Annotated in this window: 53 protein-coding genes and 1 pseudogene (1 of these 54 running past the window's edge); 36 read left to right on the top strand and 18 right to left on the bottom strand. The window is 69.6% G+C overall.

Annotated elements, in window-relative coordinates; genetic code table 11:
- The 5 genes from ABZ796_RS19520 to metG form a co-directional block, all read left to right on the top strand.
- A protein-coding gene (locus ABZ796_RS19520; protein ID WP_357339026.1) for a DsbA family protein crosses the window boundary here: on the top strand, positions 1-383 show its 3' portion. 244 nt of this gene lie to the left of the window's left edge; the window shows 383 of its 627 coding nt (coding positions 245-627); its start codon lies off the left edge, out of view; the stop codon is at positions 381-383.
- A gap of 66 nt (positions 384-449) precedes the next feature.
- Positions 450-1,001 (top strand): TIGR03086 family metal-binding protein, encoded by a 552-nt coding sequence (locus ABZ796_RS19515; protein WP_357339024.1) that lies wholly within the window; start codon positions 450-452, stop codon positions 999-1,001.
- A gap of 12 nt (positions 1,002-1,013) precedes the next feature.
- On the top strand, positions 1,014-1,571 hold the full coding sequence (locus ABZ796_RS19510; protein ID WP_357339022.1) for a maleylpyruvate isomerase family mycothiol-dependent enzyme: 558 nt from the start codon (positions 1,014-1,016) through the stop codon (positions 1,569-1,571).
- 77 nt (positions 1,572-1,648) lie between these two features.
- A complete protein-coding gene (locus ABZ796_RS19505; RefSeq protein ID WP_357339020.1) occupies positions 1,649-2,872 on the top strand; it encodes an N-acetylmuramoyl-L-alanine amidase in 1,224 nt (407 codons plus the stop codon).
- Between the two features lie 63 nt (positions 2,873-2,935).
- Positions 2,936-4,741, top strand: coding sequence for a methionine--tRNA ligase (gene metG, locus ABZ796_RS19500; protein ID WP_357339018.1), 1,806 nt, complete (start codon positions 2,936-2,938; stop codon positions 4,739-4,741).
- A gap of 46 nt (positions 4,742-4,787) precedes the next feature.
- Here metG and ABZ796_RS19495 read toward each other — a convergent pair.
- Together ABZ796_RS19495 and ABZ796_RS19490 are read right to left on the bottom strand one after the other, a co-directional pair.
- A pseudogene (locus tag ABZ796_RS19495) lies at positions 4,788-4,961 on the bottom strand (hypothetical protein); the annotation flags it as partial.
- 106 nt (positions 4,962-5,067) lie between these two features.
- Positions 5,068-6,033 (bottom strand): WYL domain-containing protein, encoded by a 966-nt coding sequence (locus ABZ796_RS19490; protein ID WP_357339016.1) that lies wholly within the window; start codon positions 6,031-6,033, stop codon positions 5,068-5,070.
- 113 nt (positions 6,034-6,146) lie between these two features.
- Between ABZ796_RS19490 and ABZ796_RS19485 the strand changes: the two genes are divergently transcribed.
- Positions 6,147-7,244 (top strand): epoxide hydrolase family protein, encoded by a 1,098-nt coding sequence (locus ABZ796_RS19485; RefSeq protein WP_357339014.1) that lies wholly within the window; start codon positions 6,147-6,149, stop codon positions 7,242-7,244.
- Between the two features lie 63 nt (positions 7,245-7,307).
- Here ABZ796_RS19485 and ABZ796_RS19480 read toward each other — a convergent pair whose 3' ends face one another.
- From ABZ796_RS19480 to ABZ796_RS19470, 3 genes are all read right to left on the bottom strand, one after another.
- Entirely contained in the window at positions 7,308-7,979 is a 672-nt protein-coding gene (locus ABZ796_RS19480) for a GPP34 family phosphoprotein (RefSeq protein ID WP_357339012.1), read from the bottom strand.
- Between the two features lie 69 nt (positions 7,980-8,048).
- Positions 8,049-8,492: a VOC family protein gene (locus tag ABZ796_RS19475; RefSeq protein ID WP_357339010.1), complete on the bottom strand. Its 444-nt coding sequence runs from the start codon at positions 8,490-8,492 to the stop codon at positions 8,049-8,051.
- Positions 8,493-8,613: 121 nt separating this feature from the next.
- The gene (locus tag ABZ796_RS19470) at positions 8,614-9,705 is read right to left on the bottom strand and encodes a crosslink repair DNA glycosylase YcaQ family protein (protein ID WP_357339008.1); all 1,092 of its coding nucleotides are present in this window, start codon (positions 9,703-9,705) and stop codon (positions 8,614-8,616) included.
- A gap of 76 nt (positions 9,706-9,781) precedes the next feature.
- Here ABZ796_RS19470 and ABZ796_RS19465 point away from each other — a divergent pair, with 76 nt between their 5' ends.
- A complete protein-coding gene (locus ABZ796_RS19465) occupies positions 9,782-10,072 on the top strand; it encodes a hypothetical protein (RefSeq protein ID WP_357339007.1) in 291 nt (96 codons plus the stop codon).
- Positions 10,069-11,106 (top strand): sugar ABC transporter permease YjfF, encoded by a 1,038-nt coding sequence (locus tag ABZ796_RS19460; RefSeq protein WP_357339005.1) that lies wholly within the window; start codon positions 10,069-10,071, stop codon positions 11,104-11,106. The genes ABZ796_RS19465 and ABZ796_RS19460 overlap by 4 nt, the downstream gene beginning before the upstream one ends.
- A 478-nt stretch (positions 11,107-11,584) precedes the next feature.
- Here the strand turns inward: ABZ796_RS19460 and ABZ796_RS19455 are convergent, their stop codons facing one another.
- On the bottom strand, positions 11,585-13,264 hold the full coding sequence (locus tag ABZ796_RS19455; protein WP_357339004.1) for a DUF885 domain-containing protein: 1,680 nt from the start codon (positions 13,262-13,264) through the stop codon (positions 11,585-11,587).
- A gap of 93 nt (positions 13,265-13,357) precedes the next feature.
- Here ABZ796_RS19455 and ABZ796_RS19450 point away from each other — a divergent pair, with 93 nt between their 5' ends.
- Both ABZ796_RS19450 and ABZ796_RS19445 read left to right on the top strand, forming a co-directional pair.
- A complete protein-coding gene (locus ABZ796_RS19450) occupies positions 13,358-13,927 on the top strand; it encodes a SigE family RNA polymerase sigma factor (RefSeq protein WP_357339002.1) in 570 nt (189 codons plus the stop codon).
- Positions 13,920-15,227 carry a hypothetical protein gene (locus ABZ796_RS19445; RefSeq protein WP_357339000.1) on the top strand — a complete coding sequence of 436 codons (1,308 nt, stop codon included), beginning with the start codon at positions 13,920-13,922 and terminating at the stop codon, positions 15,225-15,227. The genes ABZ796_RS19450 and ABZ796_RS19445 overlap by 8 nt, the downstream gene beginning before the upstream one ends.
- On the opposite strand, the gene ABZ796_RS19440 is transcribed toward ABZ796_RS19445, so the two are convergent.
- From ABZ796_RS19440 to ABZ796_RS19430, 3 genes are all read right to left on the bottom strand, one after another.
- Entirely contained in the window at positions 15,194-16,537 is a 1,344-nt protein-coding gene (locus ABZ796_RS19440; protein WP_357338998.1) for a glycosyltransferase 87 family protein, read from the bottom strand. The genes ABZ796_RS19445 and ABZ796_RS19440 overlap by 34 nt on opposite strands.
- Positions 16,538-16,564: 27 nt before the next feature.
- A complete protein-coding gene (locus ABZ796_RS19435) occupies positions 16,565-16,780 on the bottom strand; it encodes an acyl-CoA carboxylase subunit epsilon (protein ID WP_357338997.1) in 216 nt (71 codons plus the stop codon).
- Between the two features lie 164 nt (positions 16,781-16,944).
- Positions 16,945-18,564: an acyl-CoA carboxylase subunit beta gene (locus ABZ796_RS19430; protein ID WP_357338995.1), complete on the bottom strand. Its 1,620-nt coding sequence runs from the start codon at positions 18,562-18,564 to the stop codon at positions 16,945-16,947.
- 131 nt (positions 18,565-18,695) lie between these two features.
- Between ABZ796_RS19430 and ABZ796_RS19425 the strand changes: the two genes are divergently transcribed.
- The 4 genes from ABZ796_RS19425 to ABZ796_RS19410 all read left to right on the top strand — a co-directional run bounded on the left by ABZ796_RS19425 (position 18,696) and on the right by ABZ796_RS19410 (position 22,354).
- On the top strand, positions 18,696-19,577 hold the full coding sequence (locus ABZ796_RS19425) for a biotin--[acetyl-CoA-carboxylase] ligase (RefSeq protein ID WP_357338994.1): 882 nt from the start codon (positions 18,696-18,698) through the stop codon (positions 19,575-19,577).
- A gap of 25 nt (positions 19,578-19,602) precedes the next feature.
- On the top strand, positions 19,603-20,553 hold the full coding sequence (locus ABZ796_RS19420; RefSeq protein WP_357338993.1) for an adenylate/guanylate cyclase domain-containing protein: 951 nt from the start codon (positions 19,603-19,605) through the stop codon (positions 20,551-20,553).
- A 249-nt stretch (positions 20,554-20,802) separates the two neighbouring features.
- Positions 20,803-21,102: a winged helix-turn-helix domain-containing protein gene (locus ABZ796_RS19415; RefSeq protein WP_357338992.1), complete on the top strand. Its 300-nt coding sequence runs from the start codon at positions 20,803-20,805 to the stop codon at positions 21,100-21,102.
- 94 nt (positions 21,103-21,196) lie between these two features.
- Entirely contained in the window at positions 21,197-22,354 is a 1,158-nt protein-coding gene (locus ABZ796_RS19410; protein WP_357338991.1) for a 5-(carboxyamino)imidazole ribonucleotide synthase, read from the top strand.
- 192 nt (positions 22,355-22,546) lie between these two features.
- On the opposite strand, the gene ABZ796_RS19405 is transcribed toward ABZ796_RS19410, so the two are convergent.
- Genes ABZ796_RS19405 through ABZ796_RS19390 form a run of 4 tightly spaced genes read right to left on the bottom strand, consistent with a single transcriptional unit; the run spans position 22,547 to position 29,463 of the window.
- Positions 22,547-25,267 carry a DEAD/DEAH box helicase gene (locus ABZ796_RS19405; RefSeq protein ID WP_357338990.1) on the bottom strand — a complete coding sequence of 907 codons (2,721 nt, stop codon included), beginning with the start codon at positions 25,265-25,267 and terminating at the stop codon, positions 22,547-22,549.
- Between the two features lie 59 nt (positions 25,268-25,326).
- Positions 25,327-25,989 carry an ATP-binding cassette domain-containing protein gene (locus tag ABZ796_RS19400; protein ID WP_357338989.1) on the bottom strand — a complete coding sequence of 221 codons (663 nt, stop codon included), beginning with the start codon at positions 25,987-25,989 and terminating at the stop codon, positions 25,327-25,329.
- Positions 25,982-26,827: an ATP-binding cassette domain-containing protein gene (locus tag ABZ796_RS19395; protein ID WP_357338987.1), complete on the bottom strand. Its 846-nt coding sequence runs from the start codon at positions 26,825-26,827 to the stop codon at positions 25,982-25,984. Before ABZ796_RS19395 ends, ABZ796_RS19400 begins: the two co-directional genes overlap by 8 nt.
- A complete protein-coding gene (locus ABZ796_RS19390; RefSeq protein ID WP_357338985.1) occupies positions 26,824-29,463 on the bottom strand; it encodes an FtsX-like permease family protein in 2,640 nt (879 codons plus the stop codon). The genes ABZ796_RS19395 and ABZ796_RS19390 overlap by 4 nt, the downstream gene beginning before the upstream one ends.
- A gap of 128 nt (positions 29,464-29,591) precedes the next feature.
- Between ABZ796_RS19390 and purE the strand changes: the two genes are divergently transcribed.
- On the top strand, positions 29,592-30,086 hold the full coding sequence (purE, locus tag ABZ796_RS19385) for a 5-(carboxyamino)imidazole ribonucleotide mutase (RefSeq protein ID WP_357338983.1): 495 nt from the start codon (positions 29,592-29,594) through the stop codon (positions 30,084-30,086).
- A gap of 3 nt (positions 30,087-30,089) precedes the next feature.
- On the opposite strand, the gene ABZ796_RS19380 is transcribed toward purE, so the two are convergent.
- On the bottom strand, positions 30,090-30,497 hold the full coding sequence (locus ABZ796_RS19380; RefSeq protein WP_357338982.1) for a DUF2000 domain-containing protein: 408 nt from the start codon (positions 30,495-30,497) through the stop codon (positions 30,090-30,092).
- Between ABZ796_RS19380 and ABZ796_RS19375 the strand changes: the two genes are divergently transcribed.
- Positions 30,487-30,972, top strand: a complete 486-nt coding sequence (locus ABZ796_RS19375; protein WP_357338980.1) for an Lrp/AsnC family transcriptional regulator — start codon at positions 30,487-30,489, stop codon at positions 30,970-30,972. The genes ABZ796_RS19380 and ABZ796_RS19375 overlap by 11 nt on opposite strands.
- Before the next feature lie 2 nt (positions 30,973-30,974).
- Here ABZ796_RS19375 and ABZ796_RS19370 read toward each other — a convergent pair whose 3' ends face one another.
- Entirely contained in the window at positions 30,975-31,427 is a 453-nt protein-coding gene (locus ABZ796_RS19370; protein WP_357338978.1) for a CoA-binding protein, read from the bottom strand.
- 85 nt (positions 31,428-31,512) lie between these two features.
- Here ABZ796_RS19370 and ABZ796_RS19365 point away from each other — a divergent pair, with 85 nt between their 5' ends.
- Both ABZ796_RS19365 and ABZ796_RS19360 read left to right on the top strand, forming a co-directional pair.
- On the top strand, positions 31,513-32,685 hold the full coding sequence (locus ABZ796_RS19365) for an acyl-CoA dehydrogenase family protein (protein WP_357338976.1): 1,173 nt from the start codon (positions 31,513-31,515) through the stop codon (positions 32,683-32,685).
- Positions 32,686-32,724: 39 nt separating this feature from the next.
- On the top strand, positions 32,725-33,246 hold the full coding sequence (locus ABZ796_RS19360; protein WP_357338974.1) for a GNAT family protein: 522 nt from the start codon (positions 32,725-32,727) through the stop codon (positions 33,244-33,246).
- Positions 33,247-33,380: 134 nt separating this feature from the next.
- Here ABZ796_RS19360 and arfB read toward each other — a convergent pair whose 3' ends face one another.
- Complete coding sequence (gene arfB / locus ABZ796_RS19355; RefSeq protein WP_357338972.1) at positions 33,381-33,806, bottom strand: alternative ribosome rescue aminoacyl-tRNA hydrolase ArfB; 426 nt, start codon at positions 33,804-33,806, stop codon at positions 33,381-33,383.
- 65 nt (positions 33,807-33,871) lie between these two features.
- Here arfB and ABZ796_RS19350 point away from each other — a divergent pair, with 65 nt between their 5' ends.
- Positions 33,872-34,831, top strand: coding sequence for a pyridoxamine 5'-phosphate oxidase family protein (locus tag ABZ796_RS19350; protein WP_357338970.1), 960 nt, complete (start codon positions 33,872-33,874; stop codon positions 34,829-34,831).
- Here the strand turns inward: ABZ796_RS19350 and ABZ796_RS19345 are convergent.
- Positions 34,825-35,856 (bottom strand): LacI family DNA-binding transcriptional regulator, encoded by a 1,032-nt coding sequence (locus ABZ796_RS19345; protein WP_357338968.1) that lies wholly within the window; start codon positions 35,854-35,856, stop codon positions 34,825-34,827. The two genes, ABZ796_RS19350 and ABZ796_RS19345, sit on opposite strands and share 7 nt — an antisense overlap.
- A gap of 104 nt (positions 35,857-35,960) precedes the next feature.
- Here ABZ796_RS19345 and ABZ796_RS19340 point away from each other — a divergent pair, with 104 nt between their 5' ends.
- The 9 genes from ABZ796_RS19340 (at position 35,961) to ABZ796_RS19300 (ending at position 45,709) form a co-directional block, all read left to right on the top strand.
- Positions 35,961-37,202 carry an amino acid ABC transporter substrate-binding protein gene (locus ABZ796_RS19340; RefSeq protein ID WP_357338966.1) on the top strand — a complete coding sequence of 414 codons (1,242 nt, stop codon included), beginning with the start codon at positions 35,961-35,963 and terminating at the stop codon, positions 37,200-37,202.
- Positions 37,203-37,206: 4 nt separating this feature from the next.
- Positions 37,207-38,091 (top strand): branched-chain amino acid ABC transporter permease, encoded by an 885-nt coding sequence (locus ABZ796_RS19335; RefSeq protein ID WP_357338964.1) that lies wholly within the window; start codon positions 37,207-37,209, stop codon positions 38,089-38,091.
- A gap of 55 nt (positions 38,092-38,146) precedes the next feature.
- Entirely contained in the window at positions 38,147-39,151 is a 1,005-nt protein-coding gene (locus tag ABZ796_RS19330; protein WP_357338962.1) for a branched-chain amino acid ABC transporter permease, read from the top strand.
- The gene (locus tag ABZ796_RS19325) at positions 39,148-39,897 is read left to right on the top strand and encodes an ABC transporter ATP-binding protein (protein ID WP_357338960.1); all 750 of its coding nucleotides are present in this window, start codon (positions 39,148-39,150) and stop codon (positions 39,895-39,897) included. The genes ABZ796_RS19330 and ABZ796_RS19325 overlap by 4 nt, the downstream gene beginning before the upstream one ends.
- The gene (locus ABZ796_RS19320; RefSeq protein ID WP_357338958.1) at positions 39,890-40,651 is read left to right on the top strand and encodes an ABC transporter ATP-binding protein; all 762 of its coding nucleotides are present in this window, start codon (positions 39,890-39,892) and stop codon (positions 40,649-40,651) included. The genes ABZ796_RS19325 and ABZ796_RS19320 overlap by 8 nt, the downstream gene beginning before the upstream one ends.
- A gap of 75 nt (positions 40,652-40,726) precedes the next feature.
- On the top strand, positions 40,727-41,401 hold the full coding sequence (locus tag ABZ796_RS19315; RefSeq protein WP_357338957.1) for a hypothetical protein: 675 nt from the start codon (positions 40,727-40,729) through the stop codon (positions 41,399-41,401).
- A 40-nt stretch (positions 41,402-41,441) separates the two neighbouring features.
- The gene (locus tag ABZ796_RS19310) at positions 41,442-43,772 is read left to right on the top strand and encodes a PQQ-dependent sugar dehydrogenase (RefSeq protein WP_357338955.1); all 2,331 of its coding nucleotides are present in this window, start codon (positions 41,442-41,444) and stop codon (positions 43,770-43,772) included.
- 129 nt (positions 43,773-43,901) lie between these two features.
- On the top strand, positions 43,902-44,537 hold the full coding sequence (locus ABZ796_RS19305; RefSeq protein ID WP_357338953.1) for a hypothetical protein: 636 nt from the start codon (positions 43,902-43,904) through the stop codon (positions 44,535-44,537).
- Positions 44,534-45,709, top strand: coding sequence for a PrsW family intramembrane metalloprotease (locus tag ABZ796_RS19300; RefSeq protein ID WP_357338951.1), 1,176 nt, complete (start codon positions 44,534-44,536; stop codon positions 45,707-45,709). Before ABZ796_RS19305 ends, ABZ796_RS19300 begins: the two co-directional genes overlap by 4 nt.
- A 15-nt stretch (positions 45,710-45,724) precedes the next feature.
- Here ABZ796_RS19300 and ABZ796_RS19295 read toward each other — a convergent pair whose 3' ends face one another.
- Positions 45,725-46,399, bottom strand: a complete 675-nt coding sequence (locus tag ABZ796_RS19295; protein ID WP_357338950.1) for a GTP pyrophosphokinase family protein — start codon at positions 46,397-46,399, stop codon at positions 45,725-45,727.
- Positions 46,400-46,646: 247 nt separating this feature from the next.
- Here ABZ796_RS19295 and ABZ796_RS19290 point away from each other — a divergent pair, with 247 nt between their 5' ends.
- From ABZ796_RS19290 to ABZ796_RS19255, 8 genes are all read left to right on the top strand, one after another.
- Complete coding sequence (locus ABZ796_RS19290) at positions 46,647-48,302, top strand: enoyl-CoA hydratase-related protein (RefSeq protein WP_357338948.1); 1,656 nt, start codon at positions 46,647-46,649, stop codon at positions 48,300-48,302.
- 86 nt (positions 48,303-48,388) lie between these two features.
- Positions 48,389-49,537, top strand: a complete 1,149-nt coding sequence (locus ABZ796_RS19285; protein ID WP_357338946.1) for a phosphotransferase family protein — start codon at positions 48,389-48,391, stop codon at positions 49,535-49,537.
- Positions 49,534-50,691 carry a hypothetical protein gene (locus ABZ796_RS19280; protein ID WP_357338945.1) on the top strand — a complete coding sequence of 386 codons (1,158 nt, stop codon included), beginning with the start codon at positions 49,534-49,536 and terminating at the stop codon, positions 50,689-50,691. Before ABZ796_RS19285 ends, ABZ796_RS19280 begins: the two co-directional genes overlap by 4 nt.
- Positions 50,692-50,699: 8 nt before the next feature.
- The gene (locus ABZ796_RS19275; protein WP_357338943.1) at positions 50,700-52,139 is read left to right on the top strand and encodes an aldehyde dehydrogenase; all 1,440 of its coding nucleotides are present in this window, start codon (positions 50,700-50,702) and stop codon (positions 52,137-52,139) included.
- A gap of 110 nt (positions 52,140-52,249) precedes the next feature.
- Complete coding sequence (locus tag ABZ796_RS19270; RefSeq protein WP_357338941.1) at positions 52,250-53,311, top strand: ABC transporter substrate-binding protein; 1,062 nt, start codon at positions 52,250-52,252, stop codon at positions 53,309-53,311.
- Entirely contained in the window at positions 53,311-54,165 is an 855-nt protein-coding gene (locus tag ABZ796_RS19265; RefSeq protein WP_357338940.1) for an ABC transporter permease, read from the top strand. Before ABZ796_RS19270 ends, ABZ796_RS19265 begins: the two co-directional genes overlap by 1 nt.
- Positions 54,138-54,881 carry an ABC transporter ATP-binding protein gene (locus ABZ796_RS19260; protein ID WP_357338938.1) on the top strand — a complete coding sequence of 248 codons (744 nt, stop codon included), beginning with the start codon at positions 54,138-54,140 and terminating at the stop codon, positions 54,879-54,881. Before ABZ796_RS19265 ends, ABZ796_RS19260 begins: the two co-directional genes overlap by 28 nt.
- The gene (locus tag ABZ796_RS19255) at positions 54,881-56,224 is read left to right on the top strand and encodes an LLM class flavin-dependent oxidoreductase (protein ID WP_357338937.1); all 1,344 of its coding nucleotides are present in this window, start codon (positions 54,881-54,883) and stop codon (positions 56,222-56,224) included. The genes ABZ796_RS19260 and ABZ796_RS19255 overlap by 1 nt, the downstream gene beginning before the upstream one ends.
- The last annotated feature ends 304 nt before the right edge of the window (positions 56,225-56,528 follow it).

Below are 56,528 nucleotides of genomic sequence, written 5' to 3'. Positions count from 1 at the left end.
AGTACGGGCAAGAGAAGCTGGCCGAGCTCTACACCGCGCTCGGGACCCGTCGACACGTCGAGGGTCGCGACTTCGATCGCGTTCTGATCGAGGAGGCGCTGGCTTCGGTCGGGCTGCCCGTCGAGCTGGCCGACGCGATGGACGACTCCGGGTACGACGAGGCCATCGCGAAGTCCCACCACGAGGGCATGGACCAGGTCGGCAACGACGTCGGCACCCCGACGATCGCGATGAACGGCTCGGCCTTCTTCGGCCCGGTCATCTCCAAGGCGCCCAAGGGCGAAGAGGCCGGCAAGCTCTGGGACGGGTTCCAGCTGATCACCGCCTACCCCTACGTCTACGAGCTCAAGCGCGCCCGGGTCCACGACCTCGACTTCAGCTGAGTGCTGAGTCCTGACCAGCAGGAATTTGGCGGTGACGCCGAGGTCGACCAGTCGTACGTTGGCAGGGTGACTACTTCAGACGACGCAGGAATCCTCTCGCGGGCGCTGGACCAGACCGGCGACCTGCTCGACCGGGTGCACGCCGAGACCGTCTCGCGGCCGACGCCGTGCGAGCAGTGGGATGTCGGCGCGCTGGCCGACCACGTGATCGCCGACGGGACCAACTTCGTCACGATGCTTCGCGGCGGCGAGCCCGACTGGGGCGCGCCGGCGCCGCACGTCAGCGAGAGCTGGGGCCCGGCGTTCAAGGTCGGTGCCGACGACGTCCTGCACGCGTGGGACCAGGGTCCCGGCACGGACGGCTGGGAGGGCGGCGCGGCGGTGCCGGTCGGCCTGCTCGTCGCCGAGTACGCTACCCACTCCTGGGACCTCGCGCGGGCGCTCGGCGTGCCGTCCTCCGAGCTCGACCCGGAGGTCGCCGAGGTCGGGCTGGCCTTCATGAAGGCGACCCTGAAGCCGGAGATGCGCACGGGTGCGTTCGGTGCCGAGGTGGCGGCGCCCGAGGGCGCCGGGGCCTATGAACGGCTGGCTGCTTTCGCGGGACGCAGGCTCGCCTGACACCATGGTCGTGTGGTTGACCAGATGGGCGTGTTCGCGCTGCAGCGCGCACTGACACAGGCAGCAGAGCTTCTCGACACCGTCACGGCGGACGACCTGACCCGGCCGACACCGTGCCCGGAGTGGGATCTGCGCAAGCTGGCCAACCATATGATCGCCCAGCCCCGCGTCTTCGTGACGATGCTCCAGGGCTCGCCGCCCGGATGGGACGGGCGCGAGGACTACGCGGTCAACCTGGGCGAGGAGCTGCGCACCCGGGGCAACGCGCTGATCAACCTGTGGCGCGAGGTCGGCCCCGACGACATGGTGATGGTCGACCCCGACTGGCAGTCGGCCGAGATCGCGGTCCACACCTGGGACCTGGCGGCCTCCCTCGGACGGACGACCGACGGCCTCGACGACGCGGTCGCCCAGCGAGCGGTCGTCGCGATGGACCGCATTCTGGGGCCGGAGCGCAAGGGGCGGGCCTTCGCCAACGCGCTCTCGGCACCGGACGGATCGGGTGCCTACGAGCACCTGGCGGCGTACGCCGGACGGCCGGTGCCGTTCGTCCCGGTGCCGTCGCACTAGTCACAGCGGTCCCAAACGACACACCGAACACATGCGTTTGCGGCATGTCGGGCGCTTGATTCTCCAAAATCAAGGGTATGGCCAGCTTCCCCCGCGTCATCACCGTGACCCTGACCGCTGTCGTTCTCGGCGCGTCGATGCTCGTGCCTGCGATCGGGTCGGCGATCGACCCGGCGGCCGCCCAAGGCGACCAAGACGACCAGCTGATCAAGCTGCCGCGGCTCGAGGACGGCATCGCCACCCGTGACGTGAAGCTGCCGCCGCGGCTGACCGAGCGGTCCGCCGGCGCGGCCTCGACCGAGAAGCTGAACACGACCACGTTCTCGATGGTCGGGGTCTCCTGGACCGGAGCCGAGACGCCTCAGGTCCAGGTGCGGGTGAGCAAGTCGGACCGGTGGCGCACGTGGCAGGAGCTGCCGCTGCAGCAGGACCTGCCCGACGGCGCCGAGGAGGCCGTGGCCGCCCGCGGCAAGGTCGAGCGCCGGGGCACCCAGCCGGTGTGGACCGGCCGGGCCAGCGGCGTACAGGTGCGGGTCGAGGGCGCGCAGCCCAAGGACCTGAAGCTGACCCTGATCAACACCGGGCCGCAGGAGGACGTGAAGGCTCCGAAGCGGGAGACCGACGACATCGGCTACGGCAGCGCCTCCGGCGACAGCTCCGCGAACGGGCGGGTCGCGCGGTCGCGACCGCGGTCGGCGCCGAAGCCGGTGATCTTCACCCGGTCGCAGTGGGGCGCCAACAACTCCTGGCGCAACGGTCGCCCGGAGTACAACAGCTCGCTGAAGCAGGTCCACATCCACCACACCGCCACGAGCAACAACTACTCCAAGGGCGACGTGCCGGGGATCATCCGCGGCATCTACAGCTATCACACCAGGTCACTGGGGTGGTTCGACATCGCCTACAACTTCCTCATCGACAAGTACGGCCGTGCCTGGGAGGGCCGCTCCGGCGGCATCGACCGGCTCGTCAAGGGCGCCCACACGCGTGGCTTCAACCACCAGTCGATGGGCATCGCCCTGATCGGCAACTTCGAGAACGTACGTCCCTCCGACGACGCCCTCATCAAGACCGAGCGGATGGCGGCCTGGAAGCTCGACCTGGCCGGCCGCGACGCGCGCAGCACGCTCGAGACGATCTCCCAGGGCAGCGACCGGTTCCCGGCCGGCCGGCGGGTCCGGGTCTGGGTCATCGACGGCCACTTCCACACCAACGAGACCTCCTGCCCGGGCGCCCAGCTCGCCAAGTGGCTGCCCTGGATCCGGAAGTACGCCTACAAGCGCGACCAGATGTTCAACTGACGCGTCGGTGAATGCTGGCCCGTCGAATGAGGGCTCTGCCGCCTGCTCACTAGGATGCTGCTCATGAGCAACGTTCTGTCCGCAGTCGCCTGGCCGTACGCAAACGGCCCGCGCCACATCGGCCATGTCGCCGGTTTCGGCGTGCCCTCCGACGTCTTCAGTCGGTACATGCGGATGGCGGGTCACGACGTGCTCATGGTCTCCGGATCCGACGAGCACGGCACCCCGATCCTGATCGCCGCCGACGAGGCCGGCGTGACACCCCAGGAGCTCGTCGACAAGAACCACCGGATCATCGTCGAGGACCTGACCTCGCTCGGCCTGACGTACGACCTCTACACCCGCACCACCTCGGCCAACCACCACTCGGTGGTGCAGGAGCTGTTCCTCGGGGTCTACAACAACGGCTACTTCGTCGAGCAGACCTCCAAGGGCGCGATCTCGCCCTCGACCGGCCGCACGCTGCCCGACCGATACATCGAGGGCACCTGCCCGATCTGCGGGGCCGACGGGGCCCGCGGTGACCAGTGCGACAACTGTGGCAACCAGCTCGACCCGGACCAGTTGATCAACCCGGTCTCCAAGATCAACGGCGAGACGCCGGAGTTCGTCGAGACGCAGCACTTCTTCCTCGATCTGCCCGCCCTGGCCGAGGCGCTGCACGCGTTCCTCGACGATCGTGAGCAGACCGGCCTGTGGCGTCCCAACGTCATCCGGTTCAGCCAGAACATCCTCAAGGAGATCCGTCCGCGGGCGATGACGCGCGACATCGACTGGGGCATCAAGGTGCCTCTGGACGGCTGGCGCGAGAACCCGACCAAGCGGATGTACGTCTGGTTCGATGCGGTCATCGGCTACCTGTCCGCCTCGATCGAGTGGGCCCGTCGCTCCGGTTCGCCCGAGGCGTGGCGCGACTGGTGGAACGACCCTGAAGCGCTCTCTTACTACTTCATGGGCAAGGACAACATCGTCTTCCACTCCCAGATCTGGCCGGCTGAGCTGATCGCCTACAACGGTCAGGGCTCGAAGGGCGGTGAGCCCGGTTCGTACGACGTGCTGAACCTGCCGACCGAGGTCGTCTCCAGCGAGTACCTGACGATGGAGGGCAAGAAGTTCTCCTCCTCGAAGAAGATCGTGATCTACGTACGCGACCTCCTCTCGCGCTACCAGCCCGACGCGTTCCGCTACTTCGTGGCCGCCGCCGGCCCCGAGTCGAACGACTCCGACTTCACCTGGGCCGAGTTCGTGCGGCGTACGAACGACGAGCTCGTCGCCGGCTGGGGCAACCTGGTCAACCGCACCGCCACCCTGATCGCGAAGAACTTCGGCGAGCTGCCCGCTGCGGGGGCGCTGACCGAGGCGGACCAGGCGATCCTGTCCACGGTCGACGCGGCCTTCGGCACCGTCGGCGACCTGATCGGCCGCCACCGGCAGAAGCAGGCGATCGGCGAGGCGATGCGCGCGGTCGGTGAGGTCAACAAGTACGTCACCGACCTCGAGCCGTGGAAGCTCGCCAAGGCTCCTGAGGACCGCGAGCGGCTCGGCACCGTGCTGCACGTGATGGCGCAGTGCGTCGCCGACCTCAACCTGATCCTGTCCCCGTTCCTGCCGTTCTCCGCCAACGAGATCGACAAGGCCCTCGGCGGCAAGGGCGAGGTCGCCCCGATGCCCCGCGTCGAGGAGGTCGAGGACCTCGACACCGGCAAGCCCTACCCGATCATCACCGGCGACTACTCCGGCGCGCCCACCTGGGAGCGCCACCCGATCGTCGTCGGAACGCCCGTCGCCAAGCCCACCCCAGTCTTCCAGAAGCTGGACCCCGCGATCATCGACGAGGAGCTCGACCGGCTGGGCATCAAGCCGGAGTAGCGCCTAGGTCGAAGTTCGCAGTCACCGGGTGACTGCGAACTTCGACCTACTTGCGTGCGTCCAGGATCCAGTCGTAGCCGAGTCCGAGCAGGACGCGGTCGGACGTCATGAGATCGAGCCCTTCCGCTGAGGCTTGGGCCAGCAGCATCCGGTCGAAGAGGTCGTGCTTGGCCAGCGTCTCGAACTTGGCCACGCGCGCTGCGTGCCGTTCCGTGAACGGGGAGCAGGGTGATGCCTCGGTCGCCGAAGAGTCGTCCGCCTGATCTTCTCGGCGACGCTGCGAGGTCCGGTGTCTACGAGGCGCAGTCGGTCAAGCGGGTCTGGCACTACCTGGCCAGGTTCGGGCGTTCGACGGCGGCGGCGTAGCGCTTCGCGAGGATCTCGAGGTGGTCGCGGAGCTCTGGGGGTGACTCGACGGTGAAGTCGATACCGAGCATGCCGATCCAGACGGCCACGACCTCGAGGCTGTCGCCGCCGGTGACCAGGACGCTGCGGTCGGGGGCGATCGGCTCGACAGTGCCGACGGCGGGGTTGATGCGCGAGATGACCTCCTCGGCGGAGGCGGCGATGATCAAGCGGGCGTGGACGGCCCAGCCGGTGCGGGCGACCTCACGTACGACGAACTCGGTGAGGTCGAACCCCGGGTCGGCAGGACGGAAGGGGCGCCCGCCGGGGACCTTGAGCCGCAGCCAGTCGACGCGCAGCGGCTGCCAGGCGTCGGCGCGGGGGTCGCGGGCGACGAGATACCAGCGGCGCTGCCAGGAGATCAGCCGGTAGGGCTCGACCTCGATCGGCTCGTCGCGGTAGTCCGCGCGTACGCCCTGGCCGTCGTGGATCGCGGTCGCCAGGGCCTGCAGCGTGCCGGCGTCGACGTCCGGGTCGGGGACGTTGCTGTCGGTGTTGACCGGCCCGGCCTCCATGGCGTCGACCACGGCGGCCAGCTTGCGGCGGAGGTGGTCGGGGAGGACCTGGTCGAGCTTGGCGAGGGCTCGCGCGCTCGTCTCGGCCACACCCGCGATACCGGTGGCGGCCCGTAGCCCCACGGCCACCGCGACCGCCTCCTCGTCGTCGAGGAGCAGGGGCGGGAGATTGCCGCCGGTGCCGAGCCGGTAGCGCCCGCCCGGGCCGCGCACCGACTCCACCGGATAGCCGAGCTCGCGGAGCTTGGTCATGTCGTTGCGCACGGTGCGCTCGGAGACGTCGAGCCGGGTGGCCAGGTCGGCGCCGGTCCAGCCGGCCGAGGACTGCAACAGGCCCAGCAGCGCCAGGAGTCGCGCGGAGGTTTCCAGCACGGGCTCAGCGTGCTTCAAAAAAGATTCGGGAGCCAGCGAAATTGCGGAACCACGCTTGCCGGAACCCTTCCTAACGTGGGTCTCACAAGGTCGGAAACCACCAAGGAGAAGTCATGAACACGCAGGTCAGCAACCAGATCAGCACCGTCACCGTCGAGTTCCCGCAGGCGGATCTCGACGACCTCCGCTCCCGCCTGGAGCGCACCCGGTTCGCCCCGAGCGTCCCCGGTGACTCCTGGGACTACGGCACCCCGACGGCGTACCTCACCGACATGGTCGAGCGCTGGAAGGGCTTCGACTGGCGCGCGGTCGAGGCGCGCATCAACGCGGTGCCCAACCACCTGACCGAGATCGACGGCCAGGTCATCCACTTCGTGCACGTACCTTCCTCGAACCCGGAGGCCAAGGCGCTCCTGCTCGCGCACACCTACCCGGGCTCGTTCCTGGAGTTCCTACCGATGGTCGAGTCCCTGACGGAGGACTTCCACCTGGTGATCCCGGAGATGCCGGGCTTCGGGCTCTCGACGCCGGTGGTTGACGCCGGCTGGACGATGAAGCGGGTGGCCGAGACGTACGACGTCCTCATGCGCCGGCTGGGCTACGACTCCTACGGCGTGCACGGCAGCGACGGCGGCGCGATGGTCGGCCGCGAGCTGGCCCTGCTGGACCCGGAGGGCTTCCTCGGTGCGCACGTCCTGCAGCTCTTCTCGTTCCCGTCGGGTGACCCGAGTGAGTTCGAGGGCTTCGGGCCGAAGGAGTACGCCGCGCTCGAGCACATGCAGTGGTTCCAGTCGGTCGGTGGCTACAACGCCATGAACGGCTCCCGTCCGCAGACCATCGGCGCGGCGCTGGCGGACTCGCCGGTGGGGACGCTGGCCTACAGCGAGCTCTACGAGTCCTTCGGCAACGGCACGTCGCTGGTCACCCCCGAGCAGGTCATCGAGCAGGCGACCTACTACTGGCTCACCAACTCCTACGCCGCGGCCGCGCGCTACCACTACGAGGAAGGGCACGCCGAGCGCGAGCCCGAGGTCTCGCAGGGCCGGATCGGGGTCGCCGTCTTCAAGGACGACTTCCAGACCATCAGGTCGCTGGCCGAGCGGGACAACGCCAACATCCAGCACTGGTCGGAGTTCTCCGAGGGCGGCCACTACGCGGCCCTGGAGCGTCCCGACGACATCGTCGCCGACCTGCGGGTCTTCTTCGGCTGACCGCAGGCGCAGACCCGAGGATCGCAGTCACCCGGTGGCTGCGATCCTCGGGTCTGCGCCGTGTCAGATGGCCGCGGTGGCCGTGGCGGCGGTGGTGGCGACCATCACCGCGGTCATGACCGCGGTGACCTCGTCCATCGCGTCCTTGACGCCCTTGGCCGCCCAGTCGCCCCGGGCGATCTCCTTCGCCCGCTTCTTGACCGCCCCGGCGCCGACGGCCCTCGTGTCGACCACCTTGTGGGCGAGGTCGATGGAGGAGAGGAGGGCGATGAGCGGTCCGGTCCGTGCGTCCGGTGCGGCGCCCTGGATCAGCACGGCGACCAGGTGGCCGCGTACGGCGTTCTCGTGGGTCGAGTCTGCCGCCGGCCAGGTGGTGCGCGGGAAGAGGCCGAGGATCCTCTCGTCGCGGCGCTTGAGGATGTTGCGATCGCAGAGCCGCGCGGCGAGGGTCTCGTGCAGACCCTTGCCGAGGTTGGTGACGGCGTTCTTGGCCGCCAGTGGCTTGGCCGCCAACACGTCGTACGCAGCGGCCAGGATCGGCTCGTCGGGCCGCCTACCCGGCAGCGCCATGGCCTTGGCCGGGTTGAGCCCGGACTTGGGGACGATCTGGACCGAGCCCGCCATGACGAGCTCGGTCAGGAGCGCTCCGCCCAGCGCCTGCTGGACCCAGGACGAGGCGAGCGTGCCCTTCTCGTCGTCGAGCACGAGCAGCAGCAGGTCTTCTGCGATCAGCATGTACTGACGGTAAAACGGCTCGCTGACCGACGCCTCCTACGAAAGACGGATCTTTGGGCGGACCTTCGTCTAGGCCTGTGCCGACTCGGGGCCGGCGACGTCGAACATCCAGCTCACGCCGAACTTGTCGTCGAACTGGCCGAAGTAGTCACCCCAGGGTGCCTGCGCGAACGGCATCCCGGGCGTGCCGCCCTCGGAGAGCTTGGCGTAGTAGTCCGCGTAGCGCGGCTGGTCGGCGGGGTCGGCGCTGGTCATCGCGACGGTGACACCGGCACTCGGGGCGACGTGGTCCATCCCCGGAGGCGTGTCGGCGGCCATCAGGACGAGGCCGTCGTCGAGGGTGAGCGAGCCGTGCATGACCAGGTCCTTCGCCTCCGGCGGCACCGGACCCATCGCGTCGCCCATGGAGTCGAAGGTCATCGTCTCGACGGTGCCACCGAGCACCGACCGGTAGAACTCGAGCGCCTCGGCGGCCTCGGTCTTGAAGCTGATGTAGGGGTTGAGCGTTGCCATCCGGATCGTCTCCTTTGATCGATTTCCGACCCCATCGCTCACACACTAAGCGCGCAGAAGAGGCGAAGAAGAGCGATTCGCGTCGGTTTGCCCTGATTTCGGGGTCTCGTCCACGGACCTGTCACGGGTGGACGATCTCGACGCCCAGCCACCCGGCCAGCGCCTCGATCTCTGCCTCGACCGCGTCCCCGATCTCCGGCGTCCAGCCGAAGTCCTCGTGGACGGCGAAGACGAACAGCTGCCCCTTCTTGTGGTCCACCTTCGCGTCGAGCTTCCCGACCAGCCGCTCGCCATACAGGATCGGGAGGGCGAAGTAGCCCCAGCGTCGCTTGGCGGCCGGCTTGTACATCTCCAGGACGTACTCGAACCCGAACAGGTCCAACGCCCGGTCCCGGTCGTAGACGAGACGGTCGAAGGGGGAGAGCAGGGCAGCCCGTGGCGCGAACCCGTCCTCGAGCGCGGCGAGCGCCTCGGGGTCGACCCGCCACTCCCCGTCCACGCCGGCCACGGTGGCGGGGACGCCGGCGTCCCCGGCACCGAGGACCTCGCCGCCGGAGGAGTCCTTCCATCCGGGGCGGGCGATCCCGAGCGAGGCCAGCCTGCGCACCGTCTCCACCCTCAGCGCCTCCTCGGTCGAGGGGAGCCGCAGGTCGGACGGGTATACCCGCTCGGCGAGGTCCCAGGTGCGCAGCTTGCCGCGGCGGCCGGCGATGGCGACCTCGCCCATCCGGTTGAGCAGCTCGATCATCCGCAGGACGTTCTTGTCGTTGGTCCACCCGGTCGAGGCCCAGGGCACCTCGGCGGTGTCCTCGATCTCGCCGGCCACGAGCGGACCGTCGGCTCGGAGGCGATCCAGGATCTGCGTACGGAATCTCTTGTTGGCCTCCACCCACTCGAGAGCCGTGGGGTGGATCCGGCCCGGCGCCAGGGCGAGGAACGTCTCGATCTCGTCCATCGGCACGATGAAGCTCGAGAACTCCACCAGCGAGCGCTCCTGTTCGAGGGCGAAGGTGAGATCCGAATGATCGTACGCATCCCCCAACCGTGACCACGCGACCAGATCCGCGCTCGGTGCGATCGCCTTGGTCGGGTCGATCTGCAGAAGCGTCAGCTGGTCGACGGTCTCCACCAGCGAGACGGGCCGACGCGCGTCGAGGAGCTGGGCGCGGACCGCGATCCGGCGCGCCTGTTCCGTGGTCAGGGTCAGCGTCATGTCGACACAGTATGGGGAGTTCCGGACGACCTGCTGCCGATTCGACCCGATCTTCCGATTCCGCTTGACCGCACCGATGTTAGCGCTCACGCTGTGGATCGAGCTGGACGCGATCCTGGCCGTCGTCATCGGAGGTACGTCGCTGGCCGGCGGGCGCTTCTCGCTGACCGGCACTTTCGTCGGGGCGATGCTGATCGCCACCCTCACCCGGACCATCCCCAACATCGGTATCCCGGCCGAGGCCAACTATCTGTTCAAGGCGCTGGTGGTCGTGATCGTGTGCCTGCTGCAGTCGCCGAAGGCGCGGGCGGTGCTGCAACGGCGCAGCGACCGTACGCCGACCAGCCGCGAGGAGGCTGTCGCATGAGCGTTCAGGTACCCGCGACCGAGACCGGGCTCATCACTCGGATCGCACGGTTCAGCCCGCCACGGCGCTACCTGCCCGTGCTCGCGGTGGGGATGACGTTCGTGATCCTCACCGGCGGGATCGACCTCTCGGTCGGCTCCAACGTGGCCCTCTCGACCCTGATCGCGGCCCGGACGCTCGAGCTCGGCCTGCCGGTGGTCGCGGTGATCGCGGTCGTGCTCTTGGCCGGCACCCTGCTCGGCACCGCGATGGGGCTGCTGATCCACTACTTCGACATCCAGCCGTTCATCGCCACCCTCGCGGGCATGTTCCTGGCCCGTGGGCTCTGCTATCTGATCAGCGTCGACTCGATCCCGATCAAGGACGAGACCTTCTCGGCCATCGCGTTCGGCTCGATCACCCTGCCCGGTGGCTACTACCTCGGGTGGACGGCGGTCTTCGCGCTGGTGATAGTCGCGATCGCTGCGTACGTCCTCGCCTCGACCCGCTTCGGACGCACCGTCTACGCGCTCGGCGGCAGCGAGCCGTCGGCGCTGCTGATGGGGTTGCCGGTCGCGGCGACCAAGGTCGGGGTGTACGCGATCAGCGGGCTGTGCGCAGCCCTGGGCGGGCTGCTGTTCGCGCTCTACACGCTCTCGGGCTGCTCGCTGCACGCGGTCGGGATGGAGCTGGACGCGATCGCTGCGGTGGTCATCGGCGGCACGCTGCTCACCGGCGGGCGAGGCTTCGTGGTCGGCTCGCTGCTCGGGGTGCTCGTGCTCGGCACGATCCAGACGTTCATCTCGTTCGACGGGACGCTGTCGTCGTGGTGGACGCGGATGCTGTGTTTTTGGGGTTGGTGTTTGCCGCCGACCCTTGCTTGGAGGGTGTTCTCGGCGGCGTCCGGAGTAAAGGACGGCCTGCGGCCGCCGGCTGACGCCGGTCGCCTTCGGCGATCCTTGACACCGGCCGTCGCCGAGAATTTTGGCTGGTTATCGGGTCGGCGGCAGGGGTTTGGCGCGGGGAAGTGGGTTGGTCACGGGCTTGGGATCTGAGGGTGAACGAAGTTTCTTTCACCTGGGACCGGGCTCCGGTTGGGTGGGGTCGGCGGGTGAAGGAATTTTCGTTCACGCCGATACCGCCCTGAGGCGGTGGCTAACCGGGGTGAACGAAAATTCGTTCACCGAGGACGGGTGAAGAAATCTTCGTTCATCCAGAGGAGCGTCTACTTCCGCAGGGGTGAATGAATTTTCGTTCCCCGTGGAGCGTGCATCTCCCGTGGAGCGACTGTCTCCCGGCCACACGGGGGCCGCAGCCCCTGATAGCCAGCCAAATCTTTCTCGACGTGGTCCGGTGTCAAGGATCGCCGAAGGCGACCGGCGTAGCCGGCGGCCGCAGGCCGTCCTTTACTCCGGGGCAGGTCGAGAAACACTCGAGGACAGGGTCGGCGGCCCAAGACCAGCCCCGCGGAACAGTGCCTGGACGAAAGGAGCGCCCCGAGAAACGACCAAATGCCTCTGACCAACCCCGGAGCTACAGCCGCCCAAGTGCCGCCCGAAGCGGATCGAGCCCGAGCGAACCGAGGTCGAGCGCGGCGCGGTGAAAAGCCTTCAAGTCGAACGCGGCACCAGCACGGGCACGCGCATCCTCGCGGGCCTGGAGCCAGATCCGCTCACCGACCTTGTAGGACGGGGCCTGGCCCGGCCAGCCGAGGTAGCGGGCGACCTCGAAGTCTAGGAAGGCGTCCTCCATCAGGCAGTGCTCGCCGATGAACTCGCGGCCGAGCTGGGGCGTCCACACCTCGCCGGGGTGGAAGCCGAACGGGTTGTCCTCCGGGATCGTCAGCTCCAGATGCATGCCGATGTCGATGATCACCCGTGCGGCCCGGAAGGACTGGCCGTCGAGCATGCCGAGGCGGTCGCCGGGGTCGTCCAGGTAGCCGAGCGACTCCATGAGGCGCTCGGCGTAGAGCGCCCAGCCCTCGCCGTGGCCCGAGACCCAGCACATCAGCCGCTGCCAGCGGTTGAGCAGCTCGGCGCGGTAGGCCGTCTGGGCGACTTGGAGGTGATGGCCCGGAACGCCCTCGTGGTAGACCGTGGTCAGCTCGCGCCAGGTGCCGAACGAGGTGACCGACTCGGGCACCGACCACCACATCCGGCCGGGCCGGGAGAAGTCCTCGGAGGGGCCGGTGTAGTAGATCCCGCCGTCGGTGGTCGGCGCGATCATGCACTCGATCCGCCGGACCGGCTCGGGGATGTCGAAGTGCACGTCGGCCAGCTCCGCGATGGCGCGGTCGGCGGTGGTCTGCATCCACTCCTTGAGCGCGTCGGTCGAGGTCAGCTGCCGCGCGGGGTCCTTGTCGAGGTGGGCCGCCGCCTCGGCGACACTCGAGCCCGGCAGGATCCGGTCGGCGGTGGCCTCCATGTCGTCGAAGAGTCGCTTGAGCTCCTCCCAGCCCCAGGCGTACGTCTCCTCCAGATCGATCTCGGCGCCGAGGTAGCGCCGTGAGGAGAGCTGGTAGTGGTCGCGCCCGACGGCTTCCTTCGGCAGCCCCTTGGGGACCAGGTCGTCGGCCATGAAGCGCCCGAACTCGGCGAACGCCTCGTTGGCTTTCGCTGCCGAGGCCTCGAGCTCGGCGCGCAGGGAGGCGGGCGTGGCCTCGGGGGCACGTGAGACCAGTCCTGCGAAGAAGTCGCCGGCACCCTTCTGCCCGGTCCAGCCCAGGATCTGGTCGACGACCTTCGCGTACTGTGCCGTCGCCGAGACCCGTCCGGCCGCGGCCTCCTCGCGGAGGGTCGCGGTGTAGCCTGCGACGGCGTCCGGCATCCCGGCCAGCCTGGCACCGATCGCGGCCCAGTCGTCCTCGGTGTCGGTCGGCATCAGGTCGAAGACCTCGCGCAGGTTGTGGATGCCGCTGGTGATGACGGAGACGAACTTCCGGTCCAGCTGCGCCTCGGCGAACTCGATGTCGAGCCCGACCCGCTCCAGGAACGCATCCTTGGCGACCTGCTCGCGCTCGTCGACCGGCTTGATCGCGGCCACGTCGGCGTAGGCCACCCGGTTGAGCTCCTCCACCGCCTGCATCCCGTCGGGGGAGAGGTCGGGGAGCTCCGTGTCGTGGCCGGCGACACCGACGTACGTCGCGGTCAGCGGGTCGAGGGCGCAGAGCTCCTCGACATAGCGGTCGGTGCGGGCGTCTACGTTACGGGTCACTCGGCCAACCCTAGGACGGCGACGTCGTGGGGCAACTCAATTCCGCATGACACGCAACGAACACGACAGACTTCGCGTAGGAGGTGTGTGAACGTGCCAGAGGAGGTGTCCGTGGATGCCGACGAGGAGGAGAGGGGCCAGGCCCAGAATGTGGATTTTGGGGACTGGGTGGCCTCGAGGGGGCCCGCGCTACAGCGGTTCGCCTATCTGGTGACCGGCAACAACTCCGACGCTCCTGACCTGGTGCAGGACGCCCTCGCCCGTGCGCTGCCGCGGTGGGAGTCGCTGGCGGCGTCCGGGACGGCGGAGGCGTACGTGAAGAGGAGCATCGTCAACGGGTCGATCAGCGGCTGGCGCAAGCGCCGCCGCCTGGTGCTGGTCGAGGACGTCGAGCCGATGGCGACCAGCCACGAGCCCGGCCCCGAGGAGCGGGACGCGGACGAGGCGTGGGCACTGGTGCAGACGCTGCCGTCCAACCAGCGGGCGGCGGTGGTCCTCCGGTTCTACGAGGACCTGTCGTTCGCGCAGATAGCGACGGTGCTCGACTGCGCCGAGGCGACCGCCCGCTCACATGTGCACCGGGCGCTGGCCAAGCTGCGGCAGCGGTTGAACGAGCAAGGCTCTGTTGATCGGAGAGGGAACGAGGGGGTTGACAATGAGTGACTTCGAGCGCGAGGAGCGGGCCTTCCGGGCAGCTCTGGCCCGTGCGGCCGACGGCTTCGAGCCGCGGAAGCTCGCGATCCCCGGGGCCTCCGACGCGTCGGGACCGTCCGAGGTGTCCGACAAGACGGGACAGGCCGAACAGGCCGAGGAGAAAGCACCGGTACGCCGCCGGACCACCTGGATCCTGGCCGCGGCCGCCGCAGTGCTGGCCGTCGTCGGCCTGGGCGGGGTGGTGGCCAACCTTCAGACCTCGGGCGGCGGTGGCGAGAGCACGGCCGCGAGCGACGCCTCCGGCGACGAGGACCGTTCCGGCGGCGCGCCCAAGGCGCTCGCGGAATCGGGTGAGGCGGCTCCCGAAGGCACCTACACCAACCGTGGCCGCACCGACCTGCCCGCGCCCGCGGACGGGAACCGCTGGGCGGTCCGCTACGACATCGCCTTCCAGGTTCCCGAGGAGTGGGCCGATGCGACCGCACCGGCGCTGCCGGAGTGCATCGCGAAGCCCGGGGACCAGTGGGACAGCGTGCCGAGGACTCCCTACGTCGCGAACATCACCAACCAGCCGGTGCCGAGCATCGCCTGCAACGAGACCGAGGACCGTGACTTCCCGCCGCAGTTCGGCAAGGTGCCGTTCGCGCTGTGGCAGCCGTACGTCCTGATCGAGAAGCCGGGCAAGGGCGCCACCCTCCAGACCGGTTCTTGGGAGCACGAGGGCTGGCTGCTGACCCGGGTCCAGGTCGGGGACGGCGACGCCTACGCCACGATCCTCACCGGGCCCGGCGACGAGCGGGTCAACCAGGAGATCAAGGGGTCCCTGCGGACCGTGGCGAAGGATCCGTACGGCTGCGAGACCGCCTCACCGCTGGCCGGCGGCGACCCGGTGCGGCCGAAGACCGACCCGTCGGCCTCGCCGTTGGAGGGCGATGCCCCGGAGTCGATCGCGATCTGCCGCTACGAGCCGTCTTCGGCATCGCTGACCGGGTCGCGTGAGATCACCGGCTCCGACGCCGCCGGCCTCGTGGAGGCGATCGGCAGCGCACCGGCCCGCTCGGGTCCCAACACGCCGCAGAACTGTGCCGCCGGTCAGCCGGTCACGGCGTACGTCATCCTGCGGATCTTCCGCGACGGGGGCGAGCCCGGGGACGTCTACGTGAACTACGAGAACTGCGACGAGCACGGGTTCTACGACGGCATCACCGTGCACGAGCTCACCGCGGCGGCCTGCCGGCCGGTGTTCGCCGAGGAGCCGGTCACGATCTACTCGGCTCAGGGCGCCGTCGCCAAGGTCTGCCTCTCCTGACCCTCGGCTGCTGGCCGCCCCCGCTCGGGGAGGGCGGCCAGCAACCGAGTAGTGCGCCACGCGGCGTAGAGGAAGAGGAGCACCAGCAGGCCGTTGCGCCAGGCCAGCACCTCGGTGATCCACGGTGAGCCGACGTCGTTGAAGGTGAGCATGTAGCCGTACATCCGCGGGAAGATCTCGTGGGTCAGCAGTGTCACCACGACCAGCACGACCGACCAGATCCCGAGCTGTCGGCGAGCCCGGCCGCGGAGCAGGACCAGCCCGGCGGAGGCGGCGGGGAGCAGCCAGAGCAGGTACTGCGGGCTGAGCACCTTGTTGGTCACCAGGAACGCGGCCACGGTCGCGAGCACCAGCCACACGATCGTCTCCTCCGTCCTCTGGCCGAGGGGGAGGCGTCGCCAGGCGAGTACCCACCAGACGATGACGAGCGCCCCGGCGACCACGGAGGCGACCGTCGCCGCGAGGAGCAGCGCCTCGACCATCGGCCCGCTGATGTCGTACGCCTTCCACTCGGTGTAGTCGATGGCGTAGCCGCTCTCCGGACCGCCGTGGCCCCACTCGAACATCGCCGGGGTCGCGAAGACCGACTCGATCTGCAGGCCCCGCTCGCTCTGGTAGGTCAGCGGCGTCCAGAGGCGGTCCCAGCCACCGAGCACAAGGCTCAGCCCGGCCAGCGCGAGGCCGGTGGCGGCGACGGTGAGAATGACCCCGCGACGGGTGGCGCGGTTCGCGGCGAGGGCCGGGATGACCAGGATCGGCCAGTACTTCGCTCCGGTCGCGAAGGCCGCGAACGCCGCGGCCACCTTCGGTCTCCTGGTCGCGTAGAGCACCGCCAGACCGACCATGATCCCGGGGAAGAGATCGAATCGGGCGTACGCCGTCGCCCCGAGCGCGGGGACGGCGACCAGCCACATCGCCTCCGCGCCGGAGATACCGAACCTCGGGTGCGCCCCGCGGCGGTTGCGGACGAGCAGCACCATGAAGAGCAGATCCGTCAGTGCGGCCATCGCCAGCACCGCCACGATGTAGGCCTCGCCGCTCAGCTGGAGCAGGTTGATCGCGGCGTACGGGATCCAGAGCAGCAGCAACGCCGGCACCGGATACTCGACCAGCGTCCCCGAGACCCCGTCCCCGGCCAGCGCGTCGAGACTGTCGCGGTAGTAGTTCACATCGCCGACCACGCCCCACTCCGTGCCCCACCAGGACAACGAGTCAGCCGTCGCCGGGAAGCCGTAGAGGATCACCACCCATCCCCGGGTCACCAGCCAGGCCAGGGTGACAAGGAGATACCGCCGAGAGAAGGTGATCACGGAGCGATCATGACACTGCGGTCCTCGTCAGTGAGGCAGGCCGCTTGCGCGCCAGGCGTTGGGGCCGGGGTGGAGGGGCGTACGCAGCTGGGGGGTGGCCCAGAGTGAGCGCTCCTTCTTCTTGGGGGCCTCGCCTGCCGATCCCAGTGTCGCGAAGACGGCCACGATGGCGGCTACGTCCTCGGGGGTGGCGTTCTGGTCGATGACCTTGAGCAGGGGCTTCTGCTCCTGGTTGTCGGTCATTCCGTGACCACCTTTCGTTTCTTGGATTGCCTTACGTCGGGTTTTCGCCGAGTCGGCGCAAGCCGGTCCTCGCTCGCTTCGCTTCGCTGCGGTCCGTTTGCGCCGACTCGGCGCGCTCGCGAAGAAGCACGGGAATATCCCGCCCTTCGTTCGCTTCGCTCACATCAGAGCGGGATATTCCCGTGCTTCTTCGCGGGGAGGGTCTCGCGCTTGGTGCGTAGGAGACGGAGCGCGCGGGTGACCTCGGCGCGGGTCTCGTGGGGCGGGATGACCGCGTCGACGTAGCCGCGCTCGGCGGCGATGTATGGGTTGGCGAGGGTGGTTTCGTACTCGTCGATCAGTTCGGCGCGTTTGGCCTCGACGTCGCCGCCGGCGGCCTCGACCTCGGCCAGGGTGCGGCGGTGGACGATGTTGGCCGCGCCCTGGGCGCCCATGACCGCGATCTGGGCGGTGGGCCAGGCCAGGTTGATGTCGGCGCCGAGGTGCTTGGAGCCCATGACGTCGTAGGCGCCGCCGTAGGCCTTGCGGGTGATGATCGTGACCAGCGGGACGGTGGCCTCGGCGTAGGCGTAGATCAGCTTCGCGCCGCGGCGGATGATGCCGTTGTGCTCCTGGTCGGTGCCGGGCAGGAAGCCGGGGACGTCGACGAAGGTGATGACGGGGACGTTGAAGGCGTCGCAGGTGCGTACGAACCGGGCGGCCTTCTCGGAGGCGTCGATGTCGAGGCAGCCGGCGAACTGCATCGGCTGGTTGGCCACGATGCCGACCGGGCGGCCCTCGATGCGGGCGTAGCCGATGATGATGTTGGGCGCCCACAGCGGCTGGACCTCGAGGAACTCCTCATCGTCGACGATGTGCGAGATGACCTCGTGCATGTCGTAGGGCTGGTTGCCGCCGTCGGGGATGAAGGTGTCGAGCTCGCGGTCGAGGTCGGAGATCTCCAGGTCGGCACTCTGCCCATCGGGGGCGTCGTAGGCCGGCGGCTCCTCCATGTTGTTGGAGGGCAGGTAGGAGAGCAGCGCCTTGACGTACTCGATCGCGTCGGCCTCATCCGAGCCCATGTAGTGGGCCACACCCGACTTGGAGTTGTGGGCGAGCGCGCCGCCGAGCTCCTCCATGGTGATGTCCTCGCCGGTGACGGTCTTGATGACGTCGGGGCCGGTGATGAACATGCCGGAGGTCTTGTCGACCATGATCGTGAAGTCGGTGACGGCCGGGGAGTAGACGTGGCCGCCGGCGCAGTTGCCCATGATCAGGCTGATCTGCGGGATCACGCCGGAGGCGTGGACGTTGCGCTTGAAGATCTCCCCGTACAGGCCCAGGGAGACGACACCCTCCTGGATGCGGGCGCCGGCGCCCTCGTTGATGCCGATCAGCGGGGACCCGGTCTTGATCGCGAGGTCCATGATCTTGGTGATCTTCTCGCCGTAGACCTCGCCCAGTGACCCACCGAAGACGGTGAAGTCCTGGGAGAAGACGCAGACCTGGCGGCCGTCGATGGTGCCGTAGCCGGTCACCACACCGTCACCGAAGGGGCGGTTCTTCTCCAGCCCGAACGCGGTGGACCGGTGGCGGGCCAGCTCGTCGACCTCCTGGAAGGAGCCCTCGTCGAGCAGCATGTCGATGCGCTCGCGTGCGGTCTGGCGTCCCTTCGCGTGCTGCTTCTCGACCGCCTTCTCTGAACCGGCGTGGATGGCCTCGTCGAGGCGACGCTCCAGTTCGGCCAGCTTCCCGGCTGTCGTGTGCAGGTCGATCTCTGGCTGAGGGGTGGCTTCGGCGCTCACGCGGCCACCCCCGTAGCGCAAGCGCCACTGTACGGACGCGGCCGCGTGTTGTTCAGACGGTTTGCTCGCTGGCGCTCGCTCACATTGTGCTCCTTTGGACTTCGGGCGGTGCGGGGGCCAATCTAATGCCCGTGCCACCTTTCGCGATGCGACGCCCGTCACTTGACCACTCCCGGCTCGATGCGCTACCGGGCGGGTGGCGCGTCGAGATCCTCGACTCGACGCCGTCGACGAACGCCGCGCTCGCCTCGCGGGCGCGCTCGGGCGAGGCGCCGGGACTGGTGATCACCACCGAGCACCAGACCGCCGGCCGAGGCCGCCTTGACCGAGGCTGGACCACCCCGGCGCGCTCGGCGCTGGCCGTCTCCGCGCTGCTGCGGCCCTCGCCCTCGATCCCGGTCGAGCGGTGGCTGTGGCTGCCGTTGATGACCGGCGTCGCGGTCGCTTCGGTGTTGCGGACGAAGGGGTACGCGGCCGGGCTGAAGTGGCCCAACGACGTGCTCATCGAGGGTCGCAAGGTCTGTGGGATCCTGATCGAGCGGATCGAGACGACCGGAGCGAGGTCGAGCGGCGAGCTTGCTCGTCCGCTCGCGCCGAGCGAGGGAGTAACCGCGCGAAGCGCGGAGATGGCCGAAGGTGCTGCCGCCGTGATCGGGTTCGGGCTCAACACCTCGTTGACGCGCGAGGAGCTGCCGATCGAGACCGCCACCTCGTTGGAGCTGGAGAGCGGTGCACCCGTCGACCGCACCGAGATGCTTGTCGCGCTGCTGGCGGAGCTGGGGGCTGCGTACGAGATCTGGGGGTCGGACCCCGCCGAGCTCGCCCGGCGCTATCGGGAGCTTTCGGTGACCGTCGGCGAGCAGGTGCGCGCCGAGCTGCCTGGCGGGGAGGTCTGGGAGGGCGTGGCCACCGAGATCGACGACTTCGGCCGGCTGGTCATCGAGACCGGCGAGGGGCCGCGGGTGGTCGGCGCGGGCGACGTCATCCACGCTCGGCTCCGTCCGCGGTCGTGACGAGCCGGATGGCATGATCTGGTTTGTGGCGAAATCGAAGCAGCCCGTCAACCTGACCTCGGCCGAGGTCGCCGAGAAGGCCGGCGTGAGCCTGGACCAGGCGAAGCGTCTGTGGCGTGCTCTCGGGTTCCCGGAGATCGGGGACGACGAGGCCTTCTTCGACGAGGCGGACGTGCAGGCCCTGGCCAAGGCCAACGAGATCGCGAGCAACGGGCTGGTCAGCTTCGACCTGGTCGTCAACCTGACCCGCGGCATCGGACAGTCGATGGCGCGCTTGTCCGATTACGAGGTCTCCGCGCTGCTGCACCACGTCGAGACCCAGAATGAGGACGACCGGACGCCGGCCGAGCTGCTGAAGGCGACCGTCTCGGTCTCCGAGCAGTTCGAGAGCGCGTTCGAGGAGATGATGATCTTCGCCTGGCGACGGCACACCCGCGCCGCGCTCGCCCGGGCCGAGGCGTCTGTCGCCGGCTCCGAGGAGCAGCTGGGTACGGTCTGGCAGACGGTTGGGTTCGCCGACATCGTCTCGTTCACCGCGCTGTCGAACACGCTGACCGAGGAGAAGATCGGCGACCTGGTCGAGCTCTTCGAGTCGCGGTGTGCCGACGTGGTGGCGACCTGGGGTGGACGGATCATCAAGTCGCTCGGCGACTCGGTGCTCTTCGTCAACGACGACCCGCTTCAGGCCTACGGCACCGCCGAGGGGATCATCAACGTGATCGGGCGGGACCCGCGGATGCCGGACGTACGCGTCGGGCTCGCCTCCGGCAACGTCGTCTCGCGCCTGGGAGACGTCTTCGGGCCGCCCGTGAACATGGCCGCGCGGCTGACCGCCGTCGCCCGCCGCAACCGGATCATCATCGACGAGGCGACCGCCAGGGCGATGCCCGAGGACGAGTTCGAGACCCGGCGACTCGCCGCCCGACCGGTGCGAGGCTTCGGGATCGTGGAGCCCGTCGCCGTCCGCCGTGTCTGAATCGTGACCTTCTAGGGTGTCGCTGACCTGCGACTTCGCGGTCTTGTTCACATTCCGTTGTAGTTAACAGTCGATCAACGCTGGGCTCCGATCGCTTTACCTGATCGGGGCTTCGTGGGCATGGTTGAGTGCGCCATTCGGGGGTGCACGTTTGTCATGCCCATTTCGTTGCACGTTGGCATGAAAATGTCAGTGGCAATATCGTGCAATCCTTTGCCAAGGGCTCTTTACCTCCCTAATGTCGATCTCATGATCGAGGTACAGGAGATCAAGCTCGACCCGGAGACACGGCGAGCATGGCGGAACGATGAGGAGCTGACGCTCTCTCGCAAGGAGTTCGACCTGGTCCACGCCCTGATCAGGAGGGCTGGCAACGTCGTCTCCCGCGACGAGTTGATGAGGGACGTGTGGAACGCGACCTTCTACACCTCGTCGAAGACCATCGACGTACACCTGGGATGGGTGCGTCGCAAGCTGGGCGACGACCCCCGGAAGCCCCATCTGATCACCACGCTGCGCGGCAAGGGCCTGCGCTTCGAGAAAGCCTGATCTTCGCTGGACCCGCCGGGGCAGGATTTCGCGGATTTCGTGAGGGGGATCCGTGAAATCGGCCCCGGCGGGGCATGCTCTTTATCCTGTCGTCGTGACCCTCGCACCGACACTTGCGATCATCGGCGGCGGCCAGCTGGCCCGCATGATGGCTCAGCCCGCTATCGCGCTCGGACTCCCGCTCCGGCTCCTCGCCGAGGGCGAGGGCGTCTCGGCCGCCCAGGTCATCCCGGACCAGATGGTCGGCGACTACCGCGACCTGGACACCCTCAAGAAGGTCACCGAGGGATGTGAGGTGGTCACCTTCGACCACGAGCATGTCCCGACCGAGCATCTGCACGCGCTCGAGACTGCCGGGGTAGCGGTCCGCCCCGGCCCGGACGCCTTGGTGCACGCCCAGGACAAGGGCGTCATGCGCGCCCGGCTGACCGAGCTCGGCATCCCGTGCCCGCGCAACGCCATCGTCTCCTCCGTGGCGGAGGTCGAGGCGTTCGGTTTCCCGTGCGTCCTCAAGACCACCCGCGGTGGCTACGACGGCAAGGGCGTCTGGGTCGTACGCGACGTGGCCGACGTCGCCGAGCCGCTCCGCGTCGCCGAGGACGCGGGGGTCCAGGTTCTGGCCGAGGAGCTCGTCGACTTCCGCCGCGAGCTGTCCGCGATCGTCGCCCGTTCGCCGAGCGGCCAGGCCGCTGCGTACCCGGTCGTGCACACCTACCAGGAGAACGGTGTCTGCAAGGAGGTCATCGCTCCGGCGCCCGACCTCTCGCCCGAGCTCGCCGTCGAGGGCGAGCAGATCGCGCTGCGCATCGCGGGTGAGCTCGGGGTCACCGGGGTGCTCGCGGTCGAGATGTTCGAGACCGTCGACGGCCGGCTGCTCGTCAACGAGCTCGCCATGCGCCCCCACAACACCGGTCACTGGACCCAGGACGGCGCCGTCACCTCACAGTTCGAGAACCATCTGCGCGCGGTCATGGACCTGCCGCTGGGCTCTCCTGCGCCCCGCGCGAAGTGGTCGGTGATGGTCAACATCCTCGGCTCGACCCGGGAGAACGTCGGCCGCCTCTACGACGGCTTCCCCCACGCCATGGCCCGCGACCCCCACCTCCGCGTCCACCTCTACGGCAAGGCGATGCGCCCCGGGCGCAAGGTCGGCCACGTCAACGTCTACGGCGACGACCTCGACGACTGTCTCGAGCGCGCCCGCCACGCCGCCGACTGGTTCCAGGGCGACCTCGGCAACGACTCCGACTGACGTCCGAGACGTCGCCCCCGTCGGTCGAGACGTCACATGCGTCGGCCGAAGCGTCACGCCCGTCGCTCGAAGCGTCACGTGCGTCGGCCGACGGGGCACTCAGCTGCCAACTCGGCCGACGTAAGTGACGTCTCGGTCGACGTGCCTGCCGTCTCGGTCGACGTAAGGGACGCCTCGGCGATGGTTGCTCGGTCAGACGCCGAGGCGCTGGCGTTCGGTGGCGACGACGTCGCGGGCGATCTCGGCGTCGGAGGCTTCGGCGGCGAGGGCGATGGAGGGGTCGTCGGGGTGGGAGGTCTCGTACGCTTCGGGGCTGCTGGCGGCGGTGGCGCTGACCCGGGCGAAGTCATCGAAGAGCTCGGCCTTGGCGGCGAGGATGTCGTGGACGCGCTGGTCGACGCCGACCTCGGAGAGCAGGCGGTGGACCTGGACGGACTGGAGCTGGCCCATCCGGCGGGCGCGAGCGATGGCCTGCCACTCGATGGTCGGCTTGAGCTGCGGTTCACAGATGACCACGACCGACGCGGACTGGATGTTGAGGCCGACGCCGCCGGCGACGATCTGCGTGACCAGCACGGCACCGTGCCCGGCCGCGGAGAACTCGTCGACCATCTGCTGGCGCTCCTCGGCGGGCACGGAGCCGGTGAGCGGTCCGAAGACCTCGCCCGGCAGGAGCGTGACCAGGTCGTCGAGGACCTTCCTGAAGTGGGAGAACACGATCACGCGGCGGCCGTTCTCCTCGGCCTCGCCGACGATCTCGACCAGCCGTTCGACCTTCGCCGACGAGATGCCCTGGAGCATCGCGGCCTGGCGCATGGCCATGAAGTTGCCGTCGCGGACGCACTCGGCGTACGCCCTCTCGTCGGCCACGGACAGCGGCAGCCAGTCCTCGACCTCGACGAGGTCGGGCAGCTCGGTGAGCACATCCTCCTGGTTGCGGCGCAGGTAGACCGGGGCGACCTGCTTGCGGAACCGGTGGGGGTTGAACTCGTCGGCGGAGAGCAGCAGGTCGGGGCGGAGATAGGAGACCAGGTTGCGGAACTCGTCGATGCGGTTCTCCATCGGCGTGCCGGTGAGCAGGATGGCGCGCTCGGAGGCGTCGAGGACGCGGCGTACGCGTTCGGCGCGCTGGGTGCGCGGCGACTTGATCATGTGCGCCTCGTCGACCACGACGCAGGCGACCTTGACCTGGTCGAGGAACGGCTGGATCGCGTTGAGCGTCTCGTAGGTGGTCACCGCGACGCCACCCTGCGCGACCCAGATCTTGGCGGCCTTCAGGCGGCGGTTGCCGTGGAGACGGTGGGGGACCAGCGTCGTCTTCGAGTCGGTCTCGCGCACCCAGTTGGTGACCACGGCAGCGGGGCAGACGACCAGCGTGTGGGACGCGCCCATCGCGTGCAGATGAGCGAGCACCGCCAGTGACTGGAGCGTCTTGCCGAGCCCCATCTCGTCGCCGATGATCACCTTCATCTGCACCAGCGCGAAGCGGACACCGAAGTGCTGGTAGCCGCGCAGCGAGGCGGTCAGGTTGTTGGTGCGCAGCTCCTGGGCCCGCACCGCCTCGATGATCTCGGCCGAGAGGTCGCCGTGGATCTTGTCCTCGTCCTCGGTGAGGAAGCCGAGCTCGGAGAGCATCGCGTAGTAGTCGGCCGGCCGTCTCTCGAAGTCCTCCCACGGGTCGGCCGGCCGGTTGCCCGGACGGATCCGGCGGGCCATCTCGGCTCGATGGGCGATCGCCCGCAGGGCGCCCTGGAAGTCGTCGAGACTGGCGGCGTTGGCCAGGATCAGATGGAACCGCGCGCCACTGTCCAGCGACCGGGTCAGTGGTCGCAGCGACTGGACGAGCGCGAGCTCCGCTCCCGCATCCTTCGTACGCCGTCCGGCCTCCCACTCCGCCAGCCGCGCGAGCAGCCTGGTGGCCGCCGGGGTGCGGCGATCGTGGTCGATGGCGAGCGGCATCTCGTCGTAGGTGCGCTGCCACAGCGCCTGCGCCGCCTCCTGCATCCGCATCGCCGTGGCGGGGCCGACGCCGGGAAGCTCTCGCAGGTCAGAGGTGGGATGGATGACCTCGTGGACGGTCTGGAGCCCGGCCTCGAGGAGGGGCTCGATGCGTACGAGATCGGCGAGCTCGTCGACAGGCAGCGACCTGACCGCCGTGTCGGTATCCGCGCTCCGGACCGCGTTGGCGGCGTCGGTCGCGGCGCGGCGCGCCGGCTCCTCGGAGCGCCTGGCCTCGTTGAGCGCCTCGCCCTCGTTGCGCAGCACCATGATGCCCTTGCGCGGGGACAGTACGGCCTCCGAACCCAGCTCCGAGAGAGCCTCCAAGAGACCCACGCTCGGCAGCAGCGCCTCCCGGACCCGCACCCGGCGCCCGGCCGGCAACCTGGTCAGCTCGTCGAGCCGAGCCGCCGCCTGGAGCTCGCTCGCCCGGCGGTGCAGATCTAGGATCCGCCTGCCCGCCAGCTCCGCATCCTCGCGGCGGTGCCCCCGCACGAACAGTCGACGGGCGCCGGCGGCCCGCTTCGCCCGCGCGATGTCGTCCGCGGCGTCAGCCAGCGCCTCGACGAGCTCCTGGGTGGTCTCCTCCACCGGCTCCAGCGCGTGACGCCGCGCGATCGCGGCCAGGCGAGGCCCGTCGCTCCGGTCCAGGGCGATGCTGCGCCAAGCCACCTGGGCCGCTCGCTTCAGCTCGGCCGCGTTCGCTCGGTAGTGGTCGACCGCCTCGGTCGCCTCCTGCTCGATCTCGGCCCGCCCGACGGTCGCCGAGGCCGCCTGCCGGGTCCAGGACGAGACCTGCCGCAGCCGCGACGGCAGCACCTTGCGCTCCGCCTTGGTCAGCCCGGTGAACCGCTCGACCGCAGTCGGGTTCGGCGGCGCGCTGAGGACGACGTCGGTGCTCGTTGCTGGATCCATCTGCCTTTGTGGGGGTCGTCGGGGAGAGTGGCCAGCACACTAGCGGGCAGGACCGACACTCAGGTGACAGGCAGAGGTCGGGGCCATGACGCGACTCCCTCGTCGAGCGCGAGCTCGGCGTCGGCCTCCGCGGCTGCCTCAGGATCGTGGGTGGCGAGAACGACGATCGCGCCCCGTGCGGCCTCGGCGCGGAGCGCGGCGATCATCCGTTCCCGGTTGCCGGCGTCGAGATCGCTGGTCGACTCGTCGGCCAGGAGCACCTCGGCTCGCATCGCGAACGCCCGTGCCAGCGCGACCCGCTGCTGTTGACCCCCGGAGAGCTCGTCGACGAGATGGCGACCGGACTCCTCGAGGCCGACCAGGGCGAGGGCCGCCGCGGTGCGCTCGAGCGCCTCCCGTGGCGACACCTTGCGGGCAAGCAGCGGGACCAGGACGTTCTCCTCCGCGGAGAGCGCACCCGCGAGCCCGTTGCCCTGGGGGATGAGACCGATCCCGCGGGCGGCGGCGTCGTCCCGCCCGGTCAGCGGCTCTCCGTCCACGGTCACCGATCCCGTGGCAGGGGCGACCGCGCCGGCCAGCGCCCACAGCAGCGACGACTTGCCGGCTCCGGAGGGGCCGGTGACTGCCACCATCATCCCGGCCCCGAGGCCGAGGTCGATCGGCTGGACAGCGACCAGGCCGTCGTACGCCACCGACAGCCCTCGAGCGCGAAGCTCACTCATCGATTGCCTCCTCGTGCTCGGGAACGAGCTCGTAGTGACCGTCAACCGGATGGAAACGGACCAGCGTTCCGGGCGGCAGCATGTCGCGTACGTGGCCGGGGAGCGGGAGGGAGCCATCCGCCGTCACGACGGCGTACTCCTCCCCGCTGCGTCCCTCCCCGCCGATCCGGCCGTCGCGGATGGTGACCGTGCGGGGCAGGAACGCGGCGACATGCGGATCGTGGGTGACGAGCACGACGGTCGTCCCGTGGGTGCGGTTGATCCAGGCGAGCCGCTCGAGGACGAGATCGCGGGCGTCGTGGCCGAGCTGGCTGGTGGGCTCGTCGGCGAGCACGAGCCCCGGACGGGTGGCGAGCGCGACGGCCAGCGCGACGAGCTGCAGCTCACCGGGGGTGAGGCTCGCGAGCGGACGGTCGGCCACGTCGGCGATGCCGAGCTCGCTGAGCACCTCCTCCGCCGCGGGCAGATCCTTGGTGGTGCGGCGGGCCGCGCGCTGCGCGAACCGCACGTTGGCTGCCGGAGTGGCGTACGGCAGCAGGTTGCGTCCCGCACCCTGCAGCATCAGCGAGACCTGGGTCGCCCGGAGCCGGTCCAGCTCCTTCGTGGCGGCCGAGGAGACCTCGTGCGCGCCCACGAAGATCTTCCCGGCGCTGGGACGGAAGACGCCGGCCAGGAGGCTCATCAGGGTCGACTTCCCGGACCCCGAAGGGCCCAGGAGCCCCATCAGCTCGCCGGCTCTGACATCGAGGTCGACGCCGGAGAGAGCGGCTACGTCGTGCCCTTCGGCGTGGTAGATGTGCACCAGGCCGTGGGTGCGGATGCCCATCCCAGGACTCATGCCGTCTCCCGGACCCGGTCGAGGCGCGCGGCGGCAGCGACCGCCCGGCCGAGGAGGACGGCTGCCGTGCCGAGGACCAGCAGGCAGCCGATCGTGGTCAGGCCGACCGCCCGCCATGGAACGGACAGGTCGATGGTGTCGACGGCAGGTGGCACCGCGAAGAGAGGTATGTCGGGCAGGGTCAGGAGGGCGCCGAGCACCCCGGATGCGGCGCCGGCGAAGACTCCCAGGATCACCGGCAGCAGCTGTGCGGCGCCGGGTAGCCGTTCGACCGTGTGGCGGTCGACGCCTGCCAACCAGAGTGAAGCGAGGTCTCGTGCCCGCGTGCGCCAGCCGGTCACCGTGAGCACACTCAGCGCGAGCACGGCGATCGCCACGGCGGCAAGGCCGACCACGACTCCGAGCCGAAGGCTCCAGGCCGCGACCGTCTCGTCCAGGCCGCGGCGTACGTCGCTCAGGGTTCGGGTCTGCGCGACGGAGATCCCGTCCGCCTCGAGGTCGGCGCTCACCCGTTCGAGCAGCGCCGGATCGTCGTCGGCGAACCACAGGGAGATGGTGGAGTCGGCGTCAGGAGGTGCGAGCTCCTGGGCGGTGGTGAGGTCGACGAGGGCGACGTCCGGGCCGCCGCCGGGAACCCGGTCGATGGCTGCGATCTCCTCACCGTCCTGCTCGATGCCGTCGAGTCCGACGATGGTGACCTCGTCCTCGAAGAGCGCGCCGGTGGTGATGACCGCGATCGGCTCGCGTGCCTCGCCGTCGGCGACCGCCTTCCACTGACGAGCGCTGGGCGCGTGCCCGGGACCGAAGAGGGCGATCTGCCGGAAGGCCTGCGGCTCGACGGCGAACGTCGTCGGACCGCCGCTGGGGGCTGCAGCCCGTACGACGGGGGTGACGCGGGTGCTCTCGGGGTCGATCCTCGCGAGCACGCGACGAACCGACCGGAGGTTGTCTGCGGTCGAGTGCTGCCCGTGCAGCTCGGCGATCAACGGAGCGCCCGCCGCCTGCTCCGCGGCGATCGCGCGGTTGCGCTCGCCGACGAGGAGACCGCAGACCGAGAACACGGCCAGGGCGCTCGCGACGGTGGCCAGCGCGACCGTACGTCGCGTGGCCACGCTCCGCGACGCCTCCAGCAGCGAGACGCCGGCGCGCAGGCGGCCCCGGCGCAGCAGCGTACGCCCTGTCCGCATCGCCACCGGGGTGAAGAGATGGGCGAGAACGAGGCCGACGAGCGCGGAGAGCAGTGCCGGGGCGGCGAGCGCGACGGGCCCGGTCAGGCTGCCGGTCACGAAGGCGACCACGCACGCCCCGCACGCGGCGATGGCCACGGCGTCGCCGGCGCCGAGTGCCCATCCCGAGCGGCGGCGGTGGGTCCGGTGGAGGAGGGCGCCGAGGGATTCGCGGGCGACACGGTAGACGGCTGCGTACGTCACCAGAGCCAGGGCCGTGACCGCGATGATTCCGGACGCCACCATGCCCTGAGGAAGCTCGAAAGGTGGGTCGCCGGGAAGCGCGTACGCCCGGGCGACGGTGGAGGCGAGGATCGCGACGGCGGCGCCCGGGACGATCCCGGCGAGCACCGGAGGGAGGAGCTCGCCCATCAGCAGGGACCTGGCCCCTGCCGCCCCTCGTCCTCGAAGCCGCGCGACGACGACCTCCGGGCGGCGCTGATCGGTCGCCGCGAGCAGCATCAGCCACAGGACGATCACCCCGAGCAGGCCGAGCTGTACGAGGAGCAGCGGCACCGTCGTCCGGCTCTGCTCGATCTGGGCGTCGACCTCGTCGGTGAGCTCGGGCAGCGACGTCACCAGCGAGGTGATCGAGTCCGCGAACAGCTCGTCGTCCTCCTCGACCTTCTCGGCCCGCGCACGGAGATCACCCAGGTCGCTCTCGAGCGCGGCGAGCTCGTCCACCCCGACGGTGTCGGTGCGCAGCCGCGATCCCACCCACGGGCGTTCCAGGGCGAGGAACGGGGTGGTGCCGCCGAAGGTCGACTCGTCGGTCAGCCACACGTCGTGCTGGACGATGTCACCGGCGGCGATCCCGGCCAGGCCCTCCAGCTGGAGTCCCTGCCACCACGCTTCGTCATCGGCCCGGTACGTACCGACGACCTGGTAGCCGACCGACGGCGTGGGCGGTTGGTGATAGTCGATGTCCAGAGGGGGCTTGGCCGCGACCGACCGCACGGTGCTCCCGACAGTGAGGTCGTACATCTCCGCCTCGTTGTCGGTGACCAGGATCTCTCGGCTCCGATCGGGACAGCTGCCCGCGGTGATCCTGATGTGGTCGCACTGGCCTTCGCGCCACCAGAGATCACCTTCGGGGACGGCGAACGAGTCGGACCCGAGGTCGAGGTCGGCGAGGGCGTTGCGACCGGCGACAGGGGGCTCGAAGAGCGAGGAGTCCGGAAGCAGCCGCGCGAGAACTGCGGGGTCGGTCCGCTCCATGAGGTGGTCCGACGGCGGGCCGAAGATCTGCAGGTCACGCTCCACGCTGGGGGCGTTCTCGAGGGTGACCGCGGTGGCGGCCTGCTGCATCGCCCGGTCGTAGAGCGGGGCGAAGACGGCGCACGCCGTGATCAGCGCGGACAGCAGCGAGATGACCACGGCCTGGCCGAGCCGATATCTCATGGCGGACATCACGGGGCACACGATCTCTTAACCTTGTGGAGCGCGACAGCGAATTACGACCACCATCGGCGGTGTTCCTGGCGCTGTCGGACGGCCCGGTCCGCCGGTGCACATGCTCGTCGGCCTAGCCTTGTCCCATGAGCGCTCGCGTAGGCATCGTGATGGGATCCGACTCCGACTGGCCGACGATGAAGGCCGCGGCGGAGCTTCTCGACGAGTTCGGGATCGAGTGGGAGGCCGATGTGAAGTCGGCCCACCGGATGCCGCAGGAGATGCTCGACTACGGCCGCGAGGCCGCCGGTCGCGGCCTCTCGGTGATCATCGCCGGCGCGGGTGGTGCTGCCGCGCTTCCCGGGATGCTCGCGAGCGTCACCCCGCTCCCGGTCATCGGCGTCCCGGTGCCGCTGAAGTACCTCGACGGTATGGACTCGCTGATGTCGATCGTCCAGATGCCGGGTGGCATCCCGGTGGCCACGGTCGCCATCGGCAACGCCAAGAACGCCGGCATCCTCGCGGCTCGCATCCTCGGCGTCGCCGACCCGGAGCTGCAGCAGAAGCTGGTGGCGTACGAGAAGTCCCTGGCCGACCTCGCCCGCGAGAAGGGCGAGGTCGTACGCCGGGCCACCTCCTGAGCCTCAGGGCAGGAGAGAGAGCCCCTTGACCAGCTTGTCGATGATCCGGCGGGGGCCGAAGAGGCTGACCGCGCAGTAGGACAGGTCGGCGCCGCGACTGCTCCCGACCGCGAACAGATAGTCGTCGTACACCTTCGTGTGCTGCGCCTGGGTCGGCATGTCGATGACCGCGACCCCGGGCTGGGCGACGGCCTGACGCCGCAGGTCGGTCAGCCGCTGCGCAGGTGCGCCCAGCACCGTACAGCCGATCCAGGGCAGCCCGGGGTGCGTCGAGTCGTCGGCGTCGATCGCGTCCTCCCCGAGGAGGCCGGCCGTACGCTGCGTGGTCGCCCCCGCGACGCAGACGGCTGCATTCACCGCGCGTCCGGCGGGAAGCGCCTGGTCGACGACGACCACCCATTTGAAGGGCACGTCCCGTGTGCTCGCGGACTGGTCGATCTCCTCCGGTGCGAACCCGATCCGGGCCGCCTGGACGATGGATGCACGGCGGAGCCTTCGGGACATCGCCGCCGAAGTCGGCGTCTCGGCGACCACCGTGCACGACCGCGCGCGGGCGATGCAGCGTCGCGGGCTCATCCGAGGGGCGTACCTCGACCTCGATCTACGCCAGATCGATCGCGGTGTGCAGGCGCTCGTCGCGGTGCGCATCCGGCCGCCCTCGCGGGCCAACATCGAGTCCTTCCGCGACTGGGTCGGCGCGCTCCCGGAGGCCGTCGGTGTCTTCGTCACCTCCGGCCGGATGGACTTCATCGTCCATGTCGCGGTCGCGGACAACGACGCGCTCTACGCGTTCGTGATCGACCGGCTCACCTCGCGAGCCGAGATCGCCGACGTGGAGACCTCGGTGATCTACGAGCACCTGCGGACGATGACGTTCGAGCCGTAGTCCTACGCCTGAGCGCCGGCCCGGGCGCGCTGGAACCAGATCTTGCTGGGGCAGGTGTCCATGACCATCGGTACGCCGGCCGCGGTCGTGCGCTCGAAGGCCGACTCGTCGACCACACCCATCTGGAACCAGACGCCGCCGGCGCCGATCGCCACGGCCTCGTCGGCGAACTGGCCGGCGGCCTCGGAGCGGCGGAAGACGTCGACGACATCGATCTTCCCGACGGCTGCGGCGGCCTCGGCCAGGGTCGCGTAGACCTTCTCGCCGAGCACCTCCTTGCCCTCGGCCGCGGCACCCGGGTGGATCGGGATGATCCGCTTGCCGTGCTGCTGGAGCTCTTGGGCGATCGAGAAGGCCGTACGCCACGGGTCGCCCGATAGGCCGACGACCGCCCACGTCTCGGAGTCGTCGAGGAGCTTGTCGATGGTGTCCTGGTCGAGCCACTCAGCGGTCATGTAGCGCTCAACAACAACGTCGCCCGGCGGATTCCGTGACCCACCGACTTACTGGCGAGTAGCAAACAGGCATAGACTCCGGGACATGAGTGCCGAGTACCCGTTGTTCGCCCTCTCCGAGGAGCACCAGGAGATCCGCAAGGCCATCCGCGAGATTTGCGATGCCAAGATCGCGCCGGCCGCCGCTGCGGTCGACGAGGAGGCTCGCTATCCGCAGGAGGCGCACGACGCGCTGGTCGAGACCGAGTTCTTCGCACCGCACGTGCCCGAGGCGTACGGCGGTGTCGGTGCGGATGCTCTGGCGACCGTGCTGGTGATCGAGGAGATCGCTCGCGCGGACGTCTCGGCCTCGCTGATCCCCGCCGTGAACAAGCTCGGTTCGCTGCCGGTGCAGATCGGTGGCTCGGAGGAGCTGAAGAAGAAGTACCTCGGTGCGCTTGCCGCCGGGCAGGGGAACTTCTCCTACTGCCTCTCCGAGCCCGACGCCGGGTCCGACGCGGCCAACCAGAAGACCCGGGCCGTACGCGACGGCGACTTCTGGGTGCTCAACGGCGTCAAGCGCTGGATCACCAACGCGGGCGTCTCGGAGTACTACACCGTCCTGGCCGTCACCGACCCGGAGAAGCGCTCCAAGGGGATCTCCGCCTTCGTGGTGGAGAAGTCCGACGAGGGTGTCAGCTTCGGCGCGCCGGAGAAGAAGCTCGGCATCAAGGGTTCGCCGACGCGCGAGGTCTACTTCGACAACGTACGCATCCCCGCCGACCGGATCATCGGCGAGGAGGGTCTCGGCTTCACCTACGCCATGCAGACCCTCGACCACACCCGGATCACGATCGCGGCGCAGGCCGTCGGTGTCGCCCAGGGTGCGCTGGACTACGCGCTGGGCTACATCAAGGAGCGCAAGCAGTTCGGCAAGCCGATCGCGGAGTTCCAGGGTGTGGAGTTCATGGTCGCCGACATGGGTATGAAGATCGAGGCCGCCCGCCAGCTCACCTACGCCGCCGCCGGCCGTTCCGAGCGCGGCGACAAGGACCTGACGTTCTTCGGCGCCGCCGCCAAGGCCTTCGCGTCCGACGTCGCGATGCAGGTCACCACCGACGCGGTCCAGCTCCTCGGTGGCTACGGCTTCACCCGCGACTACCCGGTCGAGCGGATGATGCGCGACGCCAAGATCACCCAGATCTACGAAGGCACCAACCAGGTCCAGCGCATCGTCATGGCCCGCCAGCTCCTCGCCGGCATCCAGTCGACGCTGTGACCTGATCGGTGCGCGGCTGGCCCGCGTATCGTGCGGCGTATGAGGAACGACGGGTTTCGGCTCCGCGAGTGGGAGGAGTCGGACGCGGCGGTCCTGCTCGCTGCCTACGACGGGGCCGGCATGGCGACCGAGCGGCCGGCGGACGTGGTCACGGTCGAGGACGCCGAGCGACTGATCGCCGGGTGGGCCGATGACGCGGTCGCGGACCGCGCCTACACCTTCGCGGTCGTCGACGGCGCCGAGGTCCTCGGGCAGATGCGGGTCACCACCCAGATGCGGGTCCACAGCATCGGCTGGATCTCCTACTGGACCCTCGAGAAGCACCGCGGACGAGGTGTCGGCAGCACCGGTCTGAAGCTGCTGGCCCGGCACTGCTTCGACGAGCTCGACCTCTTCCGCCTCGAGACCGGCCACCGCCTCGACAACCCCGGCTCGTGCCGCGTCGCCACCGCGGCAGGCTTCGTCGTCGAGGGCTGCGAACGCCAGAAGCTCCTCTATGACGGCGTCCGCTACGACACCGAGACCCACGCCCGTCTCGCCACCGACCCCGACCCCGCCTGACGAGGCGTCACGTACGTCGGCCGAGACGTCACCCCGGTTGGCCGAGGCGTCACTCCGGTTGGGCGAGGCGTCACTTCGGCGAATCGAGACGCCCTTGTGGCATCTCGGCCGACGTGCGTGACGCTTCGGCGGGGTCAGTCTTGGACGCGGCCGCGGAGCTGTTTGGTCTGGCCGCGCTGGCGCTTGGCGTCGAGGCGGCGCTCCTTGGAGCCCCGGGTGGGCTTGGTGGGGCGGCGGGTCGGGGGTGGTGGGGCCAGGAGGTCGCGGATGCGCAGGGCCAGGCGTTCGCGGGCGGCGATGCGGTTGCGATGCTGGGAGCGCTGCTCGTGGGAGACGACGAGGATCGGCTCCGGGGAGCGGCCGAGGAGGCGGGCGAGCTGGTGCTCGTCGAGGGCGGAGGAGGCGGCCGGGTCCCAGGAGAGCTCGACGCGGGAGTCGGTCGTGTTGACCGACTGCCCACCGGGGCCGGGGGAGCGGGAGAAGCGTTCGACCAGCTCGGTGTCGGGGATGACGAGACCGTCAGGCAGCCCGGGGCCCGCTGGCACTCGAAGATCCTGCATCCGACAACCCTAGACCGCCACCGACCCGACTTGTCGGAGAGGTAAGGCTTGCCTAAGGTTGCGCCGTGAGTAAAGACGTCGTGCGCTCGGTGGCAGAGCTGGAAGAAACCGTGGGTTCACGCCCGCCGGCAACGATCCTGAAGTCGATCGGGCACCTCGACGATCACTGTCGCGAGTTCCTGGCCCGGTCGCCGTACGTGATCGCGTCGGTCTTCGAGGACGGCGAGGCTCGCATCCAGGGGATCGGCGCTCCGGCCGTCGCGGCCCCGGACCGGCTCGACCTGCCCGGGCTCACCTACGGCACCGCCGGCGACCCGATCGGGGTCGTCGCGCTGGTGCCCGGTTACGGCGAGACGATCCGGGTGAACGGCCGGATCGGCCTCGACGGCGGCCCGCACGTACGGGTCGAGGAGGCGTTCCTGCACTGCGCCAGGTGCGTGACCCGCTCGGGGCTGTGGGAGGACCTGCCCGGCGACCGGGAACCGCTCGACGTCGCCGTGGGCAGGGGCCCGGACCTCGACGCGGTCCCCGGAGCGCGCGAGCTCCTCGCCCGCTCGCCCTTCGTCGCGCTGGGTACGGTCGACGCCTCGGGTGCCGCCGACGTCAGTCCCAAGGGTGACCCGGCCGGCCTCGTCCGCGCCCTCGACGCCGCCACGCTCGCGATCCCGGACCGCCCGGGCAACCGGCGTACCGACACCTTCCACAACCTCCTCGAGCGGCCGGAGATCGCCCTGCTCGCCCTCGTCCCGGGCGCCGAGGTGGTGCTCGAGGTCCGTGGTCGTGCTCGCGTCACCCGGGACGAGGAGCTCCGCGAGCGGCTGGTCGTGCAGCGCAACGTACCCAAGGTCGCGGTGCTGGTCGACGTGACCTCGGTGGAGCTGCGCGAGGACCCGGCGCTCGCGCGGCTGTGGTCGGCGCAGGAGCGGGTCGCTCCCGACGAGCTGCCGAAGGCAGCCCTGATCTGGACCGACCACACCAAGCTCAACGAGACCCACGGACCCGCCAACGCTGCCCGCGTCTACTGAGCCGCGGGCCCGGTCGAGTCCCGCACCACGAGCTCGGCGGGGACCCGCTGCCGCCGGGCTCGTGAGCCGGGCTCCTTCAACGCCAACGTCAGCGCCCGGGCGCCCATCTCGGCCATCGGCAGGCGGACGGTGGTGAGTCCGGGGGAGAGGTCCTGGGCGACGGCGACGTCGTCGAACCCGCTGACCGAGACCTGGCCGGGCACCGAGACCCCGGAGCTGCGCAGCTGCGAGAGGCATCCGATGGCCATGTCGTCGTTGAGGGCGATGACAGCGGTCGTACGCGGGTGGTCGGCGAGCATCCGGCGGACGCACTCGCGCCCGCCCTCGCGGGTGAACGGCCCCTCGAGAACGGGTACATCACCAGCATCCAGCCCAGCCGCCGAAAGCGCGTCGCGCACCCCCTCGAGGCGGTCGGCGACCGTGGTCAGCTCCAGCGTGCCCGAGACGACCACGATGCGCCGGTGGCCCAGGCCGAGGATGTGCTCGGCCACGGCGCGGCCACCGGGGCGGTTGTCGGGAAGCACGCTGTCGACCCCGAGGTGGTGCCGGCCGACGACGGCGACCCGGCCGCCCGCCTCCGCGTAGCGCTGCACCTCGAACCGCATCGGTGCCTCCACCGAGGCGTCCACGAAGCCCGACCCCGCGATCAGGATCGCGCCGACGCGGTTGGCCACCAGGCTGCGTACCTGCTCGACCTCGGCCTCGGGGTCGCGGCCGGTGTGGCAGATCTGGACCGTGCGCCCGTGCTCGGTGGCGAGGCTGAGCACGCCGCTGGCGATCTCGGAGAAGTAGGGGTCGCCGATCTCGTGCACGACGAGCCCGATCGTCGCGGTGGATCCGCTGGCGAGCGAGCGCGCATGGAGGTTGGCGACATAGCCGAGCTCGCGTGCCGCCTGGCGGACCTTCTCGGCTACCGAGTCGCTGACACCGGGGGTTCCGGAGAGCGCGCGGGACGCGGTTGCGATCGAGACGCCGGATGCATGGGCGACGTCGATCAGGCGGGGGGAGCGGTTGGTCCGGACCATCGATGCCCCTTGTCGTCAGGATTGTGACCCTTGCCACACTAAGCGAGAGTCGGTAACGTCATCGTAAACGCTTACGTAAGCGCTTTCGTAGAGGAGACCCGCAGATGCGCTTCACGACGACCCCCACCGCGAGCAAGCGGTCCAGAGCAACCCTGGCCGTATCGGCGGCCCTGGCCCTCGCCTCCACCCTCGCCGCCTGTGGCACCGCCGAGGAAGGAGGCGGCGACGACGAGATCGTGATCGGCATCTCGCTGCCCCTGACCGGCGACTTCAGCGAGCCCGGCAAGGGCATCCAGCGCGGATACGAGGCCTGGGCCGAATACGTCAACGCCAACGGCGGCCTGCTCGGCCGCGACGTACGGCTGGAGATGCTCGACGACCAGTCCAGCGCCGAGCGCGTCGCCGCCGACTACGAGAAGCTGATCAACCAGGAGCAGGTCGACCTGGTCGTCGGCCCGTTCTCCACCCGCCTGGTGATCCCGGCCGCCCAGGTCGCCCAGGACTACGGTTACCTCTTCGTCGAGCCCGCCGGCGCGGCGCCCGAGGTCTTCGAGGAGGGCTTCGAGAACCTCTTCTACGCAGCCCCCGCCGTGGCGAACGACCACTACAAGCTCCTCGCCGAGCACATCCTGGCCATGCCGGAGAGCGAGCGGCCGAAGACCGCGGCGTACGCCTCGATGGACGACCCGTTCGCCCAGGGCACCGCCTACGGTCTCAAGGACGCGCTGGAGGAGGGCGGGGTGAAGACGGTCGTGGACGAGGTCTACCCACCCAACACCACCGACTTCAGCAGCATCGCGGCCAAGATCGCCGACAGCAAGGCCGACCTCGTCGTGGGCGGCAGCCAGTATCAGGACGGCGTCAACCTGATCGTCGCGCTGCAGCAGCTCAACTACCAGCCCAAGCTGGCCGCGTTCTCGACCGCGCCGACCGAGACCGAGTTCGCCGAGGCGATCGGTGACAAGACGCAGGGCATCATCGCGCCGACCGGCTACACCACGAAGGCGGACTACCCCGAGAACCAGGAGTTCGTGAAGTTCTACGAGGAGAAGCACGGCGAGGCGCCCGGTGAGGACGAGGCCAACGCCTGGACCACCGGTCAGGTCGTCGCCACAGCGGTCGAGGCGGTCGAGTGCGCCGAGCCCGACCCCGACTGCCAGGCCAAGCTGATCGACTGGCTGCGCGAGAACGAGGTCGACACCGTCGTCGGGCCGCTCAGCTGGGACGACAAGGGTCGCCCGCAGAGTGCCCACATGATCCAGCAGTGGGTCGACGGCGAGATCAAGATCGTCCTGCCCGAGGACCAGGCCGAGGCCGAGTTCGTCTACCCGAAGCCGGCGTGGTGAGTCGATGTCGGGAGCGCTTCTCCTCCAGAGCCTGATCCTGGGGCTGCTGCTCGGAGGTCTCTACGCCCTGCTCGCCGCCGGCCTGACGCTCTACTTCGGCGTCATGCGGGTCGTGATGATCGCCCACTCCGCATTCCTGATCCTGGCTGCGTACCTGGCCTGGTTCTTCACCACGCAGACCGGGCTCGACCCGCTGCTCTCGCTGGTGATCACCGTGCCGCTCTTCTTCGCAGCCGGCTACGGGATGCAGCGCGCGCTCCTCTCCCGGCTGCGGCCGGCGACGCTGACGATGATGTCGGTGCTGCTGACCTTCGCGATCGCGCTGGTGATCGAGGGCGGCCTCGGCTACCTCTTCTCCGGCACCCAGCGGCGGATCCAGCTCGGCTACTCCGGCGCGAGCCTGGAGCTGTGGGGCGCCCGGATCGCGGTGGTCAAGCTGATCGCCTTCGGGCTGGCCGCGGTCTCGCTCCTGGCTCTCTACCTGCTGCTCAAGAAGACCCGCTTCGGCCAAGCGCTGCGCGCCACGATCCAGCACCGCGAGGCCGCCCAACTGCTCGGCATCGACACCGACCGGATCGCCGGCTTCGGCTTCGGGCTCGGCCTGGCGACCGCGGCGGTCGGTGGCACCGCGCTCGCGCTCGACGCCACCATCTACCCCTCGCTGCACTGGCACTGGATCGGACCGCTGATGGCGATCATCGTGATCGGCGGCCTCGGCAGCATCCCCGGCGCCGCGATCGCGGCGATGCTCCTCGGGGTCACCCAGGCCCTGCTGCAGATCCCGATGGGCACCACCTGGGCGCAGACGGTCTTCTACCTCGCGCTCTTCGCCACCCTCATGTTCCGCCCCCAGGGATTCTTCGGAGGTCGCCTTGCTCAGCGCTTCTAGACACAGAGAAAGCGGTACGTCCCCGGGCCGCTCCGTCCTCCTGACGAAGCTCCTCGTGGCAGCCGTCCTGCTCGGCCTCGTGCTCGCCTTCCCGGCGCTCGCCCCGGACCCGTTCGTCCTGTCGGTGGGCGTGGTGATCGCCAGCTACGCCGCGCTCGCGGTGGCGTGGAACTTCGTCGGCGGGCTGACCGGCTACATCTCGCTGGGACACGCCGCGTACTCGGGGCTGGGCGGCTATGCCACCGCGCTGCTGGTCACCGAGGCCGGGGTGAACCCGTGGGTCTCGATGGTCGTCGCGGCCGTGCTCGTGGGTGTGGCGGCGGTGCCGATCGGGATCGCGTCGCTGCGGGTCCGGGGTGCCTCGTTCGTGATCGTCTCGATCGCGCTGGTGCTCATCCTGCTGCTGGTCGCGCAGAGCTGGGCCGGTGTGACCGGCGGGTCCAACGGCCTGCGGGTCCCGCGGCCGTTCGGCACCGACGTGCTTCGGCCCGAGCAGCACGAGCGGTTCTTCTACCTGTTCGTCGGGCTGACCCTGGTCGCGCTCGCCCTGTGGTGGGTGATCGACCGCTCCCGGCTCGGCACCGGCCTCAAGGCGATCCGCGAGGACGAGGACAAGGCCCAGGCGCTGGGTGTGCCGACCTTCGCCTACAAGCTGGTCGTCTTCGTCGTCTCGGCGTTCATGACCGCGATGGCCGGAGGGATGTACGCCCTCTGGTTCGGCTCGCTCGACCCGATCTTCCAGTTCTCCATCCTGACCGGCTCCTATCTGGTGCTGATGTCGCTGCTCGGCGGCGTACGCAGCCTGCTCGGTCCGGTGGTCGGAGCGGTGATCGTGGGCTACGCGGTGGAGTTCTTCAAGGCGCAGTACGGCGACACCCAGCTGCACCTGGTCGCGCTCGGGCTGCTGCTCGCCCTGGTCGTGCTCTTCATGCCCGACGGGGTCATCCCGTGGCTCACCGCGCAGCTCGACCGGTTCCGACCCGGTGACACCTCGATCCGCGAGGTCGATGCCGCCCAGCTGGCCGAGGAGCGCAAGGCGCTCGAGGAGGCGAAGTCATGAGCTCCAGTCCGATCGAGCACAGCCTGACGACCGAGAACCTGACCAAGTCCTTCGGTGGCGTACGCGCCGTGGACGGGGCGACGGTCGCCTTCCAGGAGGGCAGGATCAACGCCCTGATCGGCCCGAACGGGTCGGGCAAGACCACGTTCTTCAACTGCGTGACCGGGATGATCCGACCCGACTCGGGCACCGTGACCTACCAAGGTCGCGAGGTGACCGGTCACGCACCCCACCGGATCGCGCGGGCCGGGCTCGGGCGCAGCTTCCAGCTGTGCCGGATCTTCCCGCGGATGACGGTGCTCGACAACGTGCTGGCCGGGGTCCGGTCCACGGGGCTGGTCCACCGGCTGCGTGGGGCGCACAACCCCGACGACATCGCGCGGGCCCGGGAGCTGCTCGCCCGGGTCGGCATCGAGCATCTCGAGCGCAGCGAGGCCCGCGACATCTCCTACGGGCAGCAGAAGCTGCTCGAGCTCGCCGGGGTGCTGATGGCCGAGCCCGACACGATCATGCTCGACGAGCCCGCCGGCGGCGTGAACCCGGCGCTGATCGGCCGGATCGCCACGCTCGTGCGGGAGCTCAACGCCGAGGGCCGCACCTTCATCATCGTCGAGCACAACATGGAGCTGGTGATGAGCCTCTCCGACCACGTCGTGGTCTTCGACCGCGGCCGTCCGATCGCCTCCGGTGCGCCGGCGGAGGTCCAGAACGCCCCACGAGTCCTGGAGGCCTACCTTGGTGTCTGAACCGCTTCTCGAGCTGCGCGACATCGAGGCCGGCTACGGTCGGGCGGCGCTGGTGCTGCGCGGCCTCACCGTCACCGTTCCCGCAGGTCAGATCGTCTGTCTGGTCGGCCCGAACGGAGCCGGGAAGTCGACCGTGCTCAAGGTGGCCAGCGGCATGCTGACCCCACGCTCGGGGACCATCACCGTCGACGGCGTCGACGTCACCCGCAACGGGCCGCAGCAGATGCTCCGCGCGGGCATGGCCCACGTGCTGCAGGGTCACTCGGTCTTCAAGGAGATGACCGTGGCCGAGAACGTCGGGCTGGGTGCCTACACGGTCCGCGACCAGGCCGCAGTGGCCGAGCGGACGGAGTTCGTCAAGAGCCTCTTCCCGGTCGTCGCCGAACGGTGGAACACCCTCGCCGGCGCGCTCTCGGGCGGCCAGCAGAAGCAGGTCGAGTTCGCGCGCTCGCTGATGGTGAGCCCGAAGGTGGTGCTCCTCGACGAGCCGAGCATGGGCCTGGACCCGAAGACCACGGCGACCGTGTTCGAGCAGGTCGTACGTATGCGGGACGCCGGTCTGGCGGTCCTGCTCGTCGAGCAGAACGCGCGCCGGGCCCTGGAGTCGGCGGACCTGGGGTGCGTACTCGATCTGGGGAAGGTGCACATCGCAGGGGCTGCTGCCGACCTGCTCGCCGACCCGCGGATGGCGGAGCTCTATCTCGGGGGAGCCGCAACAGCCTCAGCAGGGGCCACTGACGGTCCCGATGAGTAGGGAAGGGAAGCAACCATGAGATGGAACAGAAGACCGACGCTGAACCGAATGGTGGGGCGAGGCGTACGCGCCGGTGTGATCGCCCTCGCAGTCATCCTGGCCGCTCCGCTCGCCGGAGCCCACGCCCAGACACAGGCACAGCCGCCAGAAGGACCCGGTCTCGCCGTGGTCAAGCCCCGGGCGAGCCTCGCTGACTGGGACCCGCTGACCGACGCGAAGTGGGCCTTCCGGGGCGGCCAGGTGATCCTGACCGAGCCCGGAACGGCACAGCCGGGCCCGCGGCGGCCCTTCGAGTACGCCATCGCGACCAAGGGTCCCGAGCTCGGCTCGCTGACCTACCGCGCCGAGGTGCGCATCGACGAGGCCGTCTCGGTCAGCAACCGCGACGTGATCCTGGTCTGGAACTACCAGTCCCCGACGCGCTTCTACTACGCCCACCTCTCGACCGACAACACCATCTACCCCCACAACGGCATCTTCGTGGTCAACGACGCCGACCGGCTGCGCATCGACCACCAGTGGAACGGCTCGGTCGGTGCCGCGCCGTCGATCACCGACGCCGAGTGGCACGACGTACGCCTGGACTACAACGCCCGCACGGGCGCCATCGCGGTCTATGTCGACGGAGCCGACGAGCCCCGGATGACCGCCACCGACACCACCTTCGCCGGGGGCCGGTTCGGCTTCGGCTCCTTCGACAACTTCGGCCGCATCCGTGACGTCACCGTCGCGGGACTGCGTCACCGCTGAACCTCGGTAACCCGGTAACCCGGTAAGGAGAGAACAACCCATGGAAACCTCACGTCTATGGGGCAGACAGGCACGCGCCGGCCTCGCCGTCGGCGCCATGCTCGCCGCGCTGCTCACCCCCACGCTCTCTGCGGGCGCCGCCATCCCCGGCAGCGAACCCGTCCCCGACCCCATCCCCGAACAGCCCGTACGCAGCAACCTCGGCCTCGTGCTCCAAGAGGTCACCCAGCTCCCCGAGACGGAGCCCTACCCCGCCCCCACCGACCAGCGCCTGGTCCGCCACAACCGCATCAACTTCATCGGCGAGGTCCCCGACGGCTCGGGCCGGATGTACGTCCCCGACCTCAACGGGCCGATGTATCTGCTCGAGGGTGGGCAGCAGCACGAGTACCTCGACGTCAAGGACCACTTCCCCGACTTCTGGTCGGGCGCGGGCCTCGGCAGCGGGGCGGGGTTCATCACCTTCCATCCCGACTTCGAGGACAACGGCCTCTTCTACACCACCCACACCGAGCGTTTCGGCGGCTTCGCCAAGACGCCCACCTTCCCGTCGCAGACCAACCCCGGCTCCGGGCGCACGGTCAGCGTCGTCACCGAGTGGCACACCGACGACCCGACGGCCAACACCTTCGCCGGCACCAGCCGTGAGGTGATGCGGATCGACTTCGCCGGCCAGATCCACGCCATCCAGCAGATCGACTTCAACCCGACCGCGAAGCCGGGCGACGAGGACTACGGGCTGCTCTACGTCGCCTCCGGCGACGGCGGCAACGGGGTCAAGAGCGACGACCCGCAGAACCTCGCCAACCCCTACGGCAAGATCCTGCGGATCGACCCGCTCGCCCGCGACGGGCGCAACGGGGCGTACGGGGTCCCGGACAGCAACCCGTTCGTCGACCGGGACGGCGCGATCGGCGAGATCTTCGCGTACGGCATGCGCGACCCGCACCGGTTCTCCTGGGACGTCGAGAAGGGCACCCTCCTGCTCGGCCACATCGGCCAGCACGCGATCGAGGGTGTCTACGACGTCCGGGCCGGGGACAACCTCGGCTGGAGCGAGATCGAGGGCCGGCTGCTCTACGACAACACCGACGAGTGTGCCCTCTACACGGTCCCCGACGACTACGACATGTCCGGGTACACGCTCCCGGTCGCGTCCTTCGACCACGACCCGCCGGCCAACTACTCCTGCACCTCCGACAGCGGCCACGCGGTCAGCGGCGGTGTCGTCTACCGCGGGAAGCTGGACAACCTAAGGGGCAAGTACGTCTTCGGCGACCTGGTCAACGGCGAGGTCTACTGGACCGACGCCAAGCAGATGCGCCGGGGCAGCAGCCGGGAGGCGACGCTGCACGAGATGCAGCTCTTCGACACCTCCGGCAAGCGGCTCTCGATGCAGGACTTCGTCGACGACCCGCGCGTCGACCTGCGCTTCGGCACCGACTCGCGTCGCAACCTCTACCTGCTGGCCAAGGCCAACGGGAAGATCTGGAAGGTCGTGAACACGGTGCAGCGGCCCTGGCCGAGTGAGGTCGTGCCGTCGCTGCGCGAGGACCTGGTCAACTACTACGACTTCGAGCACCCCTTCGCCCCGGGGTCGCGCGAGGAGGACCAGGGCTTCTCCCGCACGCTGCTGAACCAGGTCAACGGCGGCAACGCGATGCAGGTGCGCGACTCGGCCTACCGGACCAGCAACAACGCCCTGCAGACCAAGCAGGTCGACCCGGCGGTGAACGGCAACGACGACTGGAAGGCGGGGACGTGGAACCAGAACGGTGTCGCGTCGCTGGCGCCGTTCGCCGGAGCCGAGCAGATCACCCTGGCGGGCTGGTTCAAGATCGACATGGACGGGCCCGCGCTCAACTCGGTGACCGCCGACCCGAACGACCGCTACAACGCCATCGGGCTCTCCGGGATCCTGTCGGGCAACTCCGACGGGCATGGCGTACGCGCCCTGCTCGAGCTCATCAACGTCGACGGCACCCTGCGCCTGGTCGCGCTGGGACGCCGGCTCGACGAGGGTGCCTCGCAGACCTTCGCGGCCTCGGCGGACTGGCAGACGCTGCTGCCGCGGGGTCAGTGGGTGCACCTGGCGGCGACGTTCGACTACACCACGGGGAAGATGGCGCTCTACCGCAACGGCAAGGCCGTCGAGGGCTTCTACACCTCCGCCGGTGACCCGTGGCAGGTCGACGGCACCGGCACCTCCGACACGTTGCCGCGAGGCATCAAGGTCGGCGGTTCGTTCCCGCAGGACACCGTCGAGCGAAACCCCTGTGACTGCCGGATGGACTCGCTGATGTTCCTCGACCGGGCGATCACCCCGGACGAGGCGCGGGCCCAGTACCAGCGGTTCGTCAACGGCCGCTGACCCCAAGGCTCGGCCCGGGCGACACCGCCCGGGCCGGGCCGGTCGGATCACCCGAGCTCGCATCGCAGTGTCCGAGCCCACTGAGCGTTAGCCCGGACAAACTGCCGCAAACCTGGCTAGGCTTCCGGCGTGCCCACCGTGGAAGCACCACCTGACTGGGTTCCCGTCGAGCGCCGTTGGCTCGGGATGGATCGCCGAACCCTTCTTCCTGCCAGCGTCGTGGCGCTGCTGGTCGTCATCACCTTCTGGGTGCTGCCGAGCGTCGACAGCAGTGTCGCCGTGGACGACCCGATCAAGGCCGGCGACGTCGTCCAGGTCGGTCAGGGGGTCGAGTTCGACCCGGCGGTCGGCTGGAACCTCGAGTCCGGGCTGCGCGCGGGAACCGCGACCTCGGGCACCTATCCCGACTCGGCGAAGCTGACGAAGGACGGCGTCACCCTCACCGTGACGACCGGGGAGTTCGACGGGACGGCGACCGCGCTGCTGGCCCAGCTGCGGAGGAACAACGCCAAGCTCGGCCCGAACGCGCTCGACCTGCAGAGCGGTACGGCGGCCACGTTCCGCACCGCCGGCGAGATCACCGGGGTCGTCGCACGCTTCTCCACCACCACCGCCGAAGGACTCCTCGGGGCACTGGTCAGCGACGGACAGGGTATCGAGGTCACCGTCTACGGACCGGCGGCCATGGCGAGCGACCGTCACCTCGAGAACCAGGTCGTCGCGATGCTCGAATCGGTCCGGCTCGTCCATGGAGATGCCTCATGAGCACCACGTCCACCAACGAGACCGAGCTGCTGCAGGCCCGCGACGCGGCCATCGCCGACGTCGGGTGGGGCCAGAAGGTGAGCTGGCTGCAGCCGCGCAACGCCTGCTTGTGGGTCTTCGTCGCCGCGATCGCGTACGGCCTCTGGTACACCGTCAGCACGGTGCGGACCGAGGCGCCGATCTACGGCACCCCGCTCGGCGTCGCCGCGATCATCTTCAGCCTCTACGCGGTGCTGTTCTGGTGGTTCACCACCCACATCGACCGCTACTCGCGGCAACCGCTCGACCTGCGGGTCGCCGCCTTCGTCTGGGGCGGCTTCGGTGCCACCTGGACGATCGCGATCCACGGCAACACGGCGCTGATCCACCTCTACGCCAAGCTGGTCGGCCCGGACTTCGCCGTCGCGTGGGGAGCCGGGCTGGCCGCGCCGTTCGTCGAGGAGTCGGCCAAGGGCGCCGGGGTCCTGCTGCTGATGTTCATCGCGCCACGGGTCATCCGGACAGCCTTCGACGGCTTCGTGATCGGCGCCTTCGTCGGTCTCGGGTTCGAGATCATCGAGGACATCCTCTACGCGATCAACTCGGCTTCGGCGAACTTCAGCGTCGACCCGGTCGGGTCGAGCCTGCACACCGCGGTGCTGAGGCTGGCGACCGGGTTCACCTCCCACATCCTCTACTCCGCGCTCGTCGGGGCCGGGATCGTCTACCTGGTCGGCACCGTCGCGGAGAAGCGCCGGATCGGACGCGGGGTCGTGCTCGTCGCCGCCGCGGTCGCACTGCATCTGGTCTGGGACAGCACCACCGCGATCGCGCAGGGCAACGGAGTCATCACCATCGTGCTGCTGGTCCTCACGGTCGTCGCCGCCCTCGCGATCGCCGTCACCGTCTTCCATCTCACCGTCGGCACCGAGCGGGAGGCGATGCGCGACCTGATGTCGCCAGAAGTCGCCAACGGCACCATCGCGGCCGAGGAGCTGGATGCGCTGGCCGGGTCCCACAAGGAGCGCCGGGCGTATCGGAGGGCCGGCCGCGGCGATCGTCGGCACCGCAGGCACCGCCTCGAGGCGGCGCACGACCTGGCCGACGAGCTCGGGCGTTCCGGTGGTGTCGAGACCGACCGCGTCGCGTACGCCCGCAGCGAGCTCGCCCGGCACAGCCCGGCCGCTCCCTGAGTCAGCCGGGGTGCGTCAATGGGCGCTGATGCCGTGGACCTCGCTGCGGAGCCTGGCCATGGTGGCGTCGAGGTCGGCCGCGGTGCGGGCCGCGGCGCCGAGCTCGTCACGGAGCGTGGTCGGGACGGTGCCGTCGTACTTGTAGTAGATCGAGTGCTCGACGCTGGCCCAGAAGTCCATCGCGATGGTGCGGATCTGCAGCTCGACCGGCACATCCACCGCGCGGTCGGAGAGGTAGACGGGCACCTTGATGATCAGGTGGAGGCTGCGGTAGCCGTTGGCCTTGGGCTCGGCGATGTAGTCCTCGACCTCGACGACGTCGACGTCGGACTGGCTGCCCAGCATCTCCATGATCCAGTAGACGTCGGAGACGAACGGGCAGACCACCCGGATCCCGGCGATGTCGCGGATCTGCTGCTCGAGCGCCGCCAGGGTGAGCGGGCAGCCGATCTTGCGGGCCTTCGCGAGCAGGCTGTCGGGTGACTTGAGCCGGGTGCGTACGTGCTCGATCGGGCTGTGGTCGTGGGTGTGCTCGAACTCCTCGCGCAGGATCGCGATCTTGGTCGAGACCTCGTCGATCGCGAACTTGTAGCGCATCCGGAACCGGGCCAGCTCGCGTGCCATCTCGTCGCTGCTCGCCTCGACGAGATCGACCAGCCCGTTGAGCGGGCTGTCGTCGACTGTGGTCATCGTCCCCCCTTGTGACGAGATCCATCTTTGCAGGCGGCGACAAGACGACGGCGAGGCGCCCAGGACGGGAGCAGCACGAGAGCGGGGGCGAGCGGCCCGGGCCTCACCAGGTCTTCCGTCCCTTTCCTGGACACCGACGTGCACCCGATTGTGGGCGCCCGATACGGTGACACCCCTCGGGGGATAGATACCCCTCGGGGGATATGAGTCTGTTCGGGCTGCCTACGAGTAAGGACACTTCCCCCACATGCGCATTCTGCTGCTCGTCTCCGCGTTCAACGGCCTGACCCAGCGGGTCTGGTGCGATCTCACCGAGGGTGGCCACGACGTCGGCGTCGTGCTGGCGCCCGTCCATGACGACTCGTCGCTGGTGGCGGCCGTCGAGGCGATCGAGCCCGACCTGATCCTGTGTCCGTTCCTCAAGCACCGGGTGCCGGAGGCGGTCTGGGGTCGCTATCCGACGGTGGTGATCCACCCGGGCCCGGTCGGCGACCGGGGTCCGTCCTCGCTCGACCACGCGACGCTCGACGCGCGTGAGCGCTGGGGCGTGACTGCGCTGTCCGCCGTCGAGGAGATGGACGCCGGGCCGGTCTGGGCGACCGAGACCTTCGCGATGCCCGAGGTGCCGATCGCGAAGAGCGCGCTCTACAACGGCCCGGTCGCCGACGCGGCGATGGGCTGCGTGGCGGAGGTGCTCCGGATGGTCGAGGCCGGCGAAGCGCCCAAGCCTGCCGAGGAGTGGGCTGTCGAGGTCGAGGGCACCGGCGAGCTGCCGCTGCTGCGTCGTCAGGCCTTCGAGATCGACTGGTCGGCGCCGGCCACAGAGATCGCCCGGCGGATCGCGGCGGCGGACGGTGCTCCGGGTGCGCCGGCGACCGTCGAAGGAAAGACCTACTGCCTCTTCGACGCCGCCACGACCCCCGACAACCACGCCGACGTCGAGGCCGGGACCGTCGTCGGTGTCGACACCGACGCGGTCGCGATCGCCACCGGCGAGGGCACCCTGTGGGTCGGCTACGCCTCCACGCTCGAGAAGAAGCGCGGCCCCAAGCTCCCGGCCGCCTGGGTGCTCGACACCCGGCACGCGCCCTACCGGAGGATGCCGGAGGCGCTGGCCGAGACGACCTACGAGCGCGACGGCGACGTCGGCTACCTCACCCTCCGGTCCTACAGCGGTGCGATGTACACCCAGCAGTGCCGCCGGATGACCGATGCCGTCCGCAAGGCGCTCGTCGAGGACACCACCGTCCTGGTCGTACGCGGCACCGAGCACGCCTTCTCCAACGGCATCCACCTCGGCGTGATCGAGGCGGCGCAGGACCCGGTGGCCGAGGCCTGGGACAACATCCGCGCCATCGACGAGCTCTGCGTGGCGCTCGCCGAGGCCGAGCAGCTGACCATCGCCGCGTTCACCGCCAACGCCGGAGCCGGTGGCGTGATGGCCGGCCTCTGCGCCGACATCACGGTCGCGCGTGCCGGTGTCGTACTGAACCCCTACTACGACATGGGCATCTTCGGCTCCGAGCTGCACACCTGGGGCCTGCCGAGCCGGGTCGGCGCCGAGAAGGCCGACGAGCTGCTCCGTGCGAAGCTGCCGATCTCGGCGACCGAGGCGGCTCGCATCGACATGGTCAGCGACCTCGGCCCGCGCGACGCGGCCGAGTTCGACGGCTGGCTGCGCGAGCTGGCGCAGAGCTTCGCCGAGCCCGAGGCGTACGCCCCGGCCCTGGCGGCCCGCGAGGCACGTCGCGCCTGTGCGATGCCGATGTCCTACTACCAGAGCATCGAGCTGGCCGAGATGGCCCGGGACATCTTCGACGACCGCTACGGGTTCGCCGCGAAGCGGAAGGCGTTCGTCACCAAGGCGGCGCCGACCGAGACGCCGTCGAAGATCCTGTTCTGACCGGCTGATCTGACCGGTTGACAAACTAGAACGTGTTCCACCAATCTGAGGCGTGTGATCTGACTCACACGCCTCAGGAGGAGCACGTGACCCAGGCGCCCCCGCCGCCCGAGATGACCTTCCAGAAGTCGGGCCGCGACCCCGTGGCGATCGGCGCCAGGCTGGAGCAGTGGCTGGCCACCGCGCTCCCGCCGGGGGCCGATCCGGACGTCGTCATCCTCGGCGGCATCGACGCCAACGGGCTCTCGAGCGAGACCGTTCTGCTCGATGTCACCTCGACCCTCGACGAGGACCGGCAGGCCAAGGCGTACGTCCTCCGGGTGGCACCCCGCCCGGAGGACATTCCGGTCTTCGCGAGCTATGACCTGCAGGCGCAGTACGACGCGATGCGCCTGGCCGGCTCGCTGTCTCCCGTGCCGGTGCCGCGGGTCGGTCTCGCCGAGATGAGCGGCTCGGTCCTGGGGACCCCGTTCTTCCTGATGGAGCGCGTCGAGGGGGTCGTGCCGCCCGACGTGATGCCCTACAACTTCGGCGACAGCTGGCTCTTCGACGCCGCGCCCTCGGACCGGGAGGCGCTTCAGAAGCGTTCGGTCGAGGTGCTCGCCGGGCTCCACGGGATCCCCGACGCCGCCGCGCGGTTCGACTTCCTCGATCCTGCCGTGGCCGGTCATTCCGGCGAGACGCTGATCGCCCGCAACCTGGCCAAGACCCGGGCCTGGTACACCTTCGCCGCCTCGGCCGAGGAGTGGGGCGGCCGCTCGCCGCTGGTCGAGCGAGGCCTGGCCTGGCTCGAGGCCAACCTCCCTGACGACATGGGCGAGCCGGTCCTGTGCTGGGGTGACGCGAGGATCGGCAACATCATCTACCGCGACTTCGCGCCCGTCGCCGTCCTCGACTGGGAGATGGTCAGCCTCGGGCCCCGCGAGATGGACGTGACCTGGATGATCTTCGCCCACCGCATCTTCGAGGACCTGGCCGCCATGCTGGAGCTGCCGGGGATGCCGGACTTCCTCACCGCCTCCGAGGTGCGGGAGGCGTACGCCGCGGCGACCGGTGCCGAGCTCGGCGACCTGACCTGGCACGAGGTCCACGCTGCGGTCATGTGGGGCATCATCTACCTGCGGATCGCGGCCCGGCAGATCCACTTCGGCGAGATCGAGGCGCCCGAGGACCCGGAGTCGACGCTCTACCACCGGGCGATGTTCGAGGCGATGCTGGACGAGGTCGGCGCGTGAGCGGGGCGCACGGGGCGCATGGGGAGTATGTCGGCGTCGGACCGCTCGACGAGTACCCGATCCACCAGCTCCCGCGCCCGGTGGCCTGGGCGGGGAGCAGCGACCGCAACTTCTACGACCGCTGCTACCTCAACGCCCACGACCGTACCGGCGACCTCTTCCTCATCACCGGGATGGGGTTCTATCCCAACCTCGGCATCAAGGACGCGTACGTCCTGCTCCGCCGTGGTGACGAGCAGACCGCCGTGCATCTGGGCGACGGCGCGGATCCGCGGGGCGGTGACCGGATGGGGCAACAGGTCGGGGCGTACCGGATCGAGGTCGTCGAGCCGCTGCGGAAGCTCCGGCTGGTGATGGAGGAGACCCATGGGATCGCGCTGGACCTGCGCTGGGACGCGTCGTTCGAGGTGGTTCAGGAGCAGCCGCACGTGATGCGCCAGGGCGCTGCGACCGTGCTCGACGCGCAGCGGTTCGCGCAGGTCGGGACCTGGGAGGGGGTGATCGAGGTCGACGGCGAGAGGATCGTCGTCGACCCCGATCGCTGGGTCGGCACCCGGGACCGGTCCTGGGGGATCCGCCCTTCCGGGGAGGCGCTGCCGCCGGGCAGGCCCGCCGACCCGGGGTTCGAGGGGATGTGGTGGCTCTACGTACCGCTGCGGTTCGAGGAGTTCGCCCTGGTCCTGATCATCCAGGAGACCCCGGACGGGCATCGCACCCTCAACGACTGCACCCGGGTCTTCGCCGACGGCCGGGTCGAGCAGCTCGGCTGGCCGCACGTCCGGATCCGCTACCAGGACGGGACCCGGCTGCCGGAGGGCGCGACGATCAGGTGCACGACTCCGGCGGGTGAGCCGCTGGTGCTCGAGGTCTCCTCGCTGCTGGGGGTGCCGATCCATGTCGGGGGCGGCTACGGCGGTGACTCCGACTGGTCCCACGGGAGCTGGAAGGGTGCCGGGTTCACCGAGCGGCTGACCTACGACATGAAGGCGCCGGAGGTCGTCGGCCGGGTGCCGTTCGGCGTGATCGACCACGTCGGGCGCGCGGTCGCGCATGGTCCTGGTGCCGACGGGGTCGAGGGCTGGGGCCTCTTCGAGCACGGCGTCCTCGGTCGCCACGACCCCTCCGGCTTCACCGACTGGCTCGACCGGATCTGAGGACAACGATGACCTACGACCACGACGCACTCTTCATCGGCGGCACCTGGACCAAGCCCGCCACCGACGCGACGATCGAGGTGATCTCGCCGCACAGCGAGGAAGTGGTGGCACGGGTCCCCGAAGGCTCGGTGGAGGACATCGACGCCGCCGTCGCCGCGGCGCGCACGGCGTTCGACGAGGGTCCCTGGCCACGGATGTCGCCGGAGGAGCGGATCGAGATCGTCCAGGCGCTGTCGGGCCTCTATGCCGGCAGGCTCGGGGAGATGGCCGAGGTGATCACCGCCGAGATGGGCTCGACGATCTCGTTCAGCAACCTTGCTCAGGCGCCCGCGCCGTGGATGCAGATCGAGGCGTTCCTCGCCATCGCGCGAGAGTTTCCCTGGGAGTCCCGGCGGACCGGCGTGCTCGGCTCGGACGTCGTCGTACGCCACGAGTCGGTCGGAGTCGTCGCCGCGATCGCGCCCTGGAACGTCCCTCAGTTCACCGTGCTGTCCAAGCTCATCCCCGCGCTGCTGGCTGGCTGCACGATCGTGATCAAGCCAGCACCGGAGACCCCGCTCGACACCAACCTCCTCGCCGAGATGCTGATCGAGGCGGGGGTGCCCGAGGGCGTGGTCAGCATCGTCGCCGCGGGGCGCGAGGTGGGCGAGCACCTGGTCACGCACCCGGGCGTCGACAAGGTCGCGTTCACCGGGTCGACAGCGGCTGGGCGGCGGATCGGCGCGCTGTGCGGCGAACGGCTCAAGCGGGTCTCGCTCGAGCTCGGTGGCAAGTCGGCCGCGATCGTTCTCGACGACGCGGACCTCGCGGCCACGCTGGAGGGCCTCAAGTTCACCGCGCTGATGAACTCCGGGCAGGCGTGCGTCGCCCAGACCCGCGTGCTCGTCCCGGTCGGCCGCCACGACGAGATCGCCGGCGCGCTCGCGGAGACGGTCGCGGCGATGAAGGTCGGCGACCCGTCCGACCCGGCGAGCGAGATCGGTCCGATGGTCGCCCGTCGCCAGCAGGAGCGGGTCGAGAGGTACGTCGCCCTCGGCCAGGAGGAGGGCGCCCGCCTGCTCACCGGAGGCACCGGCCGTCCGGCCGGTCTCGACAGGGGTTGGTACGTACGCCCGACCGTCTTCGCCGGCGTCGACAACCGGATGCGGATCGCCCAGGAGGAGATCTTCGGCCCGGTCCTCTCGGTGATCCCCTACGGCTCGGTGGAGGAGGCCGTACGCATCGCCAACGACTCCGACTACGGGTTGGCCGGGACGGTGTGGACCGCCGACCAGGAGGCCGGGCTCGACGTCGCCCGCCGGGTGCGGGCCGGGACCTACGGCGTGAACACCTACACGATGGACTTCGCGGCACCCTTCGGTGGCTTCAAGGCCTCCGGGATCGGGCGGGAGTTCGGGCCGGAGGGCCTGGCCCAGTACACGGAGCTGAAGTCGGTCTACCTCTGATCCTGGCCGCGTCTCGTTCTCCGGAGGCACGTCTCAGGATCCGAGCGGTGCTTTTATGGCTAATCTCTACTGACTTACTCTGGTTTAGACGGACCAACCAGAGGAGAGCCATGATCCGCCCCACCCCACCGCGCCTGACCGCCATCGCCGCCGTTCTCACGACCATGCTCCTGGGTCTGACGGCCTGCGGCGGCGCCGACGCGTCCAGTGCCTCCAAGCTCGCCGCCGACGCGGCGCTCCCCGACCAGGTCCCGGAGGGGACCGTCCTGCGCCTCGGGCTCCCGCCGATCGAGGTCGCGCTGAAGACGTCCGGCCTGATCGACGAGGTCAAGGGCTATGAGATCGAGTGGGCCAACATCTCCGGTGGTCCGAAGAGCATCGAGGCGTTCCGGGCCAACGCGCTGGACGCGAGCTATGTCGCCGACATCCCGCCGCTGTTCGCGACCTGGACCGACACCCCGGTCAAGATCGTCGCGGTCACCGAGAACCCGGATCCGCTCGACAACCCGATCTACGAGCTCGGGATCGCGCCGAAGTCGAAGGTCAAGACGCTCCAGGACCTCGAGGGCAAGAAGATCGCCTACTCGCCCGGCCAGGCCCAAGGCGCGCTGGTCCTCAAGACGCTCGAGGCCGCCGGCCTCACCCAGAAGGACGTCGAGCTCGTCGAGATCCAGAGCGTCGACGACACCTACTCCAACGCGCTGGCCTCCAACCAGGTCGACGTCGCCCCGCTCGGCGGACCGCAGCTGACCTCCTATCTCGCCAAGTACAGCCGGGACGGCGCCACCTCGGTCCGCACCGGTATCCGCGACGACGCGACCCTCATCTACGGGCCGGAGGAGACCTTCGAGGACGCCGGCAAGGCGGCCGCGTTCAAGGACTTCCTCGGGCTGTGGGTCAAGGCCGAGAAGTGGATCGACGAGCACCCGGACGAGTGGATCCAGGCCTACTACGTCGACCACGAGGGGCTGACCTTCGAGGACGGCAAGAAGGTCTTCGAGTCGTCGGGGCAGACGGTGATCCCGGAGAACTGGGACGACTTCATCAAGCGCCAGCAGGAGACCGCGGACATCCTCTCGAAGGAGCAGAAGCACCCGGAGCTGGACGTCAACGAGCTCTATGACCGCCGCTACGAGGAGGTCATCGCCGAGGCACTGAAGGGAGGTCAGTGATGGCCACCACGGCAGTCGAGGCGCCGATCGCCGGCGTCGTCTCCGAGGGGAAGGCCACCGACAAGCGGGTCGTACGCCGCCGCCGCGGCCCCGGGCCGCGGGTTGCCGGCACGCTGTGGATCGGACCGATCCTGCTCCTGGGTCTGTGGTTCCTGGCCTCGGCGACGGGCGTGCTGGATCCGCGTACGTTGTCCGAGCCGTGGGTGGTGGTCGAGACCGCACAGCGGCTGATCGCCGACGGACGGCTTCCCGAGGCCCTCGCGACCTCGGCCTACCGGGCCGCGCTCGGACTGGTGATCGGGATCGGGGTCGGGCTGGCGCTGGCGTTGGTCTCCGGGCTCAGCCGGGTCGGGGAGGCGCTGATCGACGGTCCGGTGCAGGTCAAGCGGGCCATCCCGAGCCTGGCGCTGATGCCGCTGCTGATCCTGTGGCTGGGGATCGGGGAGCCGATGAAGGTGATCACGATCGCCCTCGGCGTACTCATCCCGATCTACATCCACACCCACAACGGGCTGCGTGGCATCGACAGCCGCTACGCGGAGCTGGCCGAGACCGTCAGCCTGGGACGTGGCGCGTTCATCCGGCACGTGGTGCTGCCGGGGGCGACGCCGGGGTTCCTGCTCGGGCTGCGGTTCGCGGTGCTCAACGCGCTGCTGTCGCTCGTGGTCGTCGAGCAGGTCAACGCGACCAGCGGCATCGGCCACATGATCACCCTCGCGTCCAGCTACGGCCAGACCGAGATCATCGTCGTCGGCCTGGTCGTCTACGCCCTGCTGGGCCTGGTCGCCGACGGCATCGTCCGCTTCACCGAGAGGAAGGCACTGGCATGGCGACGCACGCTGGAGAGTCACTGAAGGACCCTGCCGTACGTGTCGAAGGGCTGCACCGCAGCTTCTCCGAGGCCGGCGGGGTGCTCAACGGGCTCGACCTCACCATCGATGCCGGTGAGTTCGTGGCGCTGATCGGGCGCTCGGGGTCCGGGAAGTCCACGCTGCTGCGGGCCCTGGCCGGACTCGACCGTTCGGTGGCGGGATCGGGTGTCGTGGACGTGCCCGAGCGGGTCTCGGTGGTCTTCCAGGACTCCCGCCTGTTGCCGTGGCGGCGGGTGCTGGACAACGTGATCCTGGGGTTGTCGGGTCCCGATGCCCGTGCCCGTGGTCTCGAGGCGCTCTCCGAGGTCGGGCTCGAGGGCCGCGACAAGGCCTGGCCGCACGAGCTCTCCGGTGGGGAGCAGCAGCGCGCGGCGCTGGCGCGGTCGCTGGTTCGCGACCCGCAGCTCCTGCTCGCCGACGAGCCGTTCGGGGCCCTGGACGCGCTGACCCGGATCAAGATGCACAAGCTCCTCCAGAAGCTGTACGCCGCCCACAACCCCGCCATCCTGCTGGTCACCCACGACGTCGACGAGGCGATCGCTCTCGCCGACCGGGTGATCGTGCTGGTCGACGGCGTCGTCGGCTCGGATATCCGGGTCGACCTGGGTACGAAGCGGAGTCCGGGTGATCCGCGGTTCGCGTCGTTGCGGGCCCAGCTGCTGGCCGAGCTCGGTGTGGTCGAGGAGGAGGTGGCCTGATGGGTGCCCGGCAGCTCCACTTCAACCTGTTCCTGCTCGACACCGGACACCACGAGGCGTCGTGGCGGCTGTCGGAGTCGGACCCGCACGCCAACCTCTCGCTCGCGGCGCATCAGCATCTGGCGCGGGTCGCGGAGGAGGCCAAGTTCGACTCGCTGTTCCTGGCCGACTCCCCGGCCATGTTCGGTGAGCCCGGGCGGCGGCCGTCGGCGCGTCTGGAGCCGACGGCGCTGCTCTCGGCGCTGGCGGTCTCCACGCGGCACATCGGCCTGATCGCGACCGCCTCGACGTCGTACAACGAGCCCTTCAACCTCGCTCGGCGGCTGGCGTCGGTGGACCACATCTCCGGTGGGCGGGCAGGGTGGAACATCGTCACGACCGCCGGGGACGCGGCCGCGCGCAACTTCGGTCTGGAGGGGCAGCCGTTGCACAAGACCCGCTACGAGCGGGCCTCGGAGTTCCTCGAGGTGGCCACCAAGCTGTGGGACAGCTGGGCCGACGACGCGATCGTGGCCGACAAGGACTCCGGCGTGCATACGCTGCACGACCGGGTCCGGCCGATCTCGCACGTCGGGGCCCACTTCTCGGTCGAGGGTCCGCTCAACCTGGCGTGGTCGCCGCAGGGCCACCCGCTGCTCGTCCAGGCCGGCTCCTCCGGCGACGGCAAGGAGTTCGCGGCCCGCTGGGCCGAGGCGATCTTCACGGCCCAGCCGACTCTGGAGGAGAGCCAGGCGTTCTACGCCGACATCAAGCGGCGGGTGGTTGCGGCGGGGCGCAACCCGGATCATGTGCTGGTCCTGCCGGGGATCGTCCCGGTCCTCGGCGACACCGAGGCCGAGGCGCGTGAGCTGGAGGCCGAGCTGGATCGGCTGATCGCCCCGGAGTACGCGGTGGCACAGCTCGCTCAGCTCCTGCAGGTGGATCCCTCGCGGCTCCATCTCGACGAGCAGCTGCCGGCCGACATCGCGACCGAGGACGAGATCGAGGGTGCCAAGAGCCGCTACACGCTCATCGTCGACTGGGCCCGGCGCGACCGGCTCACCGTACGAGAGCTGATCGGCAAGCTGGGTGGTGGTCGCGGCCACCGCACCTTCACCGGCACCGCCGTCCAGGTCGCCGACACCATCCAGCACTACTTCGAGAACGGGGCGGCCGACGGGTTCAACATCATGCCCGCCGTGCTGCCTTCGGGTCTCGAGGCGTTCGCGTCCTCCGTCGTGCCGATCCTGCAGGAGCGTGGGCTCTTCCGTACGGAGTACTCCGGGGTCACTCTCCGGGATCACTACGGGCTGCCGCGTCCGGGGGATCGGTTCGATCTCGGGGTCGCGGAGGTTGCTTCTTAGCCGGGTCGGCTCGGCTGTCTGGTCGGCTTGAGGATCTGCTGGGTGGTCGAGCTTGTCTCGACCACCCAGCCCCGCTGGTCGAGCCGCCGGGGCCGCTAGGCGGAGGCGTGTCGAGACCAACACAGTTCCTCGGCGGATCGAGTCTGCCGAGAACTCCCTGCCGGGACGTTTCGCCCGGAGGGCTGGCCTGGGCCGCCGACCCGTTCTTGGAGGGTCTTCTCGATCTGGTCCGGCGTCAAGGACGCCCTGCGGGCGCCGGCTTCGCCGGCCGCCTTCGGCGGTCCTGGACTCCGGACCAGATCGA

It is taken from the genome of Nocardioides sp. NPDC047086, from assembly GCF_040643685.1.
In the GTDB taxonomy this organism is placed as follows: domain Bacteria; phylum Actinomycetota; class Actinomycetes; order Propionibacteriales; family Nocardioidaceae; genus Nocardioides.
This window is presented reverse-complemented; position numbering and strand designations above follow the sequence as displayed.

Excerpts from the sequence above, each read along its gene's own strand:
- ABZ796_RS19505 (WP_357339020.1), top strand. The coding sequence starts at position 1,649 with ATGGCCAGCTTCCCCCGCGTCATCACCGTGACCCTGACCGCTGTCGTT.
- metG (WP_357339018.1), top strand. The coding sequence starts at position 2,936 with ATGAGCAACGTTCTGTCCGCAGTCGCCTGGCCGTACGCAAACGGCCCG.
- ABZ796_RS19485 (WP_357339014.1), top strand. The coding sequence starts at position 6,147 with ATGAACACGCAGGTCAGCAACCAGATCAGCACCGTCACCGTCGAGTTC.
- ABZ796_RS19480 (WP_357339012.1), bottom strand. The coding sequence starts at position 7,979 with ATGCTGATCGCAGAAGACCTGCTGCTGCTCGTGCTCGACGACGAGAAG.
- ABZ796_RS19475 (WP_357339010.1), bottom strand. The coding sequence starts at position 8,492 with ATGGCAACGCTCAACCCCTACATCAGCTTCAAGACCGAGGCCGCCGAG.
- ABZ796_RS19470 (WP_357339008.1), bottom strand. The coding sequence starts at position 9,705 with ATGACGCTGACCCTGACCACGGAACAGGCGCGCCGGATCGCGGTCCGC.
- ABZ796_RS19465 (WP_357339007.1), top strand. The coding sequence starts at position 9,782 with ATGTTAGCGCTCACGCTGTGGATCGAGCTGGACGCGATCCTGGCCGTC.
- ABZ796_RS19460 (WP_357339005.1), top strand. The coding sequence starts at position 10,069 with ATGAGCGTTCAGGTACCCGCGACCGAGACCGGGCTCATCACTCGGATC.
- ABZ796_RS19445 (WP_357339000.1), top strand. The coding sequence starts at position 13,920 with ATGAGTGACTTCGAGCGCGAGGAGCGGGCCTTCCGGGCAGCTCTGGCC.
- ABZ796_RS19435 (WP_357338997.1), bottom strand. The coding sequence starts at position 16,780 with ATGACCGACAACCAGGAGCAGAAGCCCCTGCTCAAGGTCATCGACCAG.
- ABZ796_RS19415 (WP_357338992.1), top strand. The coding sequence starts at position 20,803 with ATGATCGAGGTACAGGAGATCAAGCTCGACCCGGAGACACGGCGAGCA.
- ABZ796_RS19405 (WP_357338990.1), bottom strand. The coding sequence starts at position 25,267 with ATGGATCCAGCAACGAGCACCGACGTCGTCCTCAGCGCGCCGCCGAAC.
- ABZ796_RS19400 (WP_357338989.1), bottom strand. The coding sequence starts at position 25,989 with ATGAGTGAGCTTCGCGCTCGAGGGCTGTCGGTGGCGTACGACGGCCTG.
- ABZ796_RS19395 (WP_357338987.1), bottom strand. The coding sequence starts at position 26,827 with ATGAGTCCTGGGATGGGCATCCGCACCCACGGCCTGGTGCACATCTAC.
- ABZ796_RS19390 (WP_357338985.1), bottom strand. The coding sequence starts at position 29,463 with ATGTCCGCCATGAGATATCGGCTCGGCCAGGCCGTGGTCATCTCGCTG.
- purE (WP_357338983.1), top strand. The coding sequence starts at position 29,592 with ATGAGCGCTCGCGTAGGCATCGTGATGGGATCCGACTCCGACTGGCCG.
- ABZ796_RS19370 (WP_357338978.1), bottom strand. The coding sequence starts at position 31,427 with ATGACCGCTGAGTGGCTCGACCAGGACACCATCGACAAGCTCCTCGAC.
- ABZ796_RS19365 (WP_357338976.1), top strand. The coding sequence starts at position 31,513 with ATGAGTGCCGAGTACCCGTTGTTCGCCCTCTCCGAGGAGCACCAGGAG.
- ABZ796_RS19360 (WP_357338974.1), top strand. The coding sequence starts at position 32,725 with ATGAGGAACGACGGGTTTCGGCTCCGCGAGTGGGAGGAGTCGGACGCG.
- arfB (WP_357338972.1), bottom strand. The coding sequence starts at position 33,806 with ATGCAGGATCTTCGAGTGCCAGCGGGCCCCGGGCTGCCTGACGGTCTC.
- ABZ796_RS19345 (WP_357338968.1), bottom strand. The coding sequence starts at position 35,856 with ATGGTCCGGACCAACCGCTCCCCCCGCCTGATCGACGTCGCCCATGCA.
- ABZ796_RS19340 (WP_357338966.1), top strand. The coding sequence starts at position 35,961 with ATGCGCTTCACGACGACCCCCACCGCGAGCAAGCGGTCCAGAGCAACC.
- ABZ796_RS19335 (WP_357338964.1), top strand. The coding sequence starts at position 37,207 with ATGTCGGGAGCGCTTCTCCTCCAGAGCCTGATCCTGGGGCTGCTGCTC.
- ABZ796_RS19325 (WP_357338960.1), top strand. The coding sequence starts at position 39,148 with ATGAGCTCCAGTCCGATCGAGCACAGCCTGACGACCGAGAACCTGACC.
- ABZ796_RS19310 (WP_357338955.1), top strand. The coding sequence starts at position 41,442 with ATGGAAACCTCACGTCTATGGGGCAGACAGGCACGCGCCGGCCTCGCC.
- ABZ796_RS19300 (WP_357338951.1), top strand. The coding sequence starts at position 44,534 with ATGAGCACCACGTCCACCAACGAGACCGAGCTGCTGCAGGCCCGCGAC.
- ABZ796_RS19295 (WP_357338950.1), bottom strand. The coding sequence starts at position 46,399 with ATGACCACAGTCGACGACAGCCCGCTCAACGGGCTGGTCGATCTCGTC.
- ABZ796_RS19290 (WP_357338948.1), top strand. The coding sequence starts at position 46,647 with ATGCGCATTCTGCTGCTCGTCTCCGCGTTCAACGGCCTGACCCAGCGG.
- ABZ796_RS19275 (WP_357338943.1), top strand. The coding sequence starts at position 50,700 with ATGACCTACGACCACGACGCACTCTTCATCGGCGGCACCTGGACCAAG.
- ABZ796_RS19270 (WP_357338941.1), top strand. The coding sequence starts at position 52,250 with ATGATCCGCCCCACCCCACCGCGCCTGACCGCCATCGCCGCCGTTCTC.
- ABZ796_RS19265 (WP_357338940.1), top strand. The coding sequence starts at position 53,311 with ATGGCCACCACGGCAGTCGAGGCGCCGATCGCCGGCGTCGTCTCCGAG.
- ABZ796_RS19260 (WP_357338938.1), top strand. The coding sequence starts at position 54,138 with ATGGCGACGCACGCTGGAGAGTCACTGAAGGACCCTGCCGTACGTGTC.
- ABZ796_RS19255 (WP_357338937.1), top strand. The coding sequence starts at position 54,881 with ATGGGTGCCCGGCAGCTCCACTTCAACCTGTTCCTGCTCGACACCGGA.